The following is a 56,423-nucleotide window of genomic DNA, read 5'->3' as shown; positions in this document are numbered from 1 at the left end:
GTGGCGGTACTGCCGCCATGGCCCTATGCGAGGAAGAAGGACGACGATGTCTGAACCGGCTCCGCTGACCGACCTGGAGATTGCCCGCCGCGCCACTTTGCGGCCCATTACCGCCATTGCCGACGCCGCCGGCATCCCCGCGGACGCTCTCGAGCTTTACGGCAGCTACAAGGCGAAGGTTGATCCCGCCAAGTTGGGGGAGGGCCACCAGGAACCGCGCGGCCAGGTGGTTCTGGTGACCGCCATGTCGCCCACCCCGGCCGGTGAGGGCAAATCCACCCTGACGGTGGGCCTGGCGGACGCCCTGTCGAGGGCAGGGCACAAGACCATGGTGGCCATCCGTGAACCTTCCCTCGGACCGATTCTGGGGATGAAGGGCGGGGCAACCGGCGGCGGCTATTCGCAGGTGCTCCCGATGGATGACATCAACCTGCATTTCACCGGAGACTTCCACGCCATCACCTCGGCGAACAACGCGTTGATGGCACTGGTGGACAACCATATCTATCAGGGCAACGCGCTGGGCATCGACCCGCGCCGGCTGACGTTCCGGCGGGTGCTGGACATGAACGACCGGGCGCTTCGCCAGGTGGTGATCGGTCTGGGCGGGCCGACGCAGGGAGTGCCGCGGGAGGCGGGCTTCGATATCACCGTCGCCTCCGAGGTCATGGCGGTCTTCTGCCTCTCGTCCAACCTCGCCGACCTGAAAGCCCGGCTGTCCCGCATCACGGTGGGCTACACCTACGACCGCAAGCCGGTCACCGTGGCGGACCTGGGTGTGCAGGGCGCGCTAGCCATGCTGTTGAAAGACGCCATCAAGCCGAACCTGGTCCAGACCATCGCCGGCACGCCCGCCTTTGTGCACGGCGGCCCCTTCGCCAATATCGCCCACGGCTGCAACTCGCTGCTGGCCACGCAGACCGCCCGCCGGCTCGCCGACGTCGTCGTCACCGAAGCCGGGTTCGGGTCCGATCTCGGCGCCGAGAAGTTCATGGACATCAAGGCGCGCGCCGGCGGTTTCGCCCCGTCCGCCATCGTGGTGCTGGCCACCATCCGGGCGCTGAAAATGCACGGCGGCATTCCGAAGGAGCAGCTGAAGGAACCGAATCTGGAAGCCGTGCAGGCGGGCATCGCCAACCTTGAGCGCCACGTGGACAACGCGCTCAAATTCGGCGTCACACCCGTGGTGGGCATCAACAAATTCACCACCGACAGCCCCGAAGAACTCGACTGGGTGCTGGACTGGTGCCGGCAGAAGGGCGTCGAGGCGGCTATTGCCGATGTCTGGGGCCAGGGCGGCGGCGGCCCCGGCGGAGACGCGCTGGCGGCGAAGGTGGCGGACGTCCTGCAGCAGCCGCAATCATTCTCCCCGTTGTACGACCTTGACCTGACCGTGGAGAAGAAAATCGAGACCATCGCCCAGCAAATCTACGGGGCGGACCATGTGGAGTTCACCAGCCCGGCCCGCAGGCGGTTGGCGGAGATCGAGGCGAACGGGTGGGGCAAACTGCCGGTGTGCATGGCCAAGACGCAGTATTCCTTCACCGACAACCCCGCGGTCCTGGGCGCCCCGAGCGGATTCAGCATCACCGTGCGCGACCTGATCCCGAAGACCGGCGCGGGTTTCATCGTGGCGCTGACCGGCGACGTCATGACCATGCCGGGCCTGCCGAAGGAACCGGCGGCCGGCCGGATGGATGTGGACGACGACGGCGTCATCACGGGACTCTTCTAGCCCTGCACCGCTGCGGTTAGCTGCGGCTTAAAACAGCCGCCGCAGCACGGGTATCCGCAACGCAACCAGGGTCAGGACGAAGGCGCAGGCCGTGGCCACCGAGAACTTCAGGAACAGGAGCGGCAGCGTCGGCTCGCGGTCCGGGAAGACGTGGAACGTGAGCCACGTCAGGAACAGGTAGTGGCACAGGAACACTCCGAACGAGGCGTTGGACAGCTGGACGAGCAACCGGCCCAGCCAGCCCGGCGGCTGCCATCCGGCCAGCAGTTGGTACACGGCGGCAAAGATGCACAGCGCAGCCGCCGTGACACCGAGCCCCACGTAGCTGGACGGCGTGATGACGTTGAGCAGCGGCGTGGAATCCTGGTTGATCCAGTGCCAGATGTTGAAAACCGAGAGCACGACGGCGGCGCCTCCCGCCGCCGCGGCGGCACCGCGCGGGAGGCGCACCTGGGTGAGCACCCAGCCGGCCATGAAGTACCCCAGGTAGGGAAACCACTGGGTCAGGATGTTCCAGGGGTACTGCCAGCCCCACTCGTACTGGATGCTGGCGGCCTGAAGGCTGAACAGCGCGAGGGTCAGGACCAGCACGCCGCCGGTTGCGGCGGCGGCCCGCCGTAGCGTCACCCGCTGCAGGTAGCGGGCAAGCGGCGGTGCCACCAGGTACAGGCCCAGAATCAGCCACAGGAAGTACAGGTGCGGGTACACGCGGGTGTCGAAGACGGACACCAGCACGGCGACCGGTTCGAGTTCGCGCCCGAGCATCAGGTGGCTGCCCAGGAAAATGTAGGCCAGGTGCCAGGCCACGAGGGCGGGCAACAGCCGCAGGGCGCGTTTGCGGTAGAACGCCAGCGCGCCCTCCTTGTGCGTCCGCGGCGCCAGCACCAGGGCGCCGGAGATGACGACGAAGACCGGCACCACCCAGATGAAGGCTATGTCGATGATCGCCGCCCAGATCCAGTCCGGCTGATGTCGGCGGTCGTCGTCGCCGGCCAGCTCGCCGAAGGAGTGGATGGCAACCACGCCGACGATGCTGACGATGCGCAGGATGTCCAGCGCGTAGTTGCGGCGGGGGAGGGGGGTCGGTCCTCGGAGCTCCCCGGCGGGGGACAGGGAGGGGACGGCCATGAGGCCAATCTACCCGGAAGCCGCCGCCGGCTGGCAACAGAAGAACCGGGGCGGCCCACTGGGCCGGCCCCGGTTCTTGCGGTGCGTCTTAGCGGTCGGAGTCGCCGCGGATGAAGGCTTCGACCTTCGCGCGGGCGGTGTCGTCGTCGTACTGCTCCGGCGGGGACTTCATGAAGTAGCTGGACGCCGAGAGGATCGGCCCGCCGACGCCGCGGTCCAGGGCAATCTTGGCGGCACGGATGGCGTCGATGATCACGCCGGCAGAGTTGGGGGAGTCCCAGACCTCGAGCTTGTATTCAAGCGAGACCGGGGCGTCACCGAAGTTGCGGCCCTCCAGGCGGACGAACGCCCACTTGCGGTCATCGAGCCAGGACACGTAGTCCGAGGGGCCGATGTGCACGTCGTCGTCGCCAAGCACGGCCGACGTGTTGGAGGTCACGGCCTGGGTCTTGGAGATCTTTTTGGATTCCAGGCGCTCGCGCTCGAGCATGTTCTTGAAGTCCATGTTGCCGCCGACGTTCAACTGGTAGGTGCGGTCCAGCACCACGCCGCGGTCTTCGAACAGCTTGGCCATCACGCGGTGGGTGATGGTGGCACCGATCTGGCTCTTGATGTCGTCGCCGACGATCGGAACTCCGGCCGCGGTGAACTTGTCGGCCCATTCCTGGGTGCCGGCGATGAAGACCGGAAGGGCGTTCACGAAGGCGACGCCGGCGTCGATGGCGCACTGGGCGTAGAACTTGGCGGCCTTCTCCGAGCCGACCGGCAGGTAGCAGACCATGACGTCCACTTCGGCCTTGCGCAAGGCAGCGACCACGTCCACGGGCTCGTAGTCGGACTCCACGATGGTCTCGCGGTAGTACTTGCCCAGGCCGTCCAGGGTGTGGCCGCGCTGGACCTTGACGCCGGTGGCCGGAACATCGGCGATCTTGATGGTGTTGTTCTCGCTGGCGCCGATAGCGTCGGCAAGATCCAGCCCCACCTTCTTGCCGTCAACGTCGAACGCGGCGACGAACTGCACGTCGTCGACGTGGTAGGCGCCGAACTTAACGTGCATCAGTCCGGGGATCGTTGCGCTCGGGTCGGCGCCACGATAGTAGTGGACGCCCTGGACCAGCGAGGCCGCACAGTTTCCAACACCGACGATCGCTACCCGGATGGGGTTCTCTGCCACGGTTCTCCTTCGAAACACTTCTGTAGGGCCGCCGCGCCGATGGCGGGCAGCCTATCCAGTCTACGCCGTGTTTCAACACATTGCCGGGCGCGCCCATTCCCGGGACGGCACGCGGCGCGGGTTAATCGCTCAGGCGGGCAGCCGCCGGGCGTTGCGCAGCCGCCGCACCAGCCTCAAGGCCGGCGCGGGCAGGACGGTGCGCAGCCTGGCGCGCAGCTTGCGCCGCTGCACCGCGGCCAGGCGATCCGGATCGGTCGCCAGCTTTCCGGCCCTGGCGCGTGCCGCGAAGTTGGCCAGCATTTCGCCCAGCCGCACCGGCTGGGCGTGGAAGTAGTTGTCCCGCAACCAGCGCGGGTCGGGATGCCCGAACCTGCCGGCCACCAGGTCCTTCAGGTTGCCGACCAGCCCGGAACCGTCGAACACCTTGTTCAACATCTGCTCGGAGAGTCCGAAGTCGTCCAAAATGAGCACCGGCAGGCCGGCGTCGAGCGCTTCCAGGGCCGCGGTGGAGCTGACGGTCGCCATGGCCGCTCCCGGGGTGAGCTGGTCGGACATGGGGCCGGTGCAGAACTGCAGTTCGTGTCCGGCCACCGCCCGCGCCGCCACCAGGTCAGACCACAACTGGTCGAACGGGTACTGCTCCGTGTGCGTCTGCGGCTCCCCCGCCCAGGCCCGCAGCTTCACCCGCACCGACAGCTCCGGCCGGCGCCTGGCCAACGCCGCGAGGGCCTGCAGGATCGCGACGCGCTGCTCCCGCTCCACCGGAACCTTGGCCTGCGGCGCGAACACCACCGAGTCCAGCGGCTTCTGCTGTGGCTCCGGGCGCCCGGCGGAGGCCAGGAACGGCAGCCGCGACACCAGGATCCGCTGCGGCAGCCCCATGGCGTCGGCCAAGTCGCTGAACGCCCGGCACTCGGCGTGGCTGTGGGTGATGAACGCGTCCCCGAGCGCCCGGTAGTTCAGCGCCTTGCGGGTGGCCGGGAAGGCCACTCCCGGCAGCGCGGATACCAGGGCGGGCCGCCGCGGCATCCGGGACGCCTGGGTGAAGATTTCCTCCACGATGGGCCCGGTGGCTGCCGCGAGCACGACGTCGGCGCCCGCCAGCGCGGCCCGCAGGCCGGAGGCGGGGATCACCCGCGGTGCCTTGCCGGCCAGGAAGGTCCCGGCGGTGGCCGCCTGGGTCTGTTCCAGGGTCGGAAGGATGGGGGAGCGCACCAGCAGCACCTCGCGCTCCCACCCGGCGCCGACGGACTCCAGCGTGGCGCAGGCGAACTTCAGGTAGGAGTCGCTGTCGGCGACTGCCAGCAGGCGGAAGGGCCGGACCGTTTGCCGCCCGTCGGCCGCGGGCGCGGCGGTTTTCCACTGCTCCGGGTTCATCGCTCGCCTCCGTCCCGCAGGGAGCTGCTCAGGTGTCGGCGCAGTTCTACCGTCGTCCCGGGCAGCCACCAGTCGTCCGGTACGGGCTGCCCCTTCAGCGGCACGCCGGAAGGGGCCAGGATCAGGCGCAGCGAGGCCAGCACCGTGGAAGGCAGGGCGCGGACTGCCTGCCCGGGCCGGAGGCCTCGCAGGCGCATTTCCACCGGAATGGTGTGTTGCTTGACGCTGATCAGCGGATGCTCCGCCAGGGCGCCGAGGAGTTCGGGTCGTTCGCGGCGGTGCGGGAAATACGCCACCGGGCCATCGTCGGTCAGCGACCGGACCCAGTCCACATAGGGCTCCGCCCGGATCAACCCGTCGGCGGGCATCGCCGAGCCCACCACGATGGTCGGCTCACTGATGTTCTCGGTGACCGGCTGGGTGCCCAGCCACTCGAAGCGGTGCCGTTCCAGATGCCCGCCGAGGGCCCGGAACTTCTTCTCCACTGCCGGCTGCACGGTCAAGGCCGTGAATACCAGCAGCCGGCCCTGGGCGGCCATCCTCCGCAGGGTCCACCAGGTGGCCAGGCCCAGCGCCTTGCGGCGGGCGGTCGGCACAGCCCGCGGCCGGATCAGCGGGACGGGCCGCACGCTGACGAGCATGTGCAGCAGGCTCAGCGTTGCCAGGCCGTCGTCCACGATGACCAGTTCGTCCGCGCCCACGCCGCGCAACAGTTCCGCCTGGACCTTGCCGGAGTAGGCGTCGCCGGTGACCCAGCGGTCGAGCTTTTTGTTGCGCACCGCCGGGAGGGTGGCCGCCGGCGGCGCGAACCGGACGCCGCTTGGCACTTGTTCCATCAGCGACTGCAGGGTGCTGTCCATGCCGACGGCATCGCTGCGCGGGTAGATGAGCGTGTCCCGGCCGAGCAGGCCGGCACCGTGCGCCTCGACGGCGCTGAGCAACTGCAACGGGGACTCGGCCCAAACGGCGGCCCGGCCAAAGCGGGGGCGCACCAGTTCGCTCCGGCGCCCGCGCTGCGTCTTGGACCCGACGGGTGGACGGGTCGGATAACCGTCCGCCGCCGGTCCCAGCTGGGGAAGGAAGGCCGCGGTGATCGCCGTTTCCGTCATGGCGCCCGCCTCACGATGCTGCCCGGGACCGGAGCTTGCGGACCGCACGCCGGCCCAGCCGCCCGACTTTGGCCAGCGGGCGGGCGGCCACGGCAGCCGGCAATCCGCCCGGCAGTTGAAGCTTGGTCAGCCGTCGCCGCTTGAAGTAGCGCATGTGGGGTCCGTCCTGGATGTGCTGCAGATACGTTTCCGCGCCCGGGCGGCCTGCTGCCAGCGTATCGGCCTGCATGCAGTAGGAGACGGCGTCGACCAGTTGCTGCAGGCGGCCGGCAGGGGGAGTGTCTGCCCCCTCCTGGTCCGGGGCGTGGAAGTTCCGTTCCAGGATTGCGTCGATGATGGTGACCGGCACGCGGTTGCTGTTTTCGTACGGGGTCAGGCGCTCCAGCAGCAGTTCGGTTCCTACGGCCGCCGCGTCGATGCCGAACAGGTACCTGGCGGTCATGAGGGCGGTGGAGAAACAGCTGACCACCAGCCGGGGCTGCAGGCGCTGCATCACCACTTCCGCAGGTACCGGGGACTCCAGGATCTCCAGCCGTACCCCGAGGTCCACCGCCGCCGACTGGACGGAGCGCAGGGCTGCCGGTCCGGCGTTGGGATGGGGCTTGAAGATGCAGTGCCGGATCCCCCGCTCCAGGGCCTTTTCGATCATCCCTCGGTGCAGCGCCACTTCTTCCTCGGCCGACAGGATCCCGAGCTCGGACAGGTATTGGCCGAGCAGCAGCGCGCTGCCGGCGGCGGCACCGGGCTGGGACGCCGGAATCACCAGGGGCGGCACCGACCGGTCCAACTCCTCCATCGCGCGGCGCAGGGAGGCCGGATCCACCGGCAGCAGCTTGGGTTCATGCTCGCGCAGCAACTGCGGGCGCAGCCCGGGGACGAGGTCCACGTACAGCAGGGAATCGAGCCGCTGGGCCACGGCCAGCGGGACGGGGTTCCGGGTGGGTCCGTAGCTCATCAGGCCGTCCGAGTGAACCGAGACGGCGGCCTGGGCGAAGGTCCGGGCCAGGGCAATCGCGGGGTTGACCTGGATGGACTCGACGTAGAGATGGACCGGGTCGCTGCCCAGGTCCCATTCCGAGCGCAGCAGCCTTTGCCACAGATCCAGGTCTTGTTCGCGGGGATTGAATTGCCCCGGCCGGCGGGGCCAGAGCAGCTCGCCGAGGTCGACCACGCGGTCGAACCTGCGGGCGGCTTCGGTGAAGCCCGGGGATTCGTGGAACGGGACGGTGATTTCCGGAATCAAGGCGTTGTTCGTCAACACCAGGATGCGTTCGGCACCGGTGGCCGGCAGGGTCCCGTCGTCGACGGCCGCCGCCAGCGAGACGACCTGGTAGAGGGTCGAGACGACGAAAAGTTCTTTCACTGCAGTGGTCCGATCGCTGATTCCAACTTCTGGCGCCGGTTCTTGTCCATGCCCGCCAAACAGCTGCCGACGGCGGGGGCCGGGAGGGCGGCCACAACGGCCCGGATCCCGGACGTCAGTTCGCGGCGGACGGCCCTGGTCATCTTCTCCGACCGCTCGAGGTGATGGCAGGCGATGGCCAGGAATTGCCGGATCGCCTTCGGCCGGAAGCGGTCTGCCTCGCGGTCCTCGGCCACCAGCCGGAAGACCTCGGCGTAGCTGCGCAGGAAATCCAACTGCCGGCGGTCGAAGATCTGGCTCAGGGACGTCGCTACGCCGCGGCGGTAGAAGGCCCCCAACTGGTCCGAAACCGCGTAGGAGGTTGCCTCCAGGTGCAGGCGCCAAATCCAGGGACGGTCCTCGGCGGTATGCAGGCCGTCCACAAAGTGCAGCAGCCCGGCCTCCCGCAGCGCGCCGTCGAAGATGCCGAAGGGCGCGAACGGATAGTCCACCATGGATGAGGCGTCCATGGGTCCGATGTCCTGGCGGGGATCGAGGGCGACGCCGCGCACGGCCTGCGGCGCCCGGTGAATGGTCCGGATTCCCCCGGCGTGCCGCACGTGGTCCACCCGCAGGAAGTCCACCCCCAGCTCCCTGATTTCCGCCGTGATGCGTGACAGGTGGCGGGGCGCGTACCAGTCATCCGGGTCAAGGAAGGCGATGTAGCGTCCCGCGGCGGCGTCCAGCCCCTTGTTGCGGGCCGCGGCCAGGCCGGTGGGGGCGTCGTTTCGAAGGATGTGCAGGCCGGGGAGCCGGCCGGTGAAGGCGGCGGCCAGCTCCCCGGTCCCGTCGGTGGAACCGTCATCGACGACGATGATTTCCATGACCGAGGGATCATCGAACTGGCGGGTCAGGCTGGTCATCGCGTCGCGGATGAAAGGGGCCTGGTCTTTCGCCGGGATGATGACGCTCAGTAATGGCTGGTTCATGGCGTGTGCTTAGCCGTCCACCCGGCGCAGGCGGGACAGCGGTGCCAGCTCGCCCGGGAAGACGCGCTTGACGCCGTCGCCCATGGCTTCTTCCAGGATCCGGATGTCGCGGATCAGCGCCTCGAAGCCCTTCGGCTCCAGCGAGGAGGCCTGGTCCGAGCCCCACATGGTCCGGTCCAGGGTGATGTGCCGTTCCACCGTCACCGCGCCCAGGGCCACTGCGGCCAGCGAGATCTGCAGGCCGCGTTCGTGCCCGGAGTAGCCCACCGGCACCTGGTAGCGCTCCTGCAGCGTGGTGATCATCCGCAGGTTCGCCTCTTCCGGCGGCAGCGGGTAGGTGGAGGTGGCGTGCATCAGGATCAGCTTGTCCGTGCCCAGAACCTCTACGGCCTTGTCGATCTGCTCGATCGTGGACATGCCGGTGGACAGGATCACCGGCTTGCCGGTCTCGCGCAGCGCGGTGAGCAGTTCAAGGTCGGTCACGGAGGCGGAGGCGACCTTGTGGGTCAGCGCGCCGGCTTCCTCCATGAACGCGACCGAGGGCACGTCCCACGGCGAGGCGAAGCAGTGCAGGCCCCGGTCGGCGGCGTGGGAGATGAGCTTCTGGTAGATCGGCATGTCGAACTCGACCCGGTACCGGTAGTCCAGGTAGGTCATCTCGCCCCACGGGGTGGAGCGCATCTTGTCCCGCATGTCCGCGGGGGTGGAGATCTCCGGGGTGCGCTTCTGGAACTTCACCGCGTTGGCGCCGGCCTCGGCGGCGACGTCGATCAGCTGCTTGGCGATCTCGATGTCGCCGTTGTGGTTGATGCCGATCTCGCCGATCACGTAAACCGGCTGTCCGGCACCGACCTGCACGTCGCCAATCACGACGGGCGCCGGGGAACCGGCGGGAACATTGACGGAAACGGTAGCTTCGGTAGTCATCTGTGCACTCTCTCTGGTTGTTGCTGTGGTGGCTTGTTGAAGGCGGCGGGGGCCGCCGGCACCGCTGTGGGCGGCGAGGATGAGTTCGCAGATCTCGCGGACCGCGCCCTCACCGCCGTGATGCTGCAGCACGGTCCGTGCCGCGGCCTTGACCTCGGCGCGGGCGTCGCCCACAGCCACCGGCCAACCAACGACGCCCATGGCGGGCAGGTCGTTGACGTCGTTGCCCACGTAGGCAACCCGGTCGGGGTCCAACCGGTTCACGGCCATCCATTGGCGGACCGCTCCGGCCTTGTCCGAGACGTCCTGGAGGACGTCGATGCCGAGTTTCCCGGCCCGGGCGCTGACCACCTTGTTGCGTTCGGTGGACAAAATCAGTTGCGGAATTCCGGTGCTGCGCAGCCGGGAGATTCCCATGCCGTCTTCGCGGCTGACGCGGACGAACTCTTCGCCCTCGGCGTTCACGAAGGCGTGGTCGTCGGTGTGGACGCCGTCGAAGTCCATGACCAGGGCGTCAACGTCGACGGCGCCGGCCTCCGCGGCGCCCGCCGCGGCGCGGTCCGGACCGGCCAATGCCCGGACCACGGCCAGGTCTTCGGGCGAGTCGATTTCGACGGCCTGCCCCGCGGGCACTTCCTGCAGCCTCAGCCGGCCGAAGAAGCGGTGCCCGCGGTCGAGGAAGCCCTCGGTGCGCATGGCGTAGAACGCGCCTGTTTCGCGGTACTGCGGCCGGCGGTCCTGGCGGCGGGGCCGCACGTCGGCGCGGTGCCCGACGGCGGTGACGGCGCCGTCGTCGTCAAGCGACCAATGGAACGCGTGGCTCTCGGTGACGGAGAAGGCGACGTCGGCCCGGTCCTCCAGCACGTGAAGGACGGCCCGGTCCAGGTGCTCCGGCTCGATGAAGGGCGAGGTGCACTGCAGCAGGACGGTGACCGCTGGCTGCCGGGGCAGCGTGGAGAGCACGTGGAGCACGGCGGATTCGCTGCTGGCGGTGTCTCCGGAGAGCTCCGCGGGGCGGATGACGACGCGGGCGCCGCAGCGTTCGGCTTCGGCCGCGATGTCGGGATGGTCTGTGCTGACGACGACGTCGGTCACCGACGGGGCTGCCAACGCACTGTCGATGGCGCGGGCCACCAGGCTCCGGCCGGCCACGGGCGTCAGGTTCTTGAACGGGATTCCCTTGGAACCGCCGCGGGCCGGGATGACGACCAGGACTTCCCGGGGATCGTTGTAACTCATTGGAGCCACGGTAGGAAGCACCGGTAACGGCCCGGGGTGGACCAGGTTACGGGAAGGCGTGCAGCAGCGGACGAAACGGGTAACCTGCCGCCGGCCCCGGATCTGTGGCCTGTGGGCCGCCGACAGTAGTCTTGGACCATGCCCGGGTCCCGCTCTTCGCGCCGCACGCCGCTGCGCATCGTGGTGCCCAGCCGCAACGACCCGTTCCTGAAGCAGTTCACCGAAATGGTGGGCGGTCCGTTGGGCCGGCACAGCGCCCCGGGCCTGGTGTCGCCCGGATTTTTCACCGTGGAGCGGGTGCTGATCATCTTGACCACGCTCGCGGCGCTGCTTTCCGTCCTGGTCAAGACGCCGTGCCGGCTGGCCGGGTGGGAGCTGCCGGACTATTTCTACATGGGCTGCTACTCGGACTGGCCGGTGCTCTTCGAGTCCCGCGGGCTTGCCGGCGGCGTGATGCCGTTCGTCACCGCGGGAAGCTCCTTCGAGTACCCCGTGCTGCTGGGACTGGTGGCCGGGGCCACGGCGTGGCTGGTTCCCGGCGAGGGCACGTCTCCGGAGCGGGCCCTGGCCTATTTCGATATCAACGCCACCCTGGTGGCCGTGGTCTGGCTGGTCACCGTCATCGCGACGGCGCGGATGAGCCACCGGCGGCCCTGGGACGCGGCGATGGTGGCGCTGGCACCGGGCATCGTGCTCGCCGGGACGATCAACTGGGATCTCTGGGCGGCGATGCTCGCGGCGCTTTCGATGCTCGCCTTCGCCCGGCGCCGCCCGGTCCTGGCCGGCGCGCTGGTCGGTCTCGGCGCCGCGTTCAAGGTGTATCCGGTGCTGATCCTCGGTCCCATCCTGCTGCTGGCGGTGCGGACCGGCAGGTACCGCCCCCTGGCCCGGGCCGGGCTGGCGGCGGCCGCGGCATGGGTGGCGGTCAATCTGCCGTTCATGCTGCGCGACCTCGGCGGCTGGTTCCACTTCCTGGACTACAGCCGGCAGCGCGAAGCCGGTTATTCGTCCCTCTGGTACGCCTACAACCTGACGGCGCAGCGGCAGCAACTGCCCGTCCTCAGCCCCGAATTCATCAACGCCGCCTCCCTCCTGCTGTTCGCGGCCGCCTGCGCGGGCATCGCGCTCCTGGCCTGGACGGCACCTCGTCGCCCGCGGATGGCGTCGCTGGTGTTCCTGGTGGTGGCGGCCTTCGTGCTCACCAACAAGGTCTACTCACCGCAGTTCGTGGTGTGGCTGGTCCCGCTGGCCGTGCTGGCCCATCCCCGCTGGCGCGACTTCCTGATCTGGCAGTTCTTCGAGGCGATGCACTGGTGGGCCACCTGGATGCACCTGGGCCAGGTGACGAGCGGCGGCGAAGCGGCACGCAACCTGGACACGCCGTACTACGTGCTCGCCGTCGTCGCACATATAGCAGCAACGGCATACATAGCGGGGAAGGTTGTCCGCGGCATCTGGCTGCCGGAGCATGATCCGGTCCGCCGCGTGGACACCGACGACCCGCAGGGCGGGGACTACGACGGCGCGTCGGACAGGTTCACGCTGGGTCTGCCGGGTGGCGCCCCGGGGAGGGGCGCCGGACCGGCGGCCGCCGAGGGGAACGGGCGGCCCGAAAATTCCTCGTCGGGCATAGATGCCGTGCGGCGGCCCTCGACCTGGCCGGGCCTTGCCGGTGAGGCGGCGCAGGCCACAAGGTTGAAGCCCCAGCGGGAAGGAGATCCAACGTGACGGACGTAGCGGTAGTCGGCGCCGGGCCGAACGGGTTGGCGGCGGCCGTGATCATGGCGCGGGCGGGCCTCGGAGTCACGGTCTTCGAGGCGGCAGCCACGCCCGGCGGGGGCTCCCGCACCGTGGAATTGATGGAGCCGGGCCACTGGCACGACGTCTGTTCCGCGGTCCATCCGATGGCCGCGGCCTCGCCGTTTTTCCGGGACTTCGGGCTGGACCAGCGGATCGAACTGCTGGTGCCGGAGGTTTCCTACGGGCAGGTGATCGACGGGGCCGCCGCGGCGGTGGCCCACCGCGACCTCGACCGGACCGTGGCCGGGCTGGGAGCCGACGGCGGCGCGTACCGGCAGTTGATGGAACCGCTCGTCGCGCGGACCGATGCGCTGCTGGAGTTCACCATGGACCAGCTCCTCCAGGTGCCCGCGAGCCCGGTGACGGCCTTCCGCTACGGGCTCCGCACCCTGGAGCAGGGCTCTCCCGCCTGGAACCTGCGCTTCAAGGAACAGTTCGCACCGGCGCTGCTGACCGGCGTCGCCGCGCACACCCCCGGCGGGGTGCGCCGCCTCTCCTCCGCGGGCGCGGGGTTGATGCTTGGCGCGCTCGCCCATGCCGTGGGCTTCCCCCTGCCCGCCCGGGGCTCGCAGGCCATCATCGAGGCCATGGTCGAGGACCTGCAGGCCCACGGCGGCCGGCTCGAGACCGGGCACCGGGTCGCGTCGCTCGCCGAGCTGACCGACGCCGAGGCGGTGATGCTGGATACCTCGCCCACGGAACTCCTGCGGCTGGCCGGTGGCCGGCTCCCGTCCCGCTATGCGCGCGCCCTGCAGCGCTTCCGCTACGGACCGGGCGCGGCCAAGGTCGACTACATCCTGTCCGGACCGGTTCCGTGGGCCCATCCGGACCTGCGCCTGGCCGGCACCGTTCATCTGGGTGGCACACGGGAACAGATGGCAGCCTCGGAACGGGACATTGCCCGCGGCCGGCACTCGGAAGACCCGGTGATCCTGACGGCGCAGCCCGCCGTGGTCGATCCGTCCCGGGCGCCCGCCGGGCGGCACGTGCTCTGGACCTATTGCCATGTCCCGGGCGGTTCCACCCGGGACATGGAGCCGGTCATCACCGCTGCGCTGGAACGCGCCGCCCCCGGCTTCACCGACCTGGTGGTGGATTCGGCCAGCATGTCCGCGGCCGACTACGAGGCCTACAATCCCAACTACGTCGGCGGCGACTTCGGCACCGGGGCCGTCAGCCTGCCGCAGCTCGCGGCGCGTCCGGTGCTGAGCCGGAGGCCCTGGCAGACCCCGCTGCACGGCGTCTATTTGTGCTCGGCCGGGACGCCGCCCGGCCCCGGCGTGCACGGCATGGCCGGCTACCGCGCCGCCGAGCTGGCCCTGCGGGAGCAATTCGGTCTCGCTGTGCCGTCCCTGAGGCCGTAAGCCATGGATCAGCGGGTGGTGCCGGTGGAAGATGGTCACATGGATCCTGTCGCGGCCCTGAACGAAATCGCCTTCTGGCTGGAGCGTGAACTCGCGCCCACGTACAAAGTGCAGGCGTTCCGGCGGGCGGCCGCCGTCGCCGGCGGGCTGGAGCCCGCCGAACTGGCCGAGCGGGCGCGCACCGGCCGGCTGAAGAGCATGAAGGGGATCGGTGCCAGCACCTTCGTGGTGATCCAGCAGGCGGTCGACGGCGAGGTCCCGGACTATCTGGCGAAGGTGCGGGAGCGCGCCGCCGCGCCCCTGGCCGAGGGCGGCCGCGAGCTGCACCAGGCCCTCCGCGGCGATTTGCACAGCCACAGCGACTGGTCCGACGGCGGCTCGCCGCCGGAAGCCATGGCCGATGCCGCCCGCTGGCTCGGCCGCGACTACCTTGCCCTGACCGACCACTCGCCCAACCTCACGGTCGCCAACGGCCTCAGCGCGGAGCGGCTGGCCAGGCAGCTCGAGTTGGTCGAAGAGCTTAACGCTTCAGCGGACGGCTTCCGGGTGCTGACCGGGATCGAAGCCGACATCCTGGAGAGCGGCGAGCTGGACCAGTCACCGGAGATGCTCGACCGGTTGGACGTGGTGGTCGCCAGCGTGCATTCGAAGCTGCGGTCGGACCGGGGCACCATGACCCGCAGGATGCTGGGCGCCATCGAGAACCCGCGCACCAACGTGCTCGGCCACTGCACCGGGCGGCTGGTCAAGGGATCGCGCGGCACCCGCCCGCAGTCGGAGTTCGACGCCGGGCGAGTGTTCGCAGCCTGCGCGGCGAACAACGTCGCCGTCGAAATCAACTCCCGGCCCGAGCGGCAGGACCCTCCGGACGAGCTCATCCAACTGGCCCTCGACGCCGGCTGCCTGTTCAGCATCGACAGCGACGCCCACGCGCCGGGGCAGCTCGATTTCCTCCACTACGGAGCCGAACGGGCGGCCGCAAACGGCGTCCCGGCCGAACGGATTATCACGACCTGGCCGGTGGAGCGCCTGCTCGAGTGGTGCCGCGAGGGCCGGTAGCCCGCCTGCTCGGGCGGACCCGGGCTTCCCCAAAACGCCGCCGGTTTAGCTATGGTCCTGAAGTATGCTGAACAATTTTTCCAAGGCGGCCTTTGCGGTGCTGGTCATGCTGCTGATGACCTCCTGCGGGCTGCAGGTGCCTGCGGACCCGGAAGGGACCTTGGACCGCATCAGCGGCGGAACTCTTAGGGTGGGTGTCTCGCACAACCCGCCTTGGACGGAAATCCGGGACGGCGCGGAGCCCACGGGCTCCGAGGCGGACCTGGTGAGGCAATTCGCGGCGACCCGCGACGCGACCATCGAATGGGCGGCGGCCGGCGAGGAATCCCTGATAGGGCAGCTGGAACGCGGCGAACTTGACCTTGTCATCGGCGGCCTGACGAAAAAGTCGCCCTGGTCGGACAAGGCAGCCCTGACCCAGCCCTACGCCGAGGGCCGGGCCCCCGACGGAGGCAAGGAAGAATACGTCATGGCGTCGAAGATGGGCGAAAATGCCTTCCTGCGGGAACTGGAAAAGTTTCTTCTTGATCGGAAGGAACAGGGATGAATACCAAATTCGGCCGCACCGAGCTGCCCGATGAGCAGGAAAAGGCCCTTCGGCGGGCCATCAAGATCCAGTGGATCACCATCGCGGTCCTGGCCGTGTCGGTCACGCTGGTCTTTTTGGTTATGGGTAATTCGCAGGCGATGAAGGCGGCCTGGATCGAAGACATGCTCTCCCTCGCCCCTCCCATTGCGTTCCTGCTGGCGATGAAGATCATTAACCGGCCCCCCAACCGGAAGTACCCCTACGGGTACCACCGGTCGACCGGGATCGCGCATCTGGTGGCCGCGGTGGCACTCTGCACCATGGGCGCTTTCCTGGTCGTCGACTCAGGCATGGGCCTGCTGAAGGGGGAGCACCCGCCCATCGGATCGGTCCAGCTGCTCGGCCACACCATCTGGCTCGGCTGGCTCATGATCGCCGTCATGGCAGCGACCGCCGTCCCTCCGGTCCTGCTCGGCCGGGCCAAGGAAAAACTCGCCGAGCAGCTGCATGACAAGGTCCTCTATGCGGATGCGGACATGAACAAGGCGGACTGGAAGACCGCCGCCGGCTCCATCGTCGGGGTCGCCGGCATCGGAATCGGTCTGTGGTGGGCCGATGCCGCCGCCGCGCTGTTCATCGCCGGGGGAATTCTGCGCGACGGCTACAAAAACATGCGGAGCTCCGTCACCGACCTGATGGACACCCGGGCCACCACCTTCGACGACTCGGAGCCCCACCCGCTGATCGAACGCATCGATGATTATCTGCGCCAACTGGAATGGGTAGAAGAAGCGGGCTCGCGTGTCCGCGACCAGGGCCACGTGCTGCACGTTGAGGCCTTCGTCGTCCCCCGCGACGGACGTGTCCCCGCGGTCGATGTCCTCGAAGAGGCGCGGGACGGCTGCATCGATCTGCACTGGATGATCCACGACACGGTTCTGGTGCCGGTCTCCGAACTGCCCGAGGAAGCAGGCGGAGCATCGGAGCGCCAGTCCGAGAGGAACCTCTGAGCGCTCCCCGTGCGGCGCGCCCCACCATATATCGTGCAAGGAGGCCCTGCTGCCAGGGCCTGACAACATCACGACGGCGGTGCACGGCTGCCGCAAGGAGGTACAGATGCGTCTGGGGACAGTACGGCGGAACGGGACCACGCAGGCGTTCCGGCAGGATGGCGGTGCCACCGACTACCTGCCGGCCAGGGATGTCGGCGAACTGCTAAGGGGTGGGGACTGGCGGACCCTGCCCGGCGAGCGGGGCCCTGCGCCGGCGGCGTCGGAGCTGGACATGCCGATCCTGCATCCGGGCAAGATCCTCTGCGCCGGCCTGAACTATTACGCGCACGCCGAAGAAGTGGGCCAGGAGGTTCCCAAATACCCCACCATCTTCACCAAGTACCCGAACGCGCTGGTCGGCCCGGTGGACGACGTGGTGCTGCCCGCGGCCAGCACGAAGATCGACTGGGAGGCCGAGCTGACCGTGGTGATCGGTTCCCGGATCCGGTACGCCGACGACGCCGCCGCGCGGGACGCGATCGCCGGCTACACGGTGATGAACGACGTCTCCGTCCGTGACTGGCAAGGCCGCACCTCGGAATGGTTCCAGGGCAAGAACTGGGACCGGATGACTCCGGTGGGCCCGGTCGTCGTCACGGCAGACGAGCTGGATCCGGAGGCGGGGCTGGCGGTGGAATGCGAGCTGGACGGCGTGTCCAAGCAGTCGGGCAACACGTCGGACCTGATCTTCTCCTGCGCGCAACTGGTGTCCTACGTCAGCCAGTTCATGACCCTGGGACCCGGTGACCTGCTGGCCACCGGCACCCCGGCCGGCGTGGGACTGGCCCGGAAACCGCGCGAGTGGATTCCCGCCGGGGCGCGGCTGGTGACGAGGATCGAGGGAATCGGCGAATTGCACAACCGCTGCGTGGCCGAAGAGCCGCGCTGAAACGTCGAATTTCTTCCTCCGGCGTCCTAGGATCAAGGAGTGGCACAAACACGGCTGTTTGGGCGTGACCGGGAGGTGGCGCAGTGGCGCGACCTCGCCACTGCCGTGGAATCCGGCCGCAGCATCGAACTGACCGTCAGCGGCCCGTCCGGAATCGGCAAGACATCCCTGCTGGAGACGGTGTGCGCCGAGGCCTCCGCGCGCGGCTGGAAACTGCTGCGGGCGGCCGGCGCCGCCCGCCGTTCGCTGCCCGGATCCATGTTCTGGCAGTGGTTCGCGCCGCTGGCCCAGCAGGTGCCGGACCACGGCCCGCCCTTCGACGGGCAGGGCCGGGTGCTGCATTCCTTCCTGACCTACGCGGGCGGTCCGCTGCACAAGGACGCCCTGACCTATTCCGCCTCCTGGGTCCTGCGTTCGCTGGCCCAGGAGGGACCTGTGGCCGCCGTGGTGGACGACGCCCAGTGGCTCGACGAACTCTCGCTCCAGTCGCTGTCGGACATGGCGGGCCTGCTGATCGACGTCCCTTTGCTGCTGCTGCGCGGGGTGCGAACCGGCCGGGGCGCCGAGCGCGGCGACGGGATCCTGGCGGACTCCTTGCTGCTGGGGGCCGACGACGGCGGTGCCCGGGGCAGTGCCTCCCGCGCCGACGGCCGCGTGCACTGGCCGCTGCAACCGCTGGACCGCCAGGCCGTGACCGAGTGGACGGCCAGCCGGAGGCCCGCCGCGGACCACGTCGTGGCGGCACGCATCCATGCGGCGGCCGGGGGAACGCCGTTCTACGTCCACGAGCTCCTGGAGGGCGGCGCGGGGGCAGGTCTCGATGCCGCCGGAACCGGTAAGGCCCAGGCGGAAGCCGCGGTGCTCCAAGACCGCCTCGACCGGCTCTCGGCGGACGAGCGGGCGGTGCTGGACGCCGTCGTCGTCCTCGGGGAGGACGCGAGCCACCAGCTCTTGGCGCGTATGACGGGGCTGCCGCCGGCCGACCTGACCCGGGTGTTGAAACGCCTTGCCGCCGCGCGGTTCTTCAGCGCCCTGCTTCCGCGCCCGCGGATCCAGCATGCCCTGGTGGCCGAAGCGGTGCTCGCCGCGCTGGAGCCCGAACGGCAGGCCGAACTGCACGGCCGGGCGGCTGCCGCCCTGACGGCACAGGGCAGCGAAAGCGCCGTGGTGGCGGGCCACCTTCTGGCCACCAAACCGGGCGCCGACCCTGCCTCGGCCGAAGTCCTGCTTGATGCCGCCGGGGGAGCCCGCCGGATCGGCGCAGCGGAACTCGCTGTCCGGCTCATCGAACGGGCCATGGCGGAGAACGGGCTGGCGCCGGATCTGCAGCGCCGGATCGCGATTGAAGCGTCGCTGGCCCATCAGGCCGCCGGCCACCTCACGCAGGCGGAGGTGCTGGGACGGCGGGCGCTGGCCATGACCCACGGCACCCGGGCGCGCGTGGAGCTGCTGCTGGAGTTCGCCGAGGCACGGTATTCAATCAACCGGATAGAGGAAAGTTCGCGTTACTACAGCCAGGCCCTGGGCGAACTGGACAACGACGGCGACCCGCACACCGAGCTCAGGCGGCGGGTGGTTGCGCTGGCAACAGGGGCGGGGTTCCAGCAGCTGCAGTTCTCGGAGGAGTACCGTCAGGAGCTGGCGAGCATCCTGGTGCAGGACCCGGCCCGGGACGGCCCGAGCGACCGGCTGTTGCTGGTGCAGGAGGCGCTGCGCCTGACCGTGACCGGAACCGATGCCCAGCGCAGCGGGGAACTGGCCCTGCGGGCGTGCGCCGGCGGAAAACTGCTGGCGGAGGTCGGCGCGGAATCCAACATCATCAACTACGCGACCGGTGCGCTCAACGGCTCGGAACAGGACGCCGCTGCCCTGGAGCTGCTGGACGCGGCCATCGCGGAGGCGCGGGCCAACTCCTCGCCGATGGCGAACGCCACCCTGACCTATTGCCGCGGCGCCATCCACTTGAACCGGGGTCGGCTGCGGTTGGCCCAAATGGACCTGGAAACGAGCATGCAGGCGGCAGACACCGGCTGGCGGACGTACCTGGAGGTAGCCTGCGTGACGCTGGCCGAGGTCTACCTTGCCCGGGATGACCTGGCCGCCGCCGACGCCCTGCTCAAACGGGTCCCGCTGGCGGAAGAACGCGTGCCGCTGGTCCAGGCGATGGCGCTCCAGCTGCACGGAGTGGTGGCCGCCGGACACGGCGACCACCAGCTGGCGCTGGAATACTTCGCCACCGCCATGGACCTCGACGCCGGCCTGGGCCCGACATTGAACCTGTGGACGCGCAGTGCCATCGAATCCGCCGCCCGTGCCGGGCAGACCGAATACGCCTCCGCGGTTGCCGCCGACCTGCTCCAAGAGGTCCGTTCCTTCGGTGCTCCGCGCCTGACCGGCACCGTGATGCGGGCCGCCGCGCTGGCGCAGCCCGGGCCGAGCGCCGTCGTCATGCTGCGCGAAGCCATCTCGCTGCTCGAAGCCCACGAGGGCCGCTACCAGCTGGCACTGGCCCTGGCCGACCTGGCCGAGATCTGCCTGCAGCCCGCACGGGGCGACGCGCTGTCGGTGTTCCGGACGGAAGCGCTGGCGGCGGCCCGCAAGGCGCTGGTCCTTGGGAACCGGATCGGGGCCGCCGCGGTGGCCCGGCGCATGACCCGCCTGCTCGGGCAGCAGGATCTTCACCTGCCGCTGATCGCCGAGAACAAGGCCGACCGGCTGACGCCGGCCGAGTACCGGGTCTGCTCCTTGGCGGCCAGGGGACTCACGAACCGCAAGATCGCGGCCGAACTGTTCATCACCATCAAGGCGGTGGAGTGGCACCTGTCCCGGTCGTTCGCCAAGCTCGGGATTGCGTCCCGCAAGGAATTGGCGGCCGTGTTGGACCGGCAGGACTGACCCGCGCCAGGGTTAGCGCAGCGGCACACCCTAGGTTTTCCTAACTAGGGTGGATTGATCTGGCAAACGGAAGCCGCCGGGACCATGATTGAAGGTGTCAGCAACCGGAACGGGAGACCACACCGGAGGCGGCGGCACCCCGGATCCGAGTTGGGGGGACATGCCTTAGGGCGGTGGATCCGATGCCGCACACGAAATGGCTCGAAGTGAGTTGGCTAATGGGGAGGCCTGACTTTGGGCCATTTCGTATGTCTGCGACCATGACAGACTGGATCCGTGGCCCATCTCGACGTCTCCAACATCGCATATTTCCTTTCCGACGGCCGCCAGCTGCTCAACGGCGTCGGCTTCAAGGTCGGCGACGGTGCCAAAACCGCGCTGATCGGACCCAACGGCACCGGCAAAACCACCCTGCTGCGGATCATCGCCGGCGACATCGCTCCGGACGAAGGCGCCGTGGCACGCTCCGGCGCCATGGGCATCATGCGGCAGTTCGTCGGCCAGGTCCGGGACGGGACCACGGTACGCGACCTTCTGGTCGGCGCCGCCCCGCCGGCCCTCGCCGCCGCGGCACGAGCAGTGGATGAAGCCGAACTGGCCATGATGGAGCACGACGACGAGCCCACCCAGATGCGGTACGCGCAGGCGCTTGCGGACTGGGGCGACGCCGGCGGCTACGAGCAGGAGACCGTCTGGGACGAGGTCACCTCGGCCGCCCTGGGCGTGCCCTTCGACCGCGCGCAGCACCGCACCGCATCGACCCTGTCCGGCGGTGAACAAAAGCGCCTGGTGCTGGAAGCGCTCTTCGCCGGCCCGGACGAGTTGCTGCTGCTGGACGAACCGGACAACTATCTGGACGTGCCCGGCAAGCGCTGGCTGGAGGAGAAGCTGCGGGAATCGCGGAAGTCGGTGCTGTTCGTCAGCCACGACCGTGAACTGTTGGCCAATGCCGCCACCAGGATCGTCACGCTCGAACCCGGCGCCCTTGGCGCCACCGCCTGGGTCCACGGCGGCGGCTTCGAGAGCTACCTGCAGGCCCGGGACGACCGCAACGCCCGCTTCGAAGAACTGCGCAAGCGGTGGGACGAGGAGCACGCCAAGCTCAAGGAGCTGGTGAACATGTACAAGAACAAGGCCGCGTTCCGCTCCGACATGGCCAATCGGTACCACGCCGCCCAGACCCGGCTGGAGAAGTTCCTGGAGGCCGGGCCGCCGGAGGCCGTGCCGATCGAACAGAACGTGCAGATGCGGCTCAAGGGCGGGCGGACGGCCAAACGGGCGGTGGTGGCCACCAAGCTGGAGCTGACCGGCCTGATGAAGCCGTTCAGCACCGAGATCTGGTTCGGCGACCGGGTGGGGGTGCTGGGCTCCAACGGTTCCGGCAAGTCCCACTTCCTGCGCCTGCTCGCCGGCGGCGGCACCGACCCGGAGAAAGAGCACCTGCCGGTCTCCGAGGTCCGGATCGCCCACGTGCCGCACGCCGGCACCGTAAAGCTAGGGGCCAGGATCCGTCCCGGCTTCTTTGCCCAGACCCACATCCGCCCCGACCTGCTGGGCCGTTCCCTGGTGGACATCCTGCACCGCGGCGACGACCACCGCTCCGGCCTGGGACGCGAGGCCGCGGCCGCCGTCCTGGACCGCTACGGCTTGGCCCGGCAGGCGGAACAGCTGTACGACTCGCTCTCCGGCGGGCAGCAGGCCCGGCTGCAGATCCTGTTGCTGGAACTTTCGGGCGCCACCCTGCTGCTGCTCGACGAGCCGACCGACAACCTGGACCTGCATTCCGCGGAGGCGTTGGAGCGGGCCATCGACGCGTTCGAGGGCACGGTGCTGGCCGTCACCCACGACCGCTGGTTCGCGCGCAGCTTCGACCGGTTCCTGGTGTTCGGCTCCGACGGCAGGGTCTACGAGAGCGAAACCCCGGTGTGGGACGAGGAACGCGTTGTCCGGGAGCGCTGAACCGCCCGGCGTCGGGGAGAACGTCGAGGAGGGCGAGGCCGCGAAGCGCCGGCCCGGTGCACCGCGCGGCGAGGCAAGACAGCGCCCGGCCGGCGATCCGACCCGCCCGCTCCGGGCCGCCACCTACGCGACCTTCGCCATCTTCGGGCTCAACGGGCTGGTCTTCGCCAGCTGGGCGGCCCGCATCCCGGCGGCCGCGGCGACGCTGGACATCAGCGCCGGCAGCATCGGCGCGCTGCTGCTGGCCCTCGGCCTCGGCTCGGTCATCTCGCTGCCCCTGGCCGGCCCGCTTGCCGCCAGGATCGGCACGGCCAACAGCGTCCGGGCCGGCGGGCTGATCGCGGCCGTCAGCGCGGCCGGACTCGCCGCCGCGCTGGCGGCCGGCTCCTTTCCCGCCGCCGCCGCGGCGCTGTTCTGCTACGGCGTGGGCGTGGCCTGGTGGGACGTGGCGCAGAACATCGAAGGCGCCGACGTGGAGCGGAAACTGCTGCGCACGATCATGCCGAAGTTCCACGCCGCCTTCAGCCTGGGGGCGTTCGCCGGAGCCATGGTCGGCGCCTGGCTCTCGGTGCTCGGGGTTTCGCTGGCCGTGCATCTGGCAGTGCTCGCGGTGGTGGTCGCGGCCGCCACGTGGGTGGTGCCGCGGGCTTTCCTGCCCCACCGGCCCCAGCATGACGACGACGGCGGGGCCCGCCCCGGCCGCTTCGCCGCCTGGCGGGAACGGCGCACGGTGCTGATCGGCGTCGTCGTCCTCGGGGCCGCCCTGACCGAGGGCGCCGCCAACGACTGGATCGCCCAGGCCACCGTCGTCGGGCTCGGCGCCACCGAGGCGACGGGCGCGGTCATGTTCGGGGTCTTCGTGGCCGCCATGACGCTGCTGCGCCTGGCCGGCGGGCGGTTCATCGACCGCTGGGGACGCGTGGCCGTGCTGCGGGTCAGCCTCGGCACGGCCCTGGCCGGCCTGCTGCTCTTCGTGCTGGCTCCGAACCTTCCGCTGGCCTTCGCCGGGGCCGTGCTCTGGGGCGCCGGCGCTGCCCTGGGCTTTCCCATGGGCATGTCCGCGGCCGCGGACGATCCGGCCCGGGCCGCGGGACGGGTGTCGGTGGTCTCGACCTTGGGCTATGTCGCGTTCCTGGCCGGCCCACCTTTCCTCGGCTTCCTGGGCGAACAGGTGGGCCTCCGCAACGCCCTGCTCGCCGTGGCCGCGGTGATGGTCGCCTCCCTGCTGACCGCCCCGGCCGCCCGCGAACAGCGCCCCCGGACCTAGGCGCGCGCAGGCAGCGCAGGTTCGGCCAGCGGCCCCGGTGTGCGTATTTTCTACTGGAAATTAATCGAACCCGGCCCCATCCTTGAAGGACCCCAAAACGAGGGCCTCAATCGCAGGAGGCAAGGGCCATGAGCAATCAACCGGACAATTCGGGGATCAAGGCAAAGCACCGGGCCATGTGGGCACTCGGCGACTATCCCGCCGTCGCCACCGAGGTGATCCCGGCGCTGGGCACGGCACTCGTCGAGGCCAGCGGCATTGGGAAGGGCGACCGTGTCTTGGACATCGCGGCCGGTTCCGGCAACGCGGCCATCCCCGCGGCGCAGGCAGGGGCACAGGTTACCGCGGCGGACCTCACTCCGGAGCTGTTTGAGAAAGGGCGCCGGTTGGCCGAGGAGGCGGGGGTCTCCGTGGACTGGCAGGAGGCCGACGCCGAGAACCTTCCGTTCGGGGACGGTTCCTTCGATGCCGCGATCTCCTGCGTGGGGATCATGTTCGCTCCCAACCATCAGGCGAGTGCCGACGAACTCGTCCGCGTGCTGCGGCCCGGCGGCACGATCGCCCTCGCCAACTGGACTCCGGAAGGCTTCATCGGCCAGATGTTTGCGACCATGAGGCCTTACGCGCCCCCGCCGCCTCCGGGGGCGCAACCACCGCCGCTGTGGGGCCAACAGCAGCACGTGCAGGACCTGCTCGGGGATCGGGCCACCGACGTCGTCGCCCGGCGCGAAAAGCTGACGGTCGAAAGGTTCGCCACCGCCGGGGAGTTCCGCGACTTCTTCAAGGCCACCTACGGTCCCACGATCAACACCTACCGCTACATCGCGGACCAACCCGACCGGGTCCAAGCCCTCGATGAGGAACTCGAAGAACTGGCCAGCCGGCACGATCTCGGCGGCGGCCGGATGGAATGGGAGTATCTGTTGTTCACGGCCCGCAAGAAGTGATTGCGCTGGAAGCGGCCGGAAAGCGGGATCGGGCCCGAGGACCCGTTTCCGTCGCGGGATGCTGTTCGGAAACCGGTTCGGGTTACTAGACTAAGGCCATGGCTGCTGCATTGGTTCGTCCCCGGAATGGCAAGCTGATCGCCGGTGTCTGCGCCGCCCTGGCCGCCCGTTTCGGCCTGCCGAAAGTGCTGGTGCGTCTCGGGTTCGTGATCTTCGGACTGGTCGGTATCGGGGAACTCGTGTACATCGCGCTGTGGATCATGATCCCCAAGTCTCAGGTGTAGTCTTCGCGCCCCTGCCCCCGGCGCTTCCGGGGCCGGAGGTCCCTAATGCCTGCCGTTCAGGCACTGTCCGTTTGCACACTCATGCGCCCAATACGCTCCACTGATGCCGGCCGACGGCACGTCAGGGCTACTCGACGAGCTTGCCCGCTACCGAGTCGTCGACGCCGGCCTCGGCCAGGGACCGGAAGGAGTCCGGGGCAGGGGGCAGGGCCTCGAAGCTGACTCCCTCGGTCGGCGACCAGACGAAGTTGCCCTGCAGCGACGGATCCATCTCGGGAAAGTCCGCCCGGTTGTGGCAGCCCCGCGTCTCACGCCGCTCAAGGGCGCATTCGAGCGTGGCCCGGGCCGCGAGGAGCGAGCCCAGCAGGTCGTAGGCGTGCGCCAGGTCGTCGAACCCGGCGATGTCCGGGTGCGCGGTGACGTGCCGCGCGCGTTCTTCGAGGGCGGCAAGCCGTTGCAGGCCGTCCTGCAGCCCCTGCCCGGTGCGCACGACGCCGGCGTGCTCGGTCATCAGGTTGCGCACTTCGCGCTGCAGCCGCCGGGCTGACTCCGTCCCGCGCTCGCTGAGCAGGGCCTGCATCTCGGCGCGGGCCGACTCGACGGCGGAGGGGTCCCGGCGAACATTGGTGCGGGAGGCCGCGTACTCTGCGGCGTGCTCGCCGGTGATGCGCCCGTAGACGAGCAGCTCGATCAGCGAGTTCCCGCCCAGGCGGTTCGCCCCATGCAGGCCCGAGGACGCCTCGCCGATCGCGTACAGCCCGTCCACGCCGGTGCCGTGGTCCTCCGGGGCCACCCAGACCCCGCCCATGGAGTAGTGAGCGGTCGGGGCGATCTCCATCTTGGTGGTCGTGATGTCCACCATCTGCAGGTCGATCAAGGTGCGGTAGACCCGGGGCAGCTTCTGCAGGATGACCTCCCGCGGCAGATGGGACACGTCCAGATAGACCCCGCCCTTCTCCGTCCCCCGGCCCGAGGCGATCTCGGTATACCCGGCCAGGGCCACCCGGTCGCGGGTGGACAGCTCCATGCGTTCGGGATCGTAGCGCTCCATGTAGCGCTCGCCGAGCGCGTTGGTGAGGATGCCGCCTTCGCCGCGTGCTGCCTCGGAGACGAGTGTGCCGGCAGCGTCGTCGGGCTCCAGCAGTCCGGAGGGGTGGAACTGGACCAGCTCGGCGTCCCGGATCCGGGCTCCGGCCAGGGCCGCCAGGCGGAAGGAGTCGCCGGTGTTCTCGTCCCGCCGGGAGGAGGTGTGGCGCCAGATGCGGGTGTGCCCGCCGGCGGCCAGGATCACCGCGTCGGCGTGGATCTGCACGGGCGTGCCGTCCACGACGTCGAACCCGTAAGCGCCAAAGATGGTACCGTCCGCCACCAGCAGGCGGGTGATGTAGATGCTGTCGATGATGTGCACGTTCAGTTCAGCCGCGCGGCGCATCAGGGTGCGCTGGATCTCCAGGCCGGTGTAGTCGCCGGCGTAGGCAGTACGGCGGTACTTATGCGCGCCGAAGAAGCGCTGGGAAATCCGCCCGTCTTCCTCCCGCGCGAAGGGCATCCCCCACCTTTCCAGGTCCTCGATGCCGTCGGCGGCATTGCGCGTCACGGTCTCCACGATGGCCGGATCGGCCAGGAAATAGGACTCGCGCAAGGTGTCGGCGGCATGCTGCTGCCAGCTGTCCTCGGGATCCATGGTGGCCAGCGCGGCATTGATGCCGCCGGCCGCCAGCGTGGTGTGGGCGTCGTGCTTGCGCCGCTTGCCCACCGCCAGCACCTGGACCCCGCGCTGTGCCAGTTCGATGGAGGCGCGCAGTCCGGCACCACCGGTGCCGATGACGAGGACAGAGGTGGACAACAGTCGCTCAGCGGCGTGCTTTGGGGTCATATCTCCATGCTAGGAACGCAGGTATGATGAGTCCAATGCATTATTCGACTAAACCTGATGTGAAAAGGCTATGATGAGACTCGAGCAGTTGTCCTCCTTTGAGGCGGTGGCCCGGAATGGCCACTTCACCCGTGCCGCCGAGGAGCTCTTCCTCGCCCAACCGTCCCTGAGCCGGCAGATCGCCGCGTTGGAGGCCGACCTGGGCACCAAGCTGTTCCGCCGCGGACCGGCCGGGGTGACACTGACCGACGCAGGCGAGGTGCTGTTGCCCATCGCGCGGCGGATGCTGGGTGACGCGCGGTTCGCCCGCGAACAGATGGACGAACTGGCCGGGCTTCGGCGCGGCCACGTCCGGCTCGGCGCCCCGCCTACCCTGTGCGTCTCACTGGTTGCCGACGTGCTGGCGGCCTTCCGGGCCGCGCATCCAGGAGTGGACCTGCACATCACGGAGGGCGGCTCGCGCTCCCTGGTGGACGCTCTGAACGAGAACGCCCTGGACCTTGCCCTGATGGTCACCCGCGGGGCCGAACCATCCGTAGCCGGCACCGAGCTGATCCCCCTGCTTTCCGAGGAACTGGTGGTGATCTCAGCCGCGGGCTCCCCGATGCCAGGACACGGGAAGGAGCAACCGGGCGAAAGCCCGACCCGGGCCGAGCTCACCCTGGCGGAGCTGGCGGAGATCCCCCAAGTCGCGTTCAACCGCAGCTACGACCTGCGCGGGGCCACCGACGCGGCCTTCTCCGCTGCGGGACTTACCCCGACGATCGCCGTCGAGGGCGCCGAAATGGACGCAGTGCTCCGATTCGTGGAACGCGGGCTGGGAGTGGCCGTGGTTCCGGCCATGGTGGTCATCGACCGCCCCACGCTGGACAGCACCCGCCTGGTGAGCCCCCACCTGACCCGAACCGTGAACTTGGCCCGGCGAACCGACGTCCCGCCCTCGGCCGCGGCAGCTGCCATGCAACAGTTCGTCTTCGAAGCCGTGGACCGACTCGCCGCCCCAGGCACCGACCTCTCGCGACTCGTGACCGTGACGCCGCGTCGCGGATGAGCTCGCATCAGGCAGCAAAGCGGACTCGCTCAACGGACTCCTTCTGCTGCCCGGTGGCGCGGGCAAAGCTCCGTACGCGGCCGAACGCGGGCAGAAAGCCCAAGCGCTGCCGCGGCGGGGCGCCGCTGCACCGTAGGATACTAAGGGTGCTGTTAAACAGGCAGCCGGGAAGCAGGAGACGTTGGCGCCTCATCTAGATCGATCCGGAATGCTGCTCGACGGGCGCTACCTGCTCAAGGAGTTGGCAGGTACCGGAGCGAACGCCAAGGTTTACCGGGCTCGAGATGAGGTTTTGGGGCGGGAGGTAGCCGTCAAGGTTATTCAGCGGCCCACTATGAACGAGGAAGAATTCCACCGCGACAACGCCGAGATCAAGCTTTTGGCCCGGCTAAACCACCCGAATCTGGTGACCCTGCTGGACGCAGGCATCGACAAGATCGAAGCCGGACATCCGCAAATTTATCTGGTGATGGAACTGATTGAAGGCGCCGACCTGAGGGTGCGGCTGGCCGAAGGTGCCCTCCCGCCCCGCCACGTTGCCCAAATCGGCCGCGAATTGGCCGAGGGACTGGCCTACATCCACAACACCTCGGTCGTCCACCGCGACGTAAAACCGGGCAACATCATGCTCTTTAATTACGACGACGACGGGTCGCGCCTGCGCGCCAAGCTCGCCGATTTCGGAGTCGCCATGGTGGTTTCCGATGATGCCCATGTTCCGGGGGTCTACGGGACGGCTGCCTACCTCAGCCCGGAGCAAGCGAGGGGCGAACCGATAGGCCCGCCCAGCGACATTTATTCGCTGGGCCTGGTTCTGCTCGAATGCCTTACCGGCCAGGCTGCCTTTCCCGGCCCGCCGCTGGAGTCGGCTGTTGCCCGTCTGCTGCGTGATCCGGACGTCCCCGCCGGATTCGGGCCGGAGTGGGCAGGGTTGCTGACCGCCATGATGGCACGTGAACCAGAGGAACGGCCCACGGGGCGGGAGGTGGCACTGGCATTGGCTGATTTGGGGCTCGCACTCCGGGGCCGGCACAGGGTGGACGCATCCATAATCCCCGTAGACGAAGATCAACGTATGGAAGCGGTTCGACGCTACGAGATCCTGAACACCCCGCCGGACGGAGCGTACGACCGCATCACCGCACTGGCCTCCCGCCTTCTCGCCGCCCCGATTGCCATTGTCAGCGTGGTGGACCACGATCGCATCTGGTTCAAGTCACACCACGGCCTGGACGTCGAGCAGATCGACCGGGAACCCGGACTCTGCGCCTCGGCCATCCTGCAGCACGGACCCTGGGTCATCAATAATGCGCCCGCGGATCCCCGGGCGTTTGCCAACCCGCTGGTGGCCAGCGACTTCGGGTTGAAGTTTTATGCCGGCGTCCCGCTGAGAACCCGGGACGGATTCAACCTGGGCACCCTCTGCGTACTGGACTTCGAAGCGCGCGACTTCAGCGACGAAGATACTCAGACGTTGGAGGACTTGGCCGCCCTGGTCATGGACGACTTGGAGCTGCGCTTGGAAAGCCGCCGGTACCAGTCGCCCCCTGCCGCTGTGGCGGTCTGAGCACTCCGTGGCGAGGCCCGGTTAGGTGCGCAGCAGGTGTGGTTTCAGGTCCGCAATAGTCGCTGCGCCGATGAGCTGCATTGTCACCTCGATCTCTTTCGCGAGCAGGGTGATCACCCGCTCGACGCCCTCGCGCCCGCCGGCCATGAGCCCGTACAAGTAGGCGCGCCCGATGAGGGTGAAGTCGGCGCCCGCGCACAGCGCAGCGACGATGTCCGCCCCGGACATGATGCCGGAATCGAGGATGATCTCCACCCCTTCCCCGGCTTCGGCCCGCACTTCGGGCAGCGCGCGGAGCGAGACCGGCGCGCGGTCGAGTTGCCGCCCCCCGTGGTTTGAGACGATGAGTCCGTCTGCTCCGGCGTCGAGCGCACGGCGCGTGTCCTCGGCCGTCAGCACGCCCTTGACGAACAGCTTCCCGCCCCACTCCGACCGGATCCATTCAAGGTCCTCGATCGAGAGCGACGGATCGAACATCGAGTTGATCAGCGTGGGCAGGTCCTGGCTGGTCCCGGACAGCGACGCGAACGTGAGCGGGTCGGTGGTGAGGAAGTTGAACCACCACTCGGGCCGGTAAGAGGCATCGAGCACGGTCTTGAGCGTGAGTCTGGGCGGCATTGTCATGCCGTTTCGGGCGTCCCGGAGACGCTGCCCGGCGACCGGTGTGTCCACGGTGACGAGCAGCGTGTCGAAGCCCGAGGCCTCCGCGCGGCGCAGGAGGTCCAGCGATTTCTGCCGGTCCTTCCACAGGTACAACTGGAACCAGCGCCGGCATTCGGGGGCGGTGGCGGCAACCTCCTCGATCGAGCGCGTGCCCATGGTGGACAGCGAGAACGGGATGCCCGCCCCAGCGGCAGCAGCCGCGCCCCCGTCCTCGCCTTCGGCGTGCATGAGCCGGGTAAAGCCGGTCGGCGCAATCCCGAACGGCAGCGATGAAGTCCTGCCCGCGATCGAGGTCGAGAGGTCCACGTTCGCGGTGCCGTGCAGGATGCGGGGGAGAAGCTCGACGGCGTCGAACGCCTCGCGCGTGCGTCTCGCCGTGAGCTCCCGCTGGGCCGCGCCGTCCACGTAGTCGAACGCGGCCGTGGGCGTGCGGCGCTGTGCGATCGCGCGAAGATCCCACACATCCGCGGCGTGCGCGAGCCGCGCAGTCCGGCGATCCAGGGTCGGCAGGTCGAACTTCAGCAGCGGGCGAAGTTCGCTCACACGGGGGAATCTGCGCTTCATGGTGCTACCTCCAAGGTTGTGGAAATCACGGTGCGGTGGTGCCGCGGCCGCGGGCCAGCAGCACAGCGATCACCGAGGACGCGCAGCAGGCCGCAAGGAACAGTGCCGCCGACCACGTACTGCCCTGCGCAGCGGCGATGAGCGCGCCTGCGATGAGGGGGCTCAGGCCCGCCACGATCGCGCCATTGAGTTCGCGCGCGAGCCCGACGCCGGAGAAGCGTCGCTCGGGCGGGAAAAGGTTGGTGAGGAATGCGCCCTGGGCGCCGCTGGTCATCGCGACGACGACGCCGTACCCCACTCCGATCGTGGCTGTCGCAACAGCGACCGACCCGCTCGCCAGGGCGGCGAACAGCGGGAACGCGAACAGCGCGCCGGCCGCGGAACCGATCGCGAGAATCCGGCCAGCTCCGAAGCGGTCGGAAACCCATCCGCCCGCGGGTGTCGCGACCACGCCCGCCAGCGATCCGATCGTGACGGCCAGCAGCGCCTCGGGACGGCTCATCCCGACGGCGGGGGAGGCCATGAAACCGATCGCGAACACCGCCATGATGTAGTTCAGCGCATTGTGGCCAGTGATGGAGAAGAACCCGATCACCACGGCCATCGGGTCCTTGCGCAGGAGTTCGACCACGGGCCGCTTGCGCTTGCGGGCCTCGTCGGCGTGCTCGCTCGCCTGGCGGTATTCCGGCGTCTCCTCGAGTTTGGAGCGGATGAACAGCGCCACGAAGAACAGGACGGCGGAGGCGAGGAACGGGATGCGCCAGGCCCAATCGAGCAGCGCGGCGTCGCCTGCGGAAGAGGCCCAGAGGAAGGCGACGGTCGCGAGGGCGATGCCGGCGGGTGGCGTCGCCAGCACGATGGCAGTGAAGTAGCCGCGCCGTTTGGCGGGGGCGAACTCGGCGACGAGCGTCATGGCCCCCGCGAGCTCGGCGCCCGCGCCGAGGCCCTGCAGGAGCCGGAACACGACGAGAAGGAGGGGTGCAGCAGCCCCGATGGCGGCCGCGGTCGGCAGCAGGCCGATGCCCACGGTCGCGGCACCCATGAGCAGGATCGTCAGGAGCATCGCCGGTCGGCGGCCGTGCCGGTCGCCCAGATGCCCGATCAACACCCCGCCCAAAGGCCGGGCCACGAAGCCCACGGCAAAGGTCGCAAACGCCGCCAGCGACGCCCCGGACCCGGTCTCCGCGAAGAAGAGCGGCCCGATGACGAGGCCGGCCGCCGCGCCGTACAGTGCGTAGTCATACCACTCGATGAGCGTGCCGAGGGTCGCGGCGAAGAGCGCGCGACGAGCGCCCGGGGTAAGCCTTGCGGGACTGCTGGCAACGGCGGTGTTGCTAGTCATGGTTCCTCCTAAGGGCGGACGCGAAGCGATGGTATATCTGAAAGATATTTCTAGCACGCCGTGATATGCTTCACAAGAATGTTTCGTGAGGGGGTTCCGTGGCCGAGTCGATGACCGATCGGGTCGCCGGCGCCTTGCGCCGGCAAATCCTCGCGGGGAACCTGGCCCCCGGATCCCTCGTGGTCGAGCCACGGCTCGCCGAGGAGTTCGGCGTCTCGAAAACCCCTGTGCGGGAGGCGCTGCGCCTGCTCACCACGGAGGGACTCCTGACAGTGCTCCCCAAAAAGGGCTACCTGGTGATGACCATGAGCTCGCATGATGTCGCCGAGGTCCTCGACCTCCGCATGCTCCTGGAGCCGCATGCCTGCGCGAGTGCCGCCGACTATGCGGACCACGCCCTGCTGGCCACGCTGCGGGACCTTTTGGACAATCAGCGCGAGAAGGCCGCTGCTGAACCGCTCGTGAGCATGGAGCACGCCTACTCGTTCCACCGGGCCTTGGCGCGTGGCGGCCGGAACCGCCGGCTTGACGAGTTCCTGGCCCGTTGCCTCGACGAGACCTCCCGCGCCTACCGCGTGCTGCCCGGCCTGCACGCCCACCTGGCGGCCGAGCAGGAACTCGTGGAACACGAGGCCATCTTCACGGCCGTGGCCGCCGGCGACGCCGCGGGTGCGGCCGACGCAATGCGCAGCCACCTGCGCAGCGTACGGTCCGCGATGGCCCGTCAGTTCGAGCGGCCCAGCGACCTCTGGGCTTAGTGCTGGCACCTCTTCCGGTACACAGCAGCGTTCCGGGAACGGTCAGGGGCCGCTCAGGGCTTCCCCCGGTAACGCCCGCCTGCCCGCGGCACGTAGCGTCATCCGTAAGGACGATCCGGCCCGACGCGAAGATCATCCCGCAGTGCGGTGTGCGGCCGGCCGGCACTCCGTAACGTATTCATTGGTCCCGGGAATCCGGGCGCTATTCCATTTACGAAGGACGGTTCAGATGATCGAGGCACAGGGCCTGGTCAAGGTCTACGGAAACAAACCGGCGGTGCAGGGCGTCTCCTTCACCGTGCAGCCGGGTCGGGTGACCGGCTTCCTGGGGCCGAACGGCGCCGGCAAGTCCACCACCATGCGCATGATCATGGGACTGGACCGTCCCACCGCCGGTGACGTCCTGGTCAACGGCAAGCACTACGCCAAGCACCGGGCCCCGCTGCGCGAAGTCGGCGCCCTGCTCGACGCCAAGGCGGTGCACACCTCCCGGACCGCGTACAACCACCTCCGGGCCATGGCCGCGACCCACAGCATCCCCACCAAGCGGGTGCACGACGTGATCGAGCTGACCGGCCTGGGCGCCGTCGCCAAAAAGCGCGTCGGCGGATTCTCGCTGGGCATGGGGCAGCGGCTGGGCATCGCGGCCGCCCTGCTCGGTGATCCGCAGACCGTCATCCTGGACGAGCCGGTTAACGGGCTGGACCCCGAAGGCGTCCTCTGGGTGCGCAACCTGGTCAAGGCACTGGCGGCAGAGGGTCGGACCGTGTTCCTCTCCTCGCACCTGATGAGCGAAATGTCGGTCACCGCAGACCACCTGATCGTCATCGGCCGCGGCCGGATCATCGCCGATGCGCCCATCCAGGACATCCTCAACAACCGGGCGCAGCGGGTGCGCGTACGCACCGACCGGCCCGACGTCCTCACCCGCGCGCTGGCCGGGGAAGGGGTCACCGTCGAAGCCCACGAACCGGAACTGCTGGAGGTCAGCGGCGTCCCGGCGCGGGACATCGCCGAGACGGCCCTCGCCCAGCAGGTGCTCGTCTATGAGTTGACCCCGCTGCAGGCGTCCTTGGAGGAGGCCTACATGGACCTGACCAAGGACGAAGTTGAATACCATTCCGGCCCGGTGGCCGATGTACACGACAACGCCGGCAGTGCAGGGTCGGGACGGCACGCTGCCGTCGCCGCCGGCGTCGGCCAGGAAGGAAAGTGACCATGAGCGCTGCAACCCTGACCCCGCAGGCGGGCCGCGTCACCGGCCCCGGCGTGAGCTTCCCCCGGACCTTGACGAGCGAGTGGATCAAGTTCACCACGCTGCGTTCCACCTGGGTCCTGCTGGCGACCACCGTCGTGGTGATGGTCGGCATCGGGCTGCTCGGCGGCTGGGGCGTCGCCACCGGGATGGAGCAGATGGAGGCAGCCGGCCAGGATCCGGCGGCCGCCGGCATGGATGAGTCCATCCTGTACCTCATGACCAGCGGCGGGATCGACTTCGGCCAGCTGATCATCGGGTCACTGGGCGTGCTGCTGATCGCCTCCGAATACTCCACCGGCATGATCCGCTCCACCATGACGGCCGTGCCGTCCCGGCTGTCGCCGCTGTTCGCCAAGGCGCTGGTCGTCGCCGTCGTCGCAGCCGTCGTCGGAATCGCGTCCAGCTTTGCCACCTATTTCCTGCTGCAGCCGATCCTGGCCAATTACGGCAAAGAATTCGGGCTCGACGTGGAAAACCTCGTCCAGTCCATGTTGCTGTCCGGCCTCTACCTGGCGGTGGTGGCGTTGATGGCGCTGGCGCTCGGATCCTTGCTGCGCAACAGCGCCGGCGGCATCGTCACGCTGGTCGTGCTGCTGCTGGTGCTGCCCATCGTCGCCCAGATCATCCCCTTCGACTGGGTCCAGGACGGCGTGATGCCCTACCTGCCCTCCAACGCGGGACGCCAAATGCTCATGCTCGAAACGGCCGAGGGCGACCTGACCCAGTGGCAGGGCGGGCTGGTGATGGCGGCCTGGGCGGCAGTACTGCTGGCCGGGGCGGCCGTGACCACCAAGACACGGGACGTCTAGGCGCAGCCGGGCTTAACGCGTGAATCAAGAAGCCTCGGTGAAGGAGGCGGCGGAACGAACGGCCGCCGTCTCCTTCACCGAAATATCGTCCAGGCGCCGGGGACCGATCCGGCGCTACTTCCACACCCACCCCGTGGTGATGGACTGGGTGCTGGTCGGCATCCACGTGCTGTTCGGCCTGCCTAATGCCCTGATCACGGCGGTCGCCGGCGAATGGCCGCCGTTGCTTTTGCTGCTGGCCGGCGGCGCCGCGCTGATCTGGCGGCGCCGGTCGCCGCTGCTGGTGCTGGCCGCCATCGCCCTGGTGGACTTTCTGATCGTGGTGCTGACCAGTACCGGCAGCGGCTCCTTTGCCATGTGGTTCGCCGTCTACACGGTCGCCACCGCCCGGCCGGCGGTCCAGGCCATCATCGCAGCGGTCCTCGCCGCCGTGCCCATGCTGGTGGGGATGGGCGTCCGGATGCCGCCGGAGATCGTCAAGCAGATTGCCCTCGGACAGGTCCCGAGCTACGTCGGACTGGTCACCGGCCTGGTGCTGGTCCTGGCCAACGTCATCGCCGCGGGCATCGGGGTCACGGTGCGCCGGGACCGGCTCCACGACGCCGAACTCCAGCGTTGGGCCACTGACAACGCCCGCCTGGCGTCGGCGACCGAACGCACCCGGATCGCCCGGGAGATGCACGACGTCGTGGCACACTCGCTCTCGGTGATGATCGCGCTCTCGGATGGCGCCGCCGTCGTCGCGCGCAAGGATCCGGAACGCGCCGGCCAGGTTTTGGACCGGCTGTCGGCGACCGGCCGGTCGGCGCTGGCCGACATGCGCAGGGTGCTGGGGGTGTTGCGCAGCGAAAACGGAACCGACGCGGCCCCGCTGGCGCCGGTGCCGTCCGGGGATCAGTTGACCGGGCTGCTGGACGGCTTCCGGGCCGCGGGCTTGCCGCTCCGCACGGTCATGGCAGGACCGGCGTTGCCCGAGGACCAGAATTTCCGGCTCACCGTGTTCCGCATTGTGCAGGAGTCGTTGACCAACGTGCTGCGCTACGCCAAGGACGCGTCCAGGGTGGACGTTGCCCTGATCCGCGACGGCGACGCCGTGCACATCACGGTGGCCGACGACGGCCGGCCGGACGGGCCGGCCGATTCACTCGGCGCGGGGCAGGGCCTGCACGGCATGCGGGAGCGGACCGCCATCTACGGCGGCCGCGTTGCCGCCGGTCCGCGGTCCGGCGGTGGTTGGATGGTGGAGGCAACCCTGTACTGGCCCGGAGAGGAAAACACGAGTGTCTGAGAGCGCGGACGGCAGCGAGGCCGGGCCGGTAAAAGTGCTGCTGGTGGACGACCAGCCGCTGCTGCGGATGGGGTTCAAGCTCATCCTGGAGGGCGAAGACGACGTCGCGGTGGTGGGGGAGGCGTCCGACGGCGCCGAGGCCCTGCGGCTGGCGCATGACCTCGCGCCGGACGTGGTGCTGATGGACGTCCGGATGCCGGTCATGGACGGCATCGAGGCCACCCGGCAGATCGTGGCCGCCGGGCTGTGCGCGCGGGTGATCATCCTGACCACCTTCGATCTGGACGAGTATGCCTTTGCCGGGCTGCAGGCCGGGGCCAGCGCCTTCCTGCTCAAGGACGTGGCACCCGCGGAACTGGTCCAGGCGGTGCGCCTGGTAGCCACCGGCGACGCCGTGGTGGCGCCCCGGGTGACGGCGCGCCTGTTGGAGACCTATGTGCGCGGCCTGACCCCGGGCGGCAGCCCGGCCGCGCCGCCGCAGCGCGACCCGTTGCTGGATGACCTGACCCCGCGCGAACTGGAAGTGCTGCGGACCATCGCCGAGGGTCTTTCCAACGCCGAGATCGCCCACCGGTTCTTCCTCTCGGAGGCGACCGTCAAGACGCACGTCCGGCGAATCCTCGCCAAGCTGCACCTGCGCGACCGGGTGCAGGCCGTGGTGTACGCGTACGAGACCGGGCTGGTGGTGCCCAGCCTGGGGCTGGACTACTGACACCGCCGATCCCCGGGGCGGGGCGCTCGGGACCCTTGTGCCGCAAGGTGCTGGCTCCCGGCCTGTGGGGGACGGCGCTCCCGGCCTGCCGCCCTGTGGAGGACAGGTCCGGCCGGCGGATTCACGAGCCCGGACCGCCGTCCGGTACCATTGGTAAGTCTGTGCTGTCGGCGCCGGCCGGTATTTCCTGTGACAATAGCCAAAACACACGGAAGTCGCCGCGCGGTGGCGGGCAGGCAACGCAACAGAACCTCCTGTTACGGAAAGACCGTGACCGCTTAGCCCGAAGGAGGTGGGTTCACAATGCGTGCTTATGAACTGATGGTAATCATCGACCCCGAGGTCGAAGAGCGTACCGTAGAGTCCTCGCTCGACAAGTTCCTCAACGTTGTCCGCAACGATGGTGGAACCATCGACAAGGTGGACATCTGGGGACGCCGCCGGCTCGCCTACGACATCAAGAAGAAGTCCGAAGGCATCTACGCGGTGGTCAATTTCACCGCCACTCCCGCCACTGCTGCTGAGCTTGACCGCCAGCTTGGTCTGAACGAGACCATCCTGCGCACCAAGATCATCCGCCCGGAGGAGCAGAAGATCTCCGCTGAGTAATCAGCTGTGATCGCCGCCCCCTTTCCGGGAGCGGCATTGACGAAGACATTCCCGCGCGCCGCCGGCAACCGGGACCAGGACATCAGGAGGCAACATGGCAGGCGAAACCGTTATCACGCTCGTCGGTAATCTCACCAACGATCCCGAGCTGCGGTTTACCCCGTCCGGGTCCGCGGTAGCGAACTTCACCGTTGCATCCACGCCGCGGACCTTCGACCGCCAGTCCAACGAATGGAAGGACGGGGAAACCCTGTTCCTCCGGGCGTCGGTGTGGCGCGAAGCTGCCGAGAACGTCGCCGAAACCCTGACCAAGGGCATGCGCGTGATCGTTCAGGGCCGGCTGAAGTCCCGTTCGTATGAAACCAAAGAGGGCGAAAAGCGTACCGTCATGGAGCTTGAGGTCGACGAAATCGGCCCCTCGCTGCGTTACGCCTCTGCCAAGGTCACCCGTACCCAGCGCTCCGGCGGTGGCCAGGGCGGCTTCGGCGGCGGCTTTGGCGGCGGTGGTTTCGGCGGCGGCCAGAACCAGGGCGGTTGGGGCGGACAGCAGTCCGGCCAGCAGCCCGCACCCCAGGACGACCCCTGGGGAGCACCAGCCGGCGGCACCTCCGGCGGCTGGGGCAACGGTCCGGACTCCAACGAACCGCCCTTCTAAAACAAACCCCATCCCGTGGAAAAGATCCACGGGCTCCACAAGATAAAGGAGCTCCACGATGGCTAAGGCTGAAATTCGTAAGCCCAAACCAAAGTCCAATCCCTTGAAGGCCGCTGACGTCACCGTCATCGACTACAAGGACGTAGCTTTGCTGCGCAAGTTCATCTCTGACCGCGGAAAGATCCGCGCCCGCCGCGTGACTGGCGTCACCGTACAGGAGCAGCGCAAGATCGCACTGGCAATCAAGAATGCCCGCGAAGTTGCCCTGCTGCCCTACTCCGGCGCTGGCCGCGGCTAAGCGAAGCGAAGAGGAGAGAGTACTGACATGGCAAAGCTCATTCTGACCCACGAAGTGACCGGTCTCGGCACTGCTGGCGATGTCGTCGAGGTAAAGAACGGTTACGCCCGTAACTACCTTCTGCCCCGCGGCTTCGCCCTGACCTGGACCAAGGGCGGCGAGAAGCAGGTGGAGTCCATCAAGGCTGCACGTGCCGCTCGCGAGATCGCATCCCTTGAAGACGCGCAGCAGCTGGCTGCCCAGCTGTCCGCCAAGCCGGTCACGCTGACCGTCAAGGCCGGCGAGTCGGGACGCCTGTTCGGCACCGTCAAGCAGGCCGACGTTGCTTCCGCTGTCGAGGCCGCCGGCCTCGGCGCCATCGACAAGCGCAAGGTCGAACTGACCGAGCACATCAAGTCGGTGGGCGACTACCAGGCCACCGTGCGTCTGCACGAAGAGGTCTCCGCCGTCATCGACCTGAAGGTCGTTGCAGGCTAACAGCCTCGCTGTCGCTGCAGGCCGGGTCCGTCCAGGACCCGGCCTGCGGCGTTTAACGCCCGGTACGCTGGAGGACGTGAGCACACATCAGTTCAGCCAGGTAGACGTTTTCGCCACCGGACCGTGCACGGGCAATCCGCTGGCGGTCGTCTCGGGTGCCGGCGACCTCAGGGAAGAGCAGATGCAGCGCTTCGCCAACTGGACCAACTTATCCGAGACCACCTTCCTCCTGCCGCCCGAAAACGCTGCAGCCGACTATCTGGTCCGGATCTTCACGCCCAGCGGCGAGCTGCCCTTCGCGGGCCACCCGACGCTGGGCACGGCCTACGTCTGGCTCGCCGCCGGCGGGCAGCCGAAGGCCGTCGGAGAAATTGTGCAGGAATGCGGCGCCGGCCTGGTCAAGGTCAAGCACGACGGCGGACGGCTGGCCTTCGCTGCGCCGCCCCGGCGGCGGACCGGGCCGCTTCCCGAGGAGAACGTCGCGAAGATCTGTGCCGCGCTGGGGATTGGACGGGACGAGGTGATCCGCCACCAGTGGGCGGACAACGGCCCCGAGTGGCAGGCCCTGCAGTTGCGGGACGCCCAGGCAGTCCTCGACGTCGTGCCCGACTATGCCGCCCTGTCACCGTTCGGCGTCGGACTGATCGGCGCCCATCCCGGCGGCTCCGCCGTCGACTTCGAAGTCCGCGGGCTCATGGGCTTCGAAGACCTGCCGGCGGAGGATCCGGCGACCGGCAGCCTGAATGCCGCGCTGGCGCAGTGGCTGATCGACGAGGGAGCGGCACCCGCTGCGTACACCGTTCGGCAGGGAACGGCGCTAGGCCGGGACGCCCGGGTCTACATCGACTCCGACGGCGGGGAGGTCTGGGTCGGCGGGACGGTAGAGACCGTGATCAGCGGGACAGTAAAGCTCTGACCCGCCCGCCCTAACGCTGGCCCTGCAGGGACTCGTGGTCGGTGGTGGTCATGTGCCGGTAGCCGAGCTGGACCAGTTCCCTCAGCACGTCGAGGTCGATGTCCCCGAGCTTGTTGATGTACAGGCACGCGGCGCCGGTTTTGTGCTTGCCCAGGCGCTCCAGCAGCGGCGCGGAGCCGGGCGCGTACGTCAGGCCGTAGAGGGCCAGATTGGCCTTCCGAGGCGAGAAGCCCACGGCGGCGGCGTCACCCTCGCGGCCGCTGGCATATTTGTAGTGGTAGCTGCCGAAGCCGATGATCGAGGGGCCCCACATGACCGGCTCCTCGCCGGTCACTTCCCGCATGAGGCGCAACACGGTCTCGCCGTCCCGGCGCCGCACCGGGTGTTCTACCGATGCAAGGAACACGTCGACGGGTACGTCCGTGGGTGCAGTCTTGTTCTCGGCCATGGCTGAAGTGTTCCAGAAAGCCCTGCCCGCTGCCAGCACCGCCAGGGGCCCAGGATCGTTGCGGCGCCGGCCGGGGTTGCGTGCGGACCTGTAGCTAGGGCTCCTCGTCCGGCTCGATCAAATCCACGAATTCATGGGCCTCCGCCTCGGTCGCCTCCGAGTGCTCTAATAGCAGACGGACGGCGCCGTCGCGATCGCCGCCCAGGGCAGCGGTGCGGATGCGCTGGAACACGGCGTCGTTCAGGCGGGTGCTGGCCACCTCCCTGATGGTGTCGCCCTTGGACACGATGGCCCGGTACCGGTATCCGGCCGGCTCGGGAAGCGGTGCGGGAGCGGTATCCGCCGGCGGCACGACCTTGTCCGCGGGGTATGCGGGGGCCGTCGCTCGTGGCTCCTCGTCCTCCGGCAGGTCCGCAGCGGCTGCCTGACGCGGTGCCTCGTTCTCCGGGTGAGCCGGGGACGACTCCCGCCCCTCCTTGTCCTCCGGGCGCGCCGGGTGCCCCTCCAGGGGCCCCTCGTCCTCCGGGCGGAGTGTAGGGGCGGCATCCTGGCGGGGTGCCGTGTAGGGCTGCGGGTGCGCGGACATCTGCGCGACGGCGGAGGTAGCCTCCCGGAGCCCCGCGCCGGTGGCGGTGCGGTATTCGCGGATCGCCGCAAAAGCCTGCCCCTGCGCGATCAGCGCGTAGACCGCGGTATGTTGCTGCTGGTTCAAGCGGCCGCTGGCCGCCGCGGCGGCCTCCCGGGTCGTGGCAGCTGCCGGCATCGCCGACGATCCGCGCCCCGGGCGGGGCCCGCGCGTCTTGTTGCGGGAAACCAGCCGCATGATCACCAGGCCGATCACGACCACCAGTACGGCGATGAGCAACGGCACCACAAATTCCATACTTGAATCGTACGTCCCGGACCATGGCCCGCGCGCCAACAGCCTTCGAAAGAGGGCATCACAGCTCTGTAATTTCAAGCTGTGGATAACCCGTGGATAACTTTCGCCTTACGCGTCTATTCCGAATCTGTCAACCGCAAAAATGGTGGAGAAATCAACAGCAAACTTCTTTTTGTCCACAGCCCGTGGATAGCGTTTTCGCAGGTCAGAGCGGGGTTACTCGCGAGTCAACTATTGTTTCCACAGCTCTGCGCACAGCCTGTGCACAAGACACGCCCACTGATCCACATTTTATCCACAGGGGGAGTGGATAACTCGCTTGGTGGGAAGGGGGAAGGGGGTTACCGTTGCGGAGTATCCCACTCGCAGCCCGCGCGTTGAACTGCAGTATGCGCCCTTTGGCGGTCCGACGAAATCGTCCGATCCGGCTGGTAGTTCTAGATCTGAGGGGGATGCGGTATCCGGTTCGAGGAGCAAAGAAAGCAGGCAGCGGTGTCGTTAGCGCACGCGGATTCGGCAACAGGTCGGGACTCCGAATTCGGCCGCACGCCGCCGCAAGACCTCGTGGCCGAGCAATCGGTCCTGGGCGGCATGATGCTCTCCAAAGACGCCATCGCCGACTGCGTTGAAGTGCTCCGCGGCGTGGACTTCTACCGCCCCGCCCACGAAAGCATCTACGAGGCCATCATCGACCTCTACGGCCGCGGCGAACCGGCCGACGCCGTCACCGTTTCCGACCTGTTGACCAAGCGCGGCGAGATTTCCCGCATCGGCGGACCCGCCTATCTGCATACCCTGATCCAGTCCGTGCCCACGGCCGCCAACGCAGGCTTCTACGCGGAGATCGTCCGGGAACGTGCCGTGCTCCGCCGCCTGGTCGACGCCGGCACCAAGATCGTTCAGCTGGGTTACTCGCAGGACGGCGAAGTCGACGCCATCGTCAACCAGGCCCAGGCCGAGATCTACGCCGTCGCCGAGCGCCGCACCGCTGAAGACTACGTCCCGCTCAAGGACATCATCGAAGGCACCGTCGACGAGATCGAATCCGCCGGACACCGCGGCGAAGGCATGACCGGCGTGCCCACCGGCTTCTATGAACTCGACGAGCTCACCCAGGGCCTGCACGGCGGGCAGATGATCGTCATCGCGGCGAGGCCGGCCGTTGGCAAATCCACCTTCGCACTGGATTTTGCGCGGTCTGCCGCGATCAAGAACAACATGACCACGGTCTTCTTCTCCCTGGAAATGGGCCGGAACGAAATCGCCATGCGCCTCCTCTCCGCGGAAGCCACCATCGGGCTTCAGGACCTGCGCAAGGGCACCATCAAGGACGAGCAGTGGGGCAAGATCGCCACCACCATGGGCCGGATGAACGACGCGCCCCTGTTCATCGACGACAGCCCCAACATGTCCCTGATGGAAATCCGGGCCAAGTGCCGGCGGCTCAAGCAGCGGCACGACCTGAAGCTGGTGGTGCTCGACTACCTCCAGCTGATGTCCTCCGGCAAGCGCGTCGAATCCCGCCAGCAGGAAGTCTCGGAGTTCTCCCGCGCCCTGAAACTGCTGGCCAAGGAACTCGAAGTCCCCGTCATCGCGCTTTCGCAGCTGAACCGTGGCTCGGAGCAGCGTACGGACAAGAAGCCGATGGTTTCCGACCTTCGCGAATCCGGTTCGATCGAGCAGGACGCCGACATGGTCATCCTGCTCCACCGCGAGGACATCTACGACAAGGAATCCCCGCGCGCCGGCGAAGCCGACGTCATTGTGGCCAAGCACCGTAACGGCCCGACCAAGACCATCGTGGTCGGCTTCCAGGGCCACTACTCACGCTTCGCCAACATGGCGGTCGAGCACGGCTAGCAGCCGTAGGGTTTCAGCCCACTTGCCGTTTACGACCTTTGGGGAGGGGTTCTATCGGTGCCCGCTGGCTTGAGGGCGCGGTGGTCGTGGGCCAGGCGGGTGGCGGCGTGGGTGATCGCCTCGGTCATCAGGCTGAGCACCTTCAGATCGACGTTGCTGAGGTCGTCGCCTGGCCGGTGATAGTTCGGATCGCAGGGCCGCTTGGCGGTGCCGCCGAAAAGGCGGGCCTGTTTGGTGGTTTTCTTCTCGTCGTCTCCGGTGTACAGCCCGCCCACGGCGACACCCTTTTTGACGAAAGACAACTGATCCGAGTCCATGTCCCAATCGGTGGCGACCCAGGGCTGGTCCCGGGTGTCGAAGTAGTCAGTGAAGACGTCCATGATCTCGGTCGAACCTTCGGGCACCTCGTGATGGGGCTTGGCGTCCCGTGCGTCATAGACGCCGATGATGGGGTTGGGCGAGGCGATCATGTCGAAGTTCAAGTAGGCGGCGATCCTGTCGAGTGCCTCGCTGTCGCGCTTGGCCAGGTGCTTGACGTAGTGCCGTGACCCGTATTCCTTCTTGTACTCCTCGGCGCCCCACCAGGCGAAGCGCACCGTGTTGCTGAGGCCCTCCTGACGGCCGAGCGCTTTGGCGGCCTCCACCACGGCCGCCACCCCGGAGCCGTTGTCATTGATCGCCGGACAGCCGGGCACCCCGTCGAGGTGGGCCCCGAGCATGATCACGTTCTCGTCGCTGCCGGATGCGGTCTCGGCGAGGATATTGAAGGTCTCGATCTGCTCGCCGCGGTGTTTGAAGGTGAAGTACTGGCGCGTGCTGCGATAGCCGGCACTCGCGAGTTGGCGTTCGACGTACTGGGCCGCGGCCTCGTACCCGGAGGTGCCGGTCGCGCGGTCGCCGTGCTCCTCGGCCAGGGCCTGGAACTCCTCCAGATGCTCGTAGGCGGCGGGAACCTTGCCCGGTGGGATCACGAGGCCTGATCTCAAGCGCCGGCTCAGCTTCATCATCGTCCCTATCCAGTACGACCCGGAGACGGCAGTCTACCCTCCTCCTCTCCGTGATGCACAACATAATTTCACTTGACACGCTGTAAAGATAACGGGCAGACTGTGTTCCACGCCTCACTGCCGAGGCGCGGCTCTCCGAGGCAATGGGCGTCCCCATCGTCCGGCTTCCGACCCGCCCCAGGACGATCAAAAGGAGCACACCGTGACCACACCGATCGAAGCAGACATCGACATCTGGGACGATGACGTCCTCGTCGACCCGTACCCCACCTACGCCGCCCTGCGCGAGCAGGCCGGCGTCGTCCGCCTGCCGAAGAATGACCTCTACGTCCTGACCCGCTACGACATCATCCGCGACGCCCTCGCCGATCCGGAGACGTTCTCCTCCACTAGCCTTGGCTTTAACCCGATGGTGAACGAGGCGCTGCAGGGCACCTCGCTCGCCTCCGACCCGCCCACGCACACGCAGCTGCGCGCGACCCTGTCGGAGAACCTCACGCCGCGCGCCCTGCGCGGACTGAAGGTCACCATTGACGAAAAAGCGGACAAGCTCGTCGCCGAACTCGTCGCCAGCGGCAGCTTCGAAGCCATCGACTCGCTGGCACGTGCCTTCCCGCTCGAAATCGTCGCCGACCTCATCGGCTTCAGCGGCCACGTCAAGGACAACATGCTGCGCTGGGGGCAAGCCGCGATGCAGGTCCTCGGACCGATGAACCACCGCACCCAGGAGAACTTCCCGATCGCCGGCGAGCTCTACGGCTGGTGCTCCTCCGTCACCGCCGAGGACCTCGTACCGGGGTCGATCGGCCGCGGCATCTTCGACGCCGAGACCCGCGGCGACATCCCGCAAGGAGCCGCCGGGCACATCATCCACCAGTACCTGGGCGCCGGCGTCGACACCACGATCGCCTCCATCGGGAACATCGTCGCACTCTTCGGCCGCCACCCTGAGCAGCTGGAACTCGTCCGCCAGAACCCGGAGCTCGTGCCCGCAGCGTTCGCCGAGGTGCTGCGCTACTGGCCCCCGATCCACATCTGGGGCCGGACGGCGACCCGCGACGTCGAGATCGATGGAGCAACCGTTCCCGCAGGAGCCCAGCTGGGCATCCTGTTCGGTGCCGGCAACCGCGACCCGCGGCACTATGAGAATCCCGACGTCTTCGACGTCACGCGCAACCCGGTGGACCATCTCAGCTTCGGCTACGGGCCGCACGGGTGCGCCGGCCAAGGCCTGGCGAAGCTTGAGGCCCACGCGATCATCGAGGCCCTGGCCCGCCGGGCGAAGGTGTTGGAGATTGGAGACGAGGTCCGCGTGCCCAGCAACATCACGCGCAGCCACGAACGCCTCGACGTCGTGAAGGCGGTGGCAGTGTGAGGATCGAGCTTGACCGCCCCCGCTGCGAAGGACACGGACTCTGCGAGGAAGCCGCGCCCCAACTCATGCACCTCGACGACGACGGCGAATTGGTGATCGACGTCCCCATGGTCGACGAGGCGGAGCTGGCCGCTGCGAAAGCCGCGGTACGGGTGTGCCCGGTGGCCGCGCTGCGGTTGGCGGAAAAATGACCCTGCGGCGGATCGTCGTCGTCGGCAACGGCATCGCCGGGCTCACCGCGTGCGACTCGCTGCGTTCGAATGGGTTCGACGGCGAGTTGACCGTCGTCGGGGCCGAGCCGCGCCACCCGTACAGCCGCCCGGCCCTCTCAAAGGCGCTGCTGCACGGCGACGGCGGGCTGCAAGCCCACGAGCTGCCCGAGCCAACCCACGAAGCGACCGACCTCCTCGGGGTCAGCGCCACAGGCATCGACCCGGAGGCGAAAGTCGTCCGGACCGACGGCGGCGATGAGCTGCCCTACGACGGCCTGGTCATCGCCTCCGGTTCACGGGCCAAGCGGCTTAGCCCGAGTCCGCTGTCAGAGGGCGCTCCCCGGGAGCTCACCCTGCGCACGCTCGAGGACGCGGTGGCGCTCAAACAGTGGGTCTCGGGCCGCCCCTCGGTGATCGTGGTCGGCGGCGGACCCTTGGGCATGGAGATCGCGTCCGGCTGCCTGCACGTCGGCTGCGACGTCACGCTGGTCTCCGACGTGCAGCCCCTCTCGCGGCAACTCGGGGACCACCTGTCCGGGATCTTCACTGCCGCCGCCGCCCGGCGCGGGCTGCGGTTCGTCAGTGGCAGCAGGGCGCGACTTATTGACTCCGGCTCGGGGGCGCGGGTTGCCCTTGCCGACGGCACTCGGCTTGAGGCGGACCTCGTCGTCACGGCCATCGGCGACGAACCGAACATCGAGTGGCTGACCGGTTCGGGTCTCCTTGTCGACGGGGCGCTGCGCGTCGATTCACGCGGCCGGGTCCGGCCGGACGTCGTTGCCGCCGGCGATGTGGCGTACTTCCCGACCGGCCGCGGGGAGGGGCGGGTGCCGTTGTGGACGAGCGCCATCGATCAGGCCAAGGTCGCGGCTGCCGGCCTGCTCAACGGCGACGCGGCGCCGGAGCTCGACTTCCAACCGTACTTCTGGACCGAAGGATTCGGGCTGTCCCTCAAGGCGATCGGCTTCACACCCGTGACCGGGGCGCCGGACTACCTGGAGCCGGGCGGCGAGCCCCACTCGATGCTGCTGCGTTGGGACGGCGCGGACGGCGGCCCCGGAACCGCGGCGGCGATCAACTACCGCATCCCCATTCCCAAACTGCGCCGCCTGGCCAATGTAGGTTCGTCCGCGCTGCAACCGGCTACGCCGGCGAAGTCTTGATGCCGTCGCTGCGAGAAGCCCAGAAACAGCTGACCCGCGACAGGATCGTCGAACGGGCGCTCGAACTCTTCATCGACAAGGGGTACGCCGCCACGACGATCGACGATATCGCCGCCGCTGCCGGCACCACCCGGGTGACCTTCTATGCGTACTACCCCTCGCGAAGCGATCTCATGGGGGACTTCATGGCCCGGGTGAATGCGGTCCTTGACCGCGCCGCCGGACCCGGCCATGCATCGACGGCCCCCGAGCTCGTGGATGTGGTCCGCGCGGGCGAGCCAGCCGGCATCCGCGACTGGCTCGAGTCGCGCGCAGTACTTTGGCCCGTCTTCCGCCCCTACCTGGATGTCCTCGACGAGGCTGCCGCCGTCGACCGCGAAGTGCGGGCCCTGGTCATGGGCTGGCGTGAGGAAGTAGTCTCCGACCTCGTCCGGGGCATGCAGCAGGCCGGCCGCTTCTCGGAGGAGACGCACCACGTCCGCGGAACGCTCGCGTTCACCCAGCTCAACTACGTCTCCACCCTCTGGACGAGCCGCACCTCAGAACCAAACCGTGGCCAGGCGCTCGGGGTCCTCGCCGAAAGCTGGTACCACCTGCTCGGCGACGCAGGCTGAGTAAAGACTTTTCAGATCGACGGCATTGGATTAGGGTGTGACGCACGGGAGAACCGTAAGCACCCTTACTATTTTCTGAGAGGCCTACATCATGAAGGCACAGACTCTTCTCATTGCCCCTGCCGTCGCGATTGGCGCGATGGCTTTCGCGGCCGGCCCGGCCGTAGCCCAGGACGGCGTGTGGCAGGCTGACCTTGCGCCGGCCAACAACAGCGGAACCGCCGGACAGGCGATGATCGAGATACACGGTCAGCAGGCAACCGTCAGCATGAACGTCTCGGGCGCCGCGGAAATCTGGATGAACGCGCCGTTCCCACATGGCCAGCATATTCACATCGGCGGCCAAGGGTTGTGCCCCGGGCCGGCAGCAGACACCGACGGCGACGGCGTCGTCAGTTCACCCGAAGGCGAACCTTATGCCGGTGCCGTCAGTACCTCGCTGACAGTCCAGGGGGACACCAGCCCGGCCTCGATGGTGGCAACCGACCGCTTCCCCGCCGGCGGAGCCTACACCTATGAACGGACCCTGACCCTGGATCCGGCAACAATAGCGGCGATCCAGGCCGGAACTGCAACGGTGGAGGTCCACGGCGTAGACCCGAACAGGCTGCCTCCGGCTGCCCAGCAACAAATGAGCCCTGAAGCCCCGGGGCTGCCGCTGGCGGCCACACTTTCCGCGGCCTGCGGAACCTTGGTTGCTTCCCAGATGACCGGGCCGATGCCAGGCGGTGCCCCCGACACAGGCGTCGAGACCCCCGCGCAAACAGACGGAAGCGCGATGTCCCTCGCCGCAGGTCTGGGGGTTCTGCTTGCTGCAGGCGCTTCGGTGGCCGTCGCACGCAGGCGTTCCGCTCCCAAGGACTGACCGGCGTGAAGACGGCACGGACAGGGCCACCCTTCTTCGCCGGGCTGGCCCTTGTCCTGGCCGTGAATGCGGGGTGCGCTGCACCCACCGCTACCGGGTCACCACCCCCACCCTCCGTACCTTCGGCCTCCGCACCCTCGACTTCCGCACCCTCGAGCACCGCACCCTCGGGCACCGCCGTCGAGCAGGCTCCCCGTGCGGCTCAAGGGCGTGAACCAGGGGAAAAGCCGCAACGGGCTGACAAAAAAACAGCCGCGCCCCAAGCCGCCGTTCCCGCTGCCGGCGGCGATTCCCTCGTGATGGAGAAAGCCAGGCCTTCAGCGTTGAGCATTCCCCGGATCGGGCTTGGCAGCGACATCATCGACCTCGCACAGCAGGAGGATCGCACCTTGGAGGTGCCGCCCGAAGAGGCCGGTTCCCCGGCAGGGTGGTACATCAATTCCCCGACGCCGGGGGAAAGGGGGCCCTCGATCCTCCTGGGTCACGTCAACGCCTTGGGCGGGGGCCCGGGCGTTTTCGCCAGACTGCAGGAACTGGTACCCGGAGACGAAGTCAGGGTGGAGCGCGAGGATGGCACGACGGCGGTCTTCCGACTGACGGTCATCAAGCGATATGCCAAAGACAACTTCCCGGCCCTGCAGGTGTACGGGAATACCAAGCAGGCAGAGATCCGGCTCATCACCTGCGACGGGTACAACCCGCAAAGCGGCAGGTTCGAGGACAACCTTGTTGCCTACGGGAAACTTATCGCCGCCATCCCAGACGCGGGGGACAAGGGCTGAACGTGCTGGCAACTGCCCGCCACCGTTCCGACCCATCACCGAAGACCAGCCTTGACCGAACGCCCGCCCCTTCCGCCTGCGGCTTTTCAACACACTTGAATCGCGGTCCTCGCCCTGAGTTCCGCGTCGAGGCGGCCGCCTGCCGATGCGAGGGTGAACTTAAGGGATCCGCGTTCCTGGTCCACCGGAACCAAGGTAGCGCCGGGCAAGCGTGCTGGTGAGCTTTCCGGCGGCGGTGAGGACGAGCAGGGTGGCGCCTGTCCTGCGCAGCGCGGTTTTTCTTCTTCCGTGCCAGCCGCCTCCCGTTGCTGGCTTTGGGTGCGAGGGCTGCGGCGAGTAGAGGTTTCCCGCGGTCGTGGGCGCCGGCTCGCTGCGCGAAAGATGTGTCCTGTTAACCTGGGCCGCCATGGCGCCTTCCATCAAGCGCGGGGTGAGCCTGTGCTGCAAGGCCATGACCCGTCCAAGCGGTCCGACGACGGCTTCCGCGCGAGGGGAGACCGCCAGCGCGGTGATGGCTTTGGCAACCCGTTCCGCCGTGTACACCGGCGGCATGGCCAGGGCCTTGCGGCCGGTGTAGTTACCGGCGTGCTGGAAGAACGGGGTGTCGATGGTTGCCGGCAGAAGCGTGCAGACCCTGAGGTTTTTCCTGCCGGTGAGCCGCAGTTCCGAGCGCAGGCTAACGCCCAGGGCGCGGATGGCGGCCTTGGACATCGAATAGGCGGAGGTGTAAGGCTGGGCGATTTCCCCCACGACGGAGGAAACGTTGATGACCACGCCCGCGCCCTGCTGCTGCATCTGCGCTAGCGCGGCCCGGCACCCGTGCACGTAGCCCATCACGTTGACGTCGATGAGGCGCCGGAAGTCCTCGACAGGTGCCCTCAGGAATGGAGCGAAAAAGCTAACCGCGGCGTTATTGACCCAGACGTCGATTCTGCCGAAGCGTGCTACCGCGCGGTCCGCGAGTTCCTGCACGGCGGCTGCGTCGCTGACATCGGTCGGCGCTGCCAGTGCTTGCGCCCCGCGACGTTCGCATTCGGCGGCAAGCGTTTCCAAAGCCTGAGTCCGGCGGGCCGCGAGCACGACGCGGGCGCCCTTCCGGGCGAAACGCAGGGCAGCGGCGCGGCCTATTCCGCTTGACGCGCCGGTAATCACAACGACGGAATCCTTGATGCGCATCGAAGCTCCTCCTCGATGTAGGCCCGATGCCCACTATGGGCAACTCTGGGTTCCAAAGCCTGTGTTTATAAGTATGCTTACGGTTTCGGTAACTCGCTAGCCATGGCTTTCGCGGTCCGCAAAGGAGGCCCTGATTATCTGACTTTTGGTGCTGCCAGCGGCGGGGTCATGGCAAGGGTGGCGGAAGCCCCTCGAGGGGCGGGGCGTGGTGTGATGCTGGCTGCCTGTTGTTGTGCTTCCACGGGAAGGGGCGACCAGCAACGGCAATCTGCGGGGTCTGCCAACCAAGAGGGTCGCCGGCTCCAGGCGCACCGTCTAAGCTGAGGCCATGCCGGGCCAGAGCAGGCATGGCCCAGCCCTGACAATTTTTGCCCATGCGGCGAAGAGAAGTTTGGAGGACACCAATGGCCGCCTCGCACCGATTCAGTGGCATCTGCCGCGCGGCCGGCACCGGTGCTTTGGCCGGACTCATCGGAGCGGGGGTGATGACGGTAGGGGAGAAGGTTGAGCAGGCGATCACCGGCCGTCGGAACTCCTACGTACCTGCCCGCGCCCTGCTGACCCTGCTCGGACAACGGCCCGCCAACGATGCCAAGCCCTTCCTGTGGAACCACCTGATGCATTACTGCACCGGTGCCAGCCTCGGCGCCCTGAGAGGAGTGTGGGCCGTCACGGGCATTCGCGGACTGCACGCCAATATATGGCACACCGTGATGCGACTGGGCTTTGACCAAACAATTGAGAACGCCACCGGTGCCGGGTCACCACCAAAGACCTGGCCCGCCGAGGAGAAAGCCGTGGACGTCCTCCACAAAGCGCTATTTTCAATGGTGACCGGAATGGTGGCCGACCGAATGCTGCCCCCGACGTTGGCCTCATCCCGCGGGCGCACCAGTCACTGAATTGTCTTGCCCTGGAACTGTTGCCCTAAGCCTATTCCGCCCATACTCTGAGCTCAACGACAGGAGACAAGTGTGGAATTTGCCATCATTGTTGCCATCCTCTGTGCGGCATGTATTGCCTGGGTGGTTCTGGGTGCCCGCGCCGACCGCCGACCAGTAAAGGGTGCCCGGGCTCCCGTTCGCCCGGATGCAGCCAGCACGGGAGCTTTTGGAGCCACTGCCTATGGAGGAGACGCCGGAGGCGGTGGTGGCGGCGACTGTGGCTGACAGGAAGGTCAGGCTGCCGCCCTTGGCCGTGGCTGCGTGACTTTACCCGTCTAGTCGCCGCGCCCGGCTTCAGTACTGATGCAGAGCCGGTTGCCTTGGGCATCAGTGGCAACTACCCACATGGGCGCATGTTCATCATCGAGTGTTGCACCAACGCTAACCAGGGCATCCAGAGTCGAGGCGCTTTCGCTGAAGGGGACGGTGACGTCCAGATGAAAACGATTCTCGCTCGGACGCTGGGACTCCTGAAACCAAATGGCCGGACCCCTGCCATAGGGATCGATCAGGCTTCCGTCTTCGTGCCGCTTGTAGCCCAGCGCCGTCCGCCAGACTTCCGAGATGGCTTCCGGGGCATCTGTGTCTATGGCTATCTCCACTGTTCGCAAGAGTTCCGGGAGGGGCGTGACGCCGGTGGTTTGGGCAAGCTGCGATATTGAACGGGCCAGCGTTACGTCACGCGCCGTCACCCTGTCGCCGGCATCATGCGAAGTGAGCGTGATGAACAATGTGTCGTACCGCCAGTCCACATCAGGGTGGTGGTCGGATTTCTGTGCCAGCCGGCCAATTGCGGAAAGCAAGTCCAAGGCAGCTGCGGATGATTCGCATTTCACTGCGGTCCGCAAAGCACCCAAACCATAGCGCCATTCGGGCAACTGGAGCAGATTTGCTTGGATTTGCTCCTGGCTTAAGACATCTCTTGCTGGCATGATTTTTCCTCCGCGTTTCGAGTTAGAGCTTGAGACCATCCAAGGTATCTGGAATGCCGGAGGGCGCGCTTTCCAAATATGCTTGGGTCGGGTTCGACAGCCGCTACCTGGGCCTCGAGGGCATCGCGTCACTTTCGGGTTAAGCCGAAGGCGACCCATTCAGGTCATATTCTCCTTTATGCAGATGGTTGGTTACTCGCTTTGGGCAAGCGCGTCGTTGACGAGTTTGATGAGTTCGTCCTGTGCTTCTTCCTCGATGTCGGCTCCAATTTTCACTGCGGTGGCCGCGAGGGATCCTTGCGTTCCAGCTACGGACATGACCTTCTGGCTTTGCCCGTTCGGCAACTTCTGGGTGGTGATGGAGCCGAGGGACTGCTCACCGTCTGTGATCACGTCCAGTGGGGTGATCTTGCTGCTGATTTTCTGTCCTTCCGCTTCGATTTCGAAGTCGGCGCACTGCTGCATGGATTTTTGTGCTTGTTCGAGCTGCTCGGCGACGACTTGCGGGTCTTGGACGGCGACGAGGGTGATGATGGTCTGAGACTTTTCTTCGGCTGAGTGGCTGGCTCCGGCGGCGTAGGTGCTGCCATCGGGTATCCGGGTCTGTTCGGTCGCGAACATGGAACAGGCTTCAGGGGTAATGGTCGCGTTCGCCAGCAATTCCTTCGCGGCCGTGAGTCCCTGATCGATTTGTGCCGCCGGAACGACTGAAAGTTGTTGGCCCTGCGCGTCTTCCAGACCCGCGATCACTTCCTTGAGGTCGTCGTTGGTGTATGTTTTGGCCGCCGAGGTGGTCTGCGGAGATTGGGCGGTAGGGGACGTGGCCGGCTCGGCGGTCCCTTCCGGGGCTGCTTCACCTCCGCAGGCTGTGAGCATCAGCATTGCGGACAGGAGCACTGCGTAAACCCCGGTTGTGCGTGCCATTCTTACCGTCTCCCTCGGTTCGCCGGTCACACCGGCCGTGGACGCGCCGGCATGATGCGCGGCGTAGGGCGTATTCTGCACGGGTCCTCTTATGAAAAGCTTGTTCCAGCATTCACCCCGTCCATAGGGAAGCTTGCGGAGGCCAGCGGGACTTGCTGGATGCTGCGCCGAGGAAGCTATTCCACATACAGGCAACAGTTACGCGGAGGCACCATCGGCCAACCAGCCTGCCGAAGTTGCGCAAAGACGCCGGATGGTGCGATTCCGCCCGGCCGGATCCTACCCCTGGCCATCGTGTTCGGCCGGCATTTCGTCTGCCAGTGCCGAGGAGGGATCGGGCAGGGTTTGGGCGTTGTAGTCGACGACCTGCCACCCGCGGTCCGGGTGCTTTTCCAGCACCGTCCAGGCGCAGTTTGCCATGCCGGCAAACATCTCGCGCATGTGGGCCGGTGCGTCGAAGAAGGCCAACAGCCCGCTTCGGAGCGCGGCACCGTGCCCCACCAGGACGCCGGTGCCGCCCCGGGCCAGCTCCGCGGCGGCGTCCTGCATGACCGATTTCATCCGCCCGTTGACTTCGGAGGGCAGCTCGGCTCCGGGAACCCGGTAGTTCTCCTCGCTGAAGAACTTCTCGTAGATGCTCGGATGCTGTTCCCGGAACTCCGCAAAGGTGGTGCCTTGCCTGATGCCCACATGGTACTCGCGCAGCCGCTTGTCCAGCACCGGTTCCAGCCCGGTTAACGCGGCCAGCTCTGCAGCAGTGTGGCGGGCGCGTTCCAGGTCGCTGGACCAGATGAAATCGGGTTGGAACGTTGCCAGCAGCCGGGCAGCCTGCTTGGCCTGGACCCGGCCGATTGCATTGAGCGGGATGTCGGCATGTCCCTGGGCCTTTTCCAAGACGTTCCAGTCGGTTTGGCCGTGCCGCCACAGCACCAGGCGGGGCCGATGGACGTGGCCGCCGGCGGGGACCTGCTGCTGCATCAATTCTCCTCACTGCCGCGGCCTTGCGCAGACGTTTCCGAGCCGCCCGCACCGGCATCCGCAGCCCTTTCCGGGGGCCGGCCGTCCCTGCCAATCTCACGGAAACTATTCACAGGGCAGGATCCGGCCCCGTAGGCTTCGACTTGATCCTACCGACAGCCGGCCTTGGGGGATGAACCGGCGCTCGATGAGAGGAAGCCGGAATGCGGGCTGACGTTCTGGAGTGGTTCTCCGCCAAAAATTATCAAGGCAAAAGCTTCGACCGGCACGAACTCGTGAAACGCAAGGCCGGCCAGCGGATCAGCGTGGTACTTCCGGCCAAGAACGAGTCGGCGACGGTCGGGTCGATCGTGACCGCTTTGCGCACCGAACTTGTCGAGGCGGTACCGCTGCTGGACGAGATCATCGTGATCGACTCCAACTCCACCGACGACACCTCCGCCGTGGCCGCGGCCGCCGGCGCGAAGGTTGCCCACCAGGACCTGATTCTGCCCGGCACCGGATGCACTCCGGGCAAAGGCGAAGCCTTGTGGAAATCCCTGGCCATCTCCAGCGGCGACCTCTTGGTGTTCATGGACTCGGACCTGCGCCGGTTCGATGCACAGTTTGCCGTCGGATTGATCGGCCCCCTGCTAACCGATCCGCGGACCCACTTCGTCAAGAGCTACTATGACCGGCCGCTCGACGACGGGGTCAAAATCATGCCGGCGGGCGGAGGCCGGGTCACGGAACTGGTGGCACGCCCCCTGCTGAACCTGTACTGGCCCGAACTGGCCGGGATCGTCCAGCCGCTGGCCGGCGAATATGCCGGCCGGCGCAGCCTGCTCGAACGCATACCCTTCGTCTCCGGCTACGGGGTGGAAACCGGCATGCTGATCGACGTGTTGGAAGCCGTGGGCCTGGACGGGATGGCCCAGGTGGACCTGGGCGAGCGCTGCCACCGCAACTCCACAGACGCCGAGCTGGCCCGGATGGCCCTGCAGATCCAGCTCACCGTGCAGGCCCGGCTGCACCGCCGAGGCCTGGCCCCGGCTGCCCCTCACGCCGTCGAACTGACGCAGTTCATGCGCCAGGGGGAGGACTACGTCGGGCAAACCTGCACCGTTGAAGTGTCTGAACGTCCGGCGATGCTGGACATGGGCCAGTACCGGCTCGCGACCGGGCACGTGGCCTGAGCCGTGCGGATCCTCATCAACGCCGGCCCCTGGTTGCCTGTTCCGCCCCGCGGGTACGGGGGCATCGAAACGGTGGTCGCCACCCTGATTCCGGAGTTGCGCCGCGCCGGGGTGCATGTCACCCTCGCCACGGTGGGCCCGAGCACGATCGAGGCCGACGCCTACCTGTGCCCGCTCGACGAACCCCAGTTCGCCTCGATCGCCCTGCCCTACAACCAGGTCTCGGGTATCGCCCACGCGCATATGCACGGCGTTGTGCAGGCCATGTACGACGGCGGCGCCTGGGACCTGGTGCACGACCACCTCGAGGTGGTGGGACCGGCGGTATTCGCCGCCATGGGGCAAGCTGCGCCGCCGGTGCTGCAGACCCTGCACTGGGACCTGGGTAAGCACAGCGCTTTCTATTCGTCCTTCAACGGCCGCGGCCGCATCCGGTTCGCGGCGGTCTCGCAGTCCCAGCTGGAGCGCGCACCACTAGCGCTGCGGCGCCAGACGATCGGCGTCGTCCCCCTGGCCGCTCCGCCCGCCCTGGACGTCCACGCAGAGAGCGCCGGGCACGCCCTGATGCTGGCCCGCATCACCCGCGACAAGGGGCAGGACACCGCACTGAGGATCTGCCGCCTGGCCGGCCTGCCCCTGGTACTCGCCGGCCCCGTCGCCGGAATCAACGACCCGGCCGAGCTGGACCGCCGGCTGGCCGAAGGGGACCCGCACCTGGCCTCCCACCCGGACGCCAAGTACTTCCGGGAGGAGGTCCGTCCGCTGCTCGACGGCGGCCGGTACCGCTGGATCGGCGGAGTCGAAGGCGAAGCCAAGGAGCACGTCCTGCGCTCGGCCCGGGTGCTGCTGGCCCCCAACCGGTGGGCCGAACCCGGAGCCACCGGGGTGGTGGAAGCCCTGTCCCGCGGCATCCCCGTGGTGGGGACACCGCTGGGAGTGTTGCCCTCGCTGGTGGACCACGGCCGCACCGGTTTCCTCGCCGCCGATGAGCAGGAAATGGCCCGGTTCCTGCAGGAACTGGACAATATCCGCCCACAGGACTGCATCGACGCGGCAGCGGCATGGACACCCGAGGCGATGGCTGCCAGTTACCTGCGCCTGTACGACCAACTCCTCCAGGAGGCCACATGAGCGTGAAAGTAGCCTTGATCGGGGCCGGCTCCGTCGGGCGGCGGCA

52 protein-coding genes and 1 pseudogene (1 of these 53 only partly in view) are annotated in these 56,423 nt (G+C 67.9%); 35 read left to right on the top strand and 18 right to left on the bottom strand.

The genetic code is table 11. From position 1 onward, the window contains the following. The first annotated feature begins 46 nt into the window (after positions 1-46). The gene (locus tag AC5RUH_RS01565; RefSeq protein ID WP_494075068.1) at positions 47-1,735 is read left to right on the top strand and encodes a formate--tetrahydrofolate ligase; all 1,689 of its coding nucleotides are present in this window, start codon (positions 47-49) and stop codon (positions 1,733-1,735) included. Between the two features lie 27 nt (positions 1,736-1,762). Here the strand turns inward: AC5RUH_RS01565 and AC5RUH_RS01560 are convergent, their stop codons facing one another. The 8 genes and pseudogenes from AC5RUH_RS01560 to AC5RUH_RS01525 all read right to left on the bottom strand — a co-directional run. After that, on the bottom strand, positions 1,763-2,863 hold the full coding sequence (locus AC5RUH_RS01560; protein ID WP_494075067.1) for an acyltransferase: 1,101 nt from the start codon (positions 2,861-2,863) through the stop codon (positions 1,763-1,765). An 88-nt stretch (positions 2,864-2,951) separates the two neighbouring features. Then, on the bottom strand, positions 2,952-4,037 hold the full coding sequence (locus AC5RUH_RS01555) for an inositol-3-phosphate synthase (protein ID WP_494001183.1): 1,086 nt from the start codon (positions 4,035-4,037) through the stop codon (positions 2,952-2,954). A 129-nt stretch (positions 4,038-4,166) separates the two neighbouring features. After that, positions 4,167-5,414, bottom strand: coding sequence for a DUF6716 putative glycosyltransferase (locus AC5RUH_RS01550; RefSeq protein ID WP_494075066.1), 1,248 nt, complete (start codon positions 5,412-5,414; stop codon positions 4,167-4,169). Further along, a complete protein-coding gene (locus AC5RUH_RS01545; RefSeq protein ID WP_494075065.1) occupies positions 5,411-6,523 on the bottom strand; it encodes a hypothetical protein in 1,113 nt (370 codons plus the stop codon). The genes AC5RUH_RS01550 and AC5RUH_RS01545 overlap by 4 nt, the downstream gene beginning before the upstream one ends. A 10-nt stretch (positions 6,524-6,533) precedes the next feature. After that, the gene (locus tag AC5RUH_RS01540; protein ID WP_494076892.1) at positions 6,534-7,886 is read right to left on the bottom strand and encodes a polysialyltransferase family glycosyltransferase; all 1,353 of its coding nucleotides are present in this window, start codon (positions 7,884-7,886) and stop codon (positions 6,534-6,536) included. Beyond that, positions 7,883-8,854, bottom strand: coding sequence for a glycosyltransferase family 2 protein (locus AC5RUH_RS01535; protein WP_494075063.1), 972 nt, complete (start codon positions 8,852-8,854; stop codon positions 7,883-7,885). Before AC5RUH_RS01535 ends, AC5RUH_RS01540 begins: the two co-directional genes overlap by 4 nt. Before the next feature lie 9 nt (positions 8,855-8,863). Further along, the gene (locus AC5RUH_RS01530; protein WP_494075076.1) at positions 8,864-9,781 is read right to left on the bottom strand and encodes an N-acetylneuraminate synthase family protein; all 918 of its coding nucleotides are present in this window, start codon (positions 9,779-9,781) and stop codon (positions 8,864-8,866) included. Positions 9,782-9,895: 114 nt separating this feature from the next. Beyond that, positions 9,896-11,020: pseudogene (locus tag AC5RUH_RS01525) on the bottom strand (cytidylyltransferase domain-containing protein); the annotation flags it as partial. A 138-nt stretch (positions 11,021-11,158) separates the two neighbouring features. Here AC5RUH_RS01525 and AC5RUH_RS01520 point away from each other — a divergent pair. The 11 genes from AC5RUH_RS01520 (at position 11,159) to AC5RUH_RS01470 (ending at position 25,065) form a co-directional block, all read left to right on the top strand. Then, the gene (locus AC5RUH_RS01520) at positions 11,159-12,748 is read left to right on the top strand and encodes a glycosyltransferase family 87 protein (protein WP_494074819.1); all 1,590 of its coding nucleotides are present in this window, start codon (positions 11,159-11,161) and stop codon (positions 12,746-12,748) included. Next, on the top strand, positions 12,745-14,184 hold the full coding sequence (locus AC5RUH_RS01515) for a phytoene desaturase family protein (protein ID WP_494001177.1): 1,440 nt from the start codon (positions 12,745-12,747) through the stop codon (positions 14,182-14,184). The genes AC5RUH_RS01520 and AC5RUH_RS01515 overlap by 4 nt, the downstream gene beginning before the upstream one ends. A 39-nt stretch (positions 14,185-14,223) precedes the next feature. Continuing rightward, positions 14,224-15,243, top strand: coding sequence for a PHP domain-containing protein (locus AC5RUH_RS01510; RefSeq protein WP_494001176.1), 1,020 nt, complete (start codon positions 14,224-14,226; stop codon positions 15,241-15,243). Between the two features lie 64 nt (positions 15,244-15,307). Then, the gene (locus AC5RUH_RS01505; protein WP_494001175.1) at positions 15,308-15,790 is read left to right on the top strand and encodes a transporter substrate-binding domain-containing protein; all 483 of its coding nucleotides are present in this window, start codon (positions 15,308-15,310) and stop codon (positions 15,788-15,790) included. After that, positions 15,787-16,782, top strand: coding sequence for a cation diffusion facilitator family transporter (locus AC5RUH_RS01500; RefSeq protein WP_494001174.1), 996 nt, complete (start codon positions 15,787-15,789; stop codon positions 16,780-16,782). Before AC5RUH_RS01505 ends, AC5RUH_RS01500 begins: the two co-directional genes overlap by 4 nt. 106 nt (positions 16,783-16,888) lie before the next feature. Beyond that, a complete protein-coding gene (locus tag AC5RUH_RS01495) occupies positions 16,889-17,713 on the top strand; it encodes a fumarylacetoacetate hydrolase family protein (RefSeq protein ID WP_494024943.1) in 825 nt (274 codons plus the stop codon). Between the two features lie 39 nt (positions 17,714-17,752). After that, positions 17,753-20,608 carry a helix-turn-helix transcriptional regulator gene (locus AC5RUH_RS01490; protein ID WP_494024944.1) on the top strand — a complete coding sequence of 952 codons (2,856 nt, stop codon included), beginning with the start codon at positions 17,753-17,755 and terminating at the stop codon, positions 20,606-20,608. Between the two features lie 276 nt (positions 20,609-20,884). Further along, a complete protein-coding gene (locus tag AC5RUH_RS01485) occupies positions 20,885-22,567 on the top strand; it encodes an ABC-F family ATP-binding cassette domain-containing protein (RefSeq protein WP_494024945.1) in 1,683 nt (560 codons plus the stop codon). Positions 22,568-22,706: 139 nt separating this feature from the next. After that, positions 22,707-23,834, top strand: coding sequence for an MFS transporter (locus AC5RUH_RS01480; protein ID WP_494127714.1), 1,128 nt, complete (start codon positions 22,707-22,709; stop codon positions 23,832-23,834). A gap of 128 nt (positions 23,835-23,962) precedes the next feature. Further along, positions 23,963-24,781, top strand: coding sequence for a class I SAM-dependent methyltransferase (locus tag AC5RUH_RS01475; RefSeq protein WP_494127705.1), 819 nt, complete (start codon positions 23,963-23,965; stop codon positions 24,779-24,781). 98 nt (positions 24,782-24,879) lie between these two features. Further along, positions 24,880-25,065 (top strand): PspC domain-containing protein, encoded by a 186-nt coding sequence (locus AC5RUH_RS01470; protein WP_494127704.1) that lies wholly within the window; start codon positions 24,880-24,882, stop codon positions 25,063-25,065. A 127-nt stretch (positions 25,066-25,192) separates the two neighbouring features. Here the strand turns inward: AC5RUH_RS01470 and AC5RUH_RS01465 are convergent, their stop codons facing one another. Continuing rightward, a complete protein-coding gene (locus tag AC5RUH_RS01465; RefSeq protein WP_494127703.1) occupies positions 25,193-26,941 on the bottom strand; it encodes an L-aspartate oxidase in 1,749 nt (582 codons plus the stop codon). Between the two features lie 73 nt (positions 26,942-27,014). Here AC5RUH_RS01465 and AC5RUH_RS01460 point away from each other — a divergent pair, with 73 nt between their 5' ends. Together AC5RUH_RS01460 and AC5RUH_RS01455 are read left to right on the top strand one after the other, a co-directional pair. After that, positions 27,015-27,992, top strand: coding sequence for a LysR family transcriptional regulator (locus AC5RUH_RS01460; protein ID WP_494127702.1), 978 nt, complete (start codon positions 27,015-27,017; stop codon positions 27,990-27,992). Between the two features lie 181 nt (positions 27,993-28,173). Continuing rightward, positions 28,174-29,559, top strand: a complete 1,386-nt coding sequence (locus AC5RUH_RS01455) for a protein kinase domain-containing protein (RefSeq protein WP_494127701.1) — start codon at positions 28,174-28,176, stop codon at positions 29,557-29,559. A 21-nt stretch (positions 29,560-29,580) separates the two neighbouring features. Here the strand turns inward: AC5RUH_RS01455 and AC5RUH_RS01450 are convergent, their stop codons facing one another. Together AC5RUH_RS01450 and AC5RUH_RS01445 are read right to left on the bottom strand one after the other, a co-directional pair. Beyond that, on the bottom strand, positions 29,581-30,786 hold the full coding sequence (locus tag AC5RUH_RS01450; RefSeq protein WP_494013484.1) for an alpha-hydroxy acid oxidase: 1,206 nt from the start codon (positions 30,784-30,786) through the stop codon (positions 29,581-29,583). Positions 30,787-30,811: 25 nt separating this feature from the next. Continuing rightward, the gene (locus AC5RUH_RS01445; RefSeq protein WP_494074837.1) at positions 30,812-32,128 is read right to left on the bottom strand and encodes an MFS transporter; all 1,317 of its coding nucleotides are present in this window, start codon (positions 32,126-32,128) and stop codon (positions 30,812-30,814) included. Positions 32,129-32,226: 98 nt separating this feature from the next. Between AC5RUH_RS01445 and AC5RUH_RS01440 the strand changes: the two genes are divergently transcribed. The 10 genes from AC5RUH_RS01440 (at position 32,227) to AC5RUH_RS01395 (ending at position 39,908) form a co-directional block, all read left to right on the top strand. Further along, complete coding sequence (locus AC5RUH_RS01440; RefSeq protein WP_494001163.1) at positions 32,227-32,886, top strand: GntR family transcriptional regulator; 660 nt, start codon at positions 32,227-32,229, stop codon at positions 32,884-32,886. 229 nt (positions 32,887-33,115) lie between these two features. Then, positions 33,116-34,102, top strand: a complete 987-nt coding sequence (locus tag AC5RUH_RS01435; protein ID WP_494049213.1) for an ABC transporter ATP-binding protein — start codon at positions 33,116-33,118, stop codon at positions 34,100-34,102. 2 nt (positions 34,103-34,104) lie between these two features. Next, a complete protein-coding gene (locus AC5RUH_RS01430; protein ID WP_494127700.1) occupies positions 34,105-34,953 on the top strand; it encodes an ABC transporter permease in 849 nt (282 codons plus the stop codon). 19 nt (positions 34,954-34,972) lie between these two features. Then, positions 34,973-36,241 (top strand): sensor histidine kinase, encoded by a 1,269-nt coding sequence (locus AC5RUH_RS01425; protein ID WP_494127699.1) that lies wholly within the window; start codon positions 34,973-34,975, stop codon positions 36,239-36,241. Continuing rightward, entirely contained in the window at positions 36,234-36,953 is a 720-nt protein-coding gene (locus AC5RUH_RS01420) for a response regulator (RefSeq protein ID WP_494127698.1), read from the top strand. Before AC5RUH_RS01425 ends, AC5RUH_RS01420 begins: the two co-directional genes overlap by 8 nt. A 303-nt stretch (positions 36,954-37,256) precedes the next feature. Beyond that, positions 37,257-37,562 (top strand): 30S ribosomal protein S6, encoded by a 306-nt coding sequence (rpsF, locus tag AC5RUH_RS01415; protein ID WP_136787676.1) that lies wholly within the window; start codon positions 37,257-37,259, stop codon positions 37,560-37,562. Between the two features lie 94 nt (positions 37,563-37,656). After that, on the top strand, positions 37,657-38,217 hold the full coding sequence (locus AC5RUH_RS01410) for a single-stranded DNA-binding protein (protein ID WP_494127697.1): 561 nt from the start codon (positions 37,657-37,659) through the stop codon (positions 38,215-38,217). Positions 38,218-38,275: 58 nt separating this feature from the next. Continuing rightward, positions 38,276-38,515: a 30S ribosomal protein S18 gene (gene rpsR / locus AC5RUH_RS01405; RefSeq protein WP_136787674.1), complete on the top strand. Its 240-nt coding sequence runs from the start codon at positions 38,276-38,278 to the stop codon at positions 38,513-38,515. 27 nt (positions 38,516-38,542) lie between these two features. Then, entirely contained in the window at positions 38,543-38,992 is a 450-nt protein-coding gene (gene rplI, locus AC5RUH_RS01400) for a 50S ribosomal protein L9 (protein ID WP_493988326.1), read from the top strand. Between the two features lie 76 nt (positions 38,993-39,068). Continuing rightward, complete coding sequence (locus tag AC5RUH_RS01395) at positions 39,069-39,908, top strand: PhzF family phenazine biosynthesis protein (RefSeq protein ID WP_494127696.1); 840 nt, start codon at positions 39,069-39,071, stop codon at positions 39,906-39,908. 10 nt (positions 39,909-39,918) lie between these two features. Here AC5RUH_RS01395 and AC5RUH_RS01390 read toward each other — a convergent pair whose 3' ends face one another. Together AC5RUH_RS01390 and AC5RUH_RS01385 are read right to left on the bottom strand one after the other, a co-directional pair. Beyond that, positions 39,919-40,356 (bottom strand): DUF1801 domain-containing protein, encoded by a 438-nt coding sequence (locus tag AC5RUH_RS01390; RefSeq protein WP_494127695.1) that lies wholly within the window; start codon positions 40,354-40,356, stop codon positions 39,919-39,921. A gap of 94 nt (positions 40,357-40,450) precedes the next feature. Beyond that, positions 40,451-41,239: a hypothetical protein gene (locus AC5RUH_RS01385; RefSeq protein WP_494127694.1), complete on the bottom strand. Its 789-nt coding sequence runs from the start codon at positions 41,237-41,239 to the stop codon at positions 40,451-40,453. A 492-nt stretch (positions 41,240-41,731) separates the two neighbouring features. On the opposite strand from AC5RUH_RS01385, the gene dnaB reads away from it, so the two are divergent. After that, positions 41,732-43,099, top strand: a complete 1,368-nt coding sequence (dnaB, locus tag AC5RUH_RS01380; protein ID WP_493941666.1) for a replicative DNA helicase — start codon at positions 41,732-41,734, stop codon at positions 43,097-43,099. 29 nt (positions 43,100-43,128) lie between these two features. On the opposite strand, the gene AC5RUH_RS01375 is transcribed toward dnaB, so the two are convergent. Then, positions 43,129-44,106, bottom strand: a complete 978-nt coding sequence (locus tag AC5RUH_RS01375; RefSeq protein ID WP_494127693.1) for a M20/M25/M40 family metallo-hydrolase — start codon at positions 44,104-44,106, stop codon at positions 43,129-43,131. A 202-nt stretch (positions 44,107-44,308) separates the two neighbouring features. Between AC5RUH_RS01375 and AC5RUH_RS01370 the strand changes: the two genes are divergently transcribed. The 6 genes from AC5RUH_RS01370 to AC5RUH_RS01345 all read left to right on the top strand — a co-directional run bounded on the left by AC5RUH_RS01370 (position 44,309) and on the right by AC5RUH_RS01345 (position 49,117). Continuing rightward, on the top strand, positions 44,309-45,481 hold the full coding sequence (locus AC5RUH_RS01370) for a cytochrome P450 (protein ID WP_494127692.1): 1,173 nt from the start codon (positions 44,309-44,311) through the stop codon (positions 45,479-45,481). Further along, on the top strand, positions 45,478-45,672 hold the full coding sequence (locus AC5RUH_RS01365) for a ferredoxin (protein ID WP_494001151.1): 195 nt from the start codon (positions 45,478-45,480) through the stop codon (positions 45,670-45,672). The genes AC5RUH_RS01370 and AC5RUH_RS01365 overlap by 4 nt, the downstream gene beginning before the upstream one ends. Continuing rightward, positions 45,669-46,856 (top strand): NAD(P)/FAD-dependent oxidoreductase, encoded by a 1,188-nt coding sequence (locus AC5RUH_RS01360; RefSeq protein WP_494127691.1) that lies wholly within the window; start codon positions 45,669-45,671, stop codon positions 46,854-46,856. The genes AC5RUH_RS01365 and AC5RUH_RS01360 overlap by 4 nt, the downstream gene beginning before the upstream one ends. Beyond that, complete coding sequence (locus AC5RUH_RS01355) at positions 46,856-47,470, top strand: TetR/AcrR family transcriptional regulator (protein ID WP_494127690.1); 615 nt, start codon at positions 46,856-46,858, stop codon at positions 47,468-47,470. Before AC5RUH_RS01360 ends, AC5RUH_RS01355 begins: the two co-directional genes overlap by 1 nt. A gap of 91 nt (positions 47,471-47,561) precedes the next feature. Continuing rightward, positions 47,562-48,335 carry a hypothetical protein gene (locus tag AC5RUH_RS01350; protein WP_494024019.1) on the top strand — a complete coding sequence of 258 codons (774 nt, stop codon included), beginning with the start codon at positions 47,562-47,564 and terminating at the stop codon, positions 48,333-48,335. A gap of 323 nt (positions 48,336-48,658) precedes the next feature. Next, positions 48,659-49,117 carry a sortase domain-containing protein gene (locus tag AC5RUH_RS01345; protein ID WP_494127689.1) on the top strand — a complete coding sequence of 153 codons (459 nt, stop codon included), beginning with the start codon at positions 48,659-48,661 and terminating at the stop codon, positions 49,115-49,117. 159 nt (positions 49,118-49,276) lie between these two features. Here AC5RUH_RS01345 and AC5RUH_RS01340 read toward each other — a convergent pair whose 3' ends face one another. Beyond that, complete coding sequence (locus AC5RUH_RS01340) at positions 49,277-50,293, bottom strand: SDR family oxidoreductase (RefSeq protein ID WP_494127688.1); 1,017 nt, start codon at positions 50,291-50,293, stop codon at positions 49,277-49,279. Positions 50,294-50,697: 404 nt separating this feature from the next. Here AC5RUH_RS01340 and AC5RUH_RS01335 point away from each other — a divergent pair, with 404 nt between their 5' ends. Then, positions 50,698-51,195 (top strand): hypothetical protein, encoded by a 498-nt coding sequence (locus tag AC5RUH_RS01335; RefSeq protein WP_494127687.1) that lies wholly within the window; start codon positions 50,698-50,700, stop codon positions 51,193-51,195. 317 nt (positions 51,196-51,512) lie between these two features. On the opposite strand, the gene AC5RUH_RS01330 is transcribed toward AC5RUH_RS01335, so the two are convergent. From AC5RUH_RS01330 to AC5RUH_RS01320, 3 genes are all read right to left on the bottom strand, one after another. Beyond that, positions 51,513-52,169, bottom strand: coding sequence for a 4a-hydroxytetrahydrobiopterin dehydratase (locus AC5RUH_RS01330; protein ID WP_494127686.1), 657 nt, complete (start codon positions 52,167-52,169; stop codon positions 51,513-51,515). Positions 52,170-52,361: 192 nt separating this feature from the next. Then, positions 52,362-53,093 (bottom strand): hypothetical protein, encoded by a 732-nt coding sequence (locus AC5RUH_RS01325; protein ID WP_494127685.1) that lies wholly within the window; start codon positions 53,091-53,093, stop codon positions 52,362-52,364. Positions 53,094-53,372: 279 nt separating this feature from the next. After that, positions 53,373-54,071: a histidine phosphatase family protein gene (locus AC5RUH_RS01320; RefSeq protein WP_494013505.1), complete on the bottom strand. Its 699-nt coding sequence runs from the start codon at positions 54,069-54,071 to the stop codon at positions 53,373-53,375. 203 nt (positions 54,072-54,274) lie between these two features. Here AC5RUH_RS01320 and AC5RUH_RS01315 point away from each other — a divergent pair, with 203 nt between their 5' ends. The 3 genes in view from AC5RUH_RS01315 to AC5RUH_RS01305 are tightly spaced (at most 3 nt apart) and all read left to right on the top strand, a layout consistent with a single transcriptional unit that may run on beyond the window. Beyond that, on the top strand, positions 54,275-55,246 hold the full coding sequence (locus tag AC5RUH_RS01315) for a glucosyl-3-phosphoglycerate synthase (protein ID WP_494127684.1): 972 nt from the start codon (positions 54,275-54,277) through the stop codon (positions 55,244-55,246). Positions 55,247-55,249: 3 nt separating this feature from the next. Beyond that, complete coding sequence (locus AC5RUH_RS01310; protein WP_494127683.1) at positions 55,250-56,377, top strand: glycosyltransferase; 1,128 nt, start codon at positions 55,250-55,252, stop codon at positions 56,375-56,377. Continuing rightward, positions 56,374-56,423, top strand: partial view of a Gfo/Idh/MocA family protein gene (locus AC5RUH_RS01305; RefSeq protein WP_494127682.1) — the beginning only. It continues 967 nt past the right edge of the window; only the first 50 of its 1,017 coding nucleotides appear in the window; its start codon is at positions 56,374-56,376; its stop codon lies beyond the right edge, outside the window. Before AC5RUH_RS01310 ends, AC5RUH_RS01305 begins: the two co-directional genes overlap by 4 nt.

It is taken from the genome of Arthrobacter sp. Y3223166, assembly GCF_059090935.1.
Note: the sequence above shows the minus strand (reverse complement) of the source record. Positions and strands in the feature narration are given on the sequence as shown.

Coding starts and splice junctions, on each gene's coding strand:
- AC5RUH_RS01410 (WP_494127697.1), top strand. CDS start 37,657: ATGGCAGGCGAAACCGTTATCACGCTCGTCGGTAATCTCACCAACGAT.
- AC5RUH_RS01520 (WP_494074819.1), top strand. CDS start 11,159: ATGCCCGGGTCCCGCTCTTCGCGCCGCACGCCGCTGCGCATCGTGGTG.
- AC5RUH_RS01385 (WP_494127694.1), bottom strand. CDS start 41,239: ATGGAATTTGTGGTGCCGTTGCTCATCGCCGTACTGGTGGTCGTGATC.
- AC5RUH_RS01535 (WP_494075063.1), bottom strand. CDS start 8,854: ATGAACCAGCCATTACTGAGCGTCATCATCCCGGCGAAAGACCAGGCC.
- AC5RUH_RS01450 (WP_494013484.1), bottom strand. CDS start 30,786: ATGAAGCGCAGATTCCCCCGTGTGAGCGAACTTCGCCCGCTGCTGAAG.
- AC5RUH_RS01505 (WP_494001175.1), top strand. CDS start 15,308: ATGCTGAACAATTTTTCCAAGGCGGCCTTTGCGGTGCTGGTCATGCTG.
- AC5RUH_RS01335 (WP_494127687.1), top strand. CDS start 50,698: ATGGCCGCCTCGCACCGATTCAGTGGCATCTGCCGCGCGGCCGGCACC.
- AC5RUH_RS01470 (WP_494127704.1), top strand. CDS start 24,880: ATGGCTGCTGCATTGGTTCGTCCCCGGAATGGCAAGCTGATCGCCGGT.
- AC5RUH_RS01510 (WP_494001176.1), top strand. CDS start 14,224: ATGGATCCTGTCGCGGCCCTGAACGAAATCGCCTTCTGGCTGGAGCGT.
- AC5RUH_RS01500 (WP_494001174.1), top strand. CDS start 15,787: ATGAATACCAAATTCGGCCGCACCGAGCTGCCCGATGAGCAGGAAAAG.
- AC5RUH_RS01330 (WP_494127686.1), bottom strand. CDS start 52,169: ATGCCAGCAAGAGATGTCTTAAGCCAGGAGCAAATCCAAGCAAATCTG.
- AC5RUH_RS01320 (WP_494013505.1), bottom strand. CDS start 54,071: ATGCAGCAGCAGGTCCCCGCCGGCGGCCACGTCCATCGGCCCCGCCTG.
- AC5RUH_RS01495 (WP_494024943.1), top strand. CDS start 16,889: ATGCGTCTGGGGACAGTACGGCGGAACGGGACCACGCAGGCGTTCCGG.
- AC5RUH_RS01560 (WP_494075067.1), bottom strand. CDS start 2,863: ATGGCCGTCCCCTCCCTGTCCCCCGCCGGGGAGCTCCGAGGACCGACC.
- AC5RUH_RS01375 (WP_494127693.1), bottom strand. CDS start 44,106: ATGATGAAGCTGAGCCGGCGCTTGAGATCAGGCCTCGTGATCCCACCG.
- AC5RUH_RS01340 (WP_494127688.1), bottom strand. CDS start 50,293: ATGCGCATCAAGGATTCCGTCGTTGTGATTACCGGCGCGTCAAGCGGA.
- AC5RUH_RS01475 (WP_494127705.1), top strand. CDS start 23,963: ATGAGCAATCAACCGGACAATTCGGGGATCAAGGCAAAGCACCGGGCC.
- AC5RUH_RS01315 (WP_494127684.1), top strand. CDS start 54,275: ATGCGGGCTGACGTTCTGGAGTGGTTCTCCGCCAAAAATTATCAAGGC.
- AC5RUH_RS01350 (WP_494024019.1), top strand. CDS start 47,562: ATGAAGGCACAGACTCTTCTCATTGCCCCTGCCGTCGCGATTGGCGCG.
- AC5RUH_RS01465 (WP_494127703.1), bottom strand. CDS start 26,941: ATGACCCCAAAGCACGCCGCTGAGCGACTGTTGTCCACCTCTGTCCTC.
- AC5RUH_RS01565 (WP_494075068.1), top strand. CDS start 47: ATGTCTGAACCGGCTCCGCTGACCGACCTGGAGATTGCCCGCCGCGCC.
- AC5RUH_RS01545 (WP_494075065.1), bottom strand. CDS start 6,523: ATGACGGAAACGGCGATCACCGCGGCCTTCCTTCCCCAGCTGGGACCG.
- rpsF (WP_136787676.1), top strand. CDS start 37,257: ATGCGTGCTTATGAACTGATGGTAATCATCGACCCCGAGGTCGAAGAG.
- AC5RUH_RS01550 (WP_494075066.1), bottom strand. CDS start 5,414: ATGAACCCGGAGCAGTGGAAAACCGCCGCGCCCGCGGCCGACGGGCGG.
- AC5RUH_RS01445 (WP_494074837.1), bottom strand. CDS start 32,128: ATGACTAGCAACACCGCCGTTGCCAGCAGTCCCGCAAGGCTTACCCCG.
- AC5RUH_RS01435 (WP_494049213.1), top strand. CDS start 33,116: ATGATCGAGGCACAGGGCCTGGTCAAGGTCTACGGAAACAAACCGGCG.
- rplI (WP_493988326.1), top strand. CDS start 38,543: ATGGCAAAGCTCATTCTGACCCACGAAGTGACCGGTCTCGGCACTGCT.
- AC5RUH_RS01430 (WP_494127700.1), top strand. CDS start 34,105: ATGAGCGCTGCAACCCTGACCCCGCAGGCGGGCCGCGTCACCGGCCCC.
- rpsR (WP_136787674.1), top strand. CDS start 38,276: ATGGCTAAGGCTGAAATTCGTAAGCCCAAACCAAAGTCCAATCCCTTG.
- AC5RUH_RS01530 (WP_494075076.1), bottom strand. CDS start 9,781: ATGACTACCGAAGCTACCGTTTCCGTCAATGTTCCCGCCGGTTCCCCG.
- AC5RUH_RS01355 (WP_494127690.1), top strand. CDS start 46,856: ATGCCGTCGCTGCGAGAAGCCCAGAAACAGCTGACCCGCGACAGGATC.
- AC5RUH_RS01390 (WP_494127695.1), bottom strand. CDS start 40,356: ATGGCCGAGAACAAGACTGCACCCACGGACGTACCCGTCGACGTGTTC.
- AC5RUH_RS01460 (WP_494127702.1), top strand. CDS start 27,015: ATGAGACTCGAGCAGTTGTCCTCCTTTGAGGCGGTGGCCCGGAATGGC.
- AC5RUH_RS01360 (WP_494127691.1), top strand. CDS start 45,669: ATGACCCTGCGGCGGATCGTCGTCGTCGGCAACGGCATCGCCGGGCTC.
- AC5RUH_RS01325 (WP_494127685.1), bottom strand. CDS start 53,093: ATGGCACGCACAACCGGGGTTTACGCAGTGCTCCTGTCCGCAATGCTG.